The organism is Pseudomonas sp. B707 (genome assembly GCF_022496685.1).
Lineage (GTDB): Bacteria > Pseudomonadota > Gammaproteobacteria > Pseudomonadales > Pseudomonadaceae > Aquipseudomonas > Aquipseudomonas paraglycinae.
In genome coordinates this window covers 225,317-280,216 of the sequence record NZ_WTVE01000025.1, presented here as the reverse complement: position 1 = coordinate 280,216, position 54,900 = coordinate 225,317, and the positions used below count along the sequence as shown (strand labels likewise).

Genomic DNA, 54,900 nt, shown 5'->3' with positions numbered 1-54,900 from the left:
TCGGGAACTCAAGGTTCAGGCCCTTCGGCGGGATCGGCTGTTCGAACCACTTGCGGTAGATCCCGTTGATCTCCCCCGAGCTGTACAGGTCGGCCAGCACACCGTTGACCAGCGCGAGAAATTGCGGATCATCCTTGCGCACCATGCAGCTGTAGATTTCCCGCGATTGCTCCTCCCCCACCACGACCCAGTTATGCGGGTCGCGCGCCTTGGCCCGCTCGCCGTAGAGCAGCGCATCGTCCATGTAGAACGCCGCCGCGCGTCCCGATTGCAGCATCTGGAACGCCTCGCCGTGATCCTTGGCGCTAATCACGAACATGTTCAGTTTGTGGTCGAGGTTGTAGCTCTTCAGATACCGCTCGTTGGTGGTACCGGCGGTGGTCACCACGTTCTTGCCGCGCAAATCATCGAAGCTGTGGATGCCGCTGTCCCTGGCGGTCAGCAACTGCCCTTTGACGTAGATGAAACCGTAGGAAAACGCGACTTGCTTCTGTCGTTCGGCCGTAACGCCGGTGGAGCCGCATTCAAGGTCGACCGTGCCGTTCTGCACCAGCGGAATCCGCGTCTGGGAGGTCACCAGGTTGTACTTCACCTTCAGCTCCGGCAGCGCCAGTTGCTGCCTGATGCGCTCGACGATCTTGTCCGCCAGCTCCACCGAATACCCCATTGGCTGGCCGGTGTGATCGCCCACATACGAGAACGGCACCGACGCATCGCGATAACTCAGGGTGATGCTGTTGGCGCTGGCGATCTTGCCGAGCGTACCGGTCAGCGGCACTTCATTGGCCTGCGCCTGAGCGCCGAAAACCAGCGCCAGAGTGCAGCCGAGCAACGTGATTTTTTGCATTGTTATTCTCCGTTGTGGGTGGGGTGTTTTAGCAGAAACCGTCACGCCGCATGGGGATTGAACCCGTGCAGATCAATGGATGTGCGCTGCTGGCCAATCAGCTCGCTGAGCAACTGCCCGCTGCCGCAGGCCAGGGTGAAACCCAGCGCGCCGTGGCCGAGGTTGAGCCACAGATTGCGATACGCCGTGGCGCCCAGCAACGGAACGCCGGTGGGCGTGGCCGGTCGCATGCCGGCCCACTCCACGGCCGCGTCGTAGTGGCCGGCGTCGGGAAAGGTGTCGCGGGCCTGGCGCTTGATCAGCGCCAGCCGCTCGGGGTCCACCGCCGGGTCGAAACCGACGATGTCGACCATCGCCGCCACGCGCAGTTGTTCGCCGATGCGCGCGTAGACGATCTTGCGGTCGTAGTCGGTGATGCTCACATCTGGTGCCCGGTGTTCGTTGCCGATCGGCACGGTCAGGCTGTAGCCCTTCAGCGGATACAGCGGCAGGCGCAGGCCGGGCAGCGCCAGCAACGGGCTGCGATGGCCGGCGGCGATTACCAGTTGTTCGACCGGCAGCGTTTCGTCGCCAAGCTCAATCGCCGTGACGACGCCGTGGCTGTGACGAATGCCGGTGACTGCCTGACCAAGGCGAAACTCGCAGCGACCCGACGCCTTCAATCGCGCCGCCAACTGCTGGCAGAAACCGTGACAATCGCCGACTTCTTCATCCGGCGTGTAGATCGCGCCTACAAACGGCGCATCGGCCAGTGCCGGTTCCAGTTGCGCACATTCGGTGGCGGACAAAACCTGCTGTTGCTGCGGATCGGCCAGGCCTTTGCGTGCATGCTCGAAGCTGGAGGCGTTGCGGAAGGTCACCAGTTTGCCGTTGCGCCGCCAGTTGAAACCGACCAGCCCGTCGTCCTCGCGCCAGCGTTTCAGGGTGCTCTGGCTGAACAGCGCCAGACGCAACAGATGCGCGGCGTTTTCGCGGTTGACCGAGGTGCGGCACGCGGCGAGAAACGAGGCCATCCAGCGCCATTGCGCCGGGTCCAGGCGTGGGCGCAGCTTGAGCGGTGAATCGCCGCGCAGCATCCAGCCGATCGCCTGCAGCGGCACGCCGGCATCGGCCAGCGGTGCAACGTAGCGATAGGACAACTGGCCGCCATTGGCGAAGCTGGTTTCACTGCCCAGCGACCGCCGCGCCTCGACCACCGTCACCTCGAAGCCGTCGCGCACCAGCGCCCAGGCCGTTGCCAGCCCGATCACGCCGCCGCCGATGATGCACACACGCTGAGCCATGTCCGTCCTTAACAGTTCTTGAAGACGAGGCCGAGGTTAGGGTGAGGTGACAGGCGCCGAACAATGAATAAAGATGCCAGACCTATAAACAAAGGTTATGGGATCGTCATGCGCCTTCGTCATATCGAGATTTTCCAGGCCATTCGCCAGACCGGCTCGGTCAGCGCTGCTGCGCAGTTGCTGCATGTCTCGCAACCGGCGGTGACCAAGGTGTTGCAGCACGCCGAGCAGCAGTTGGGTTTTCCATTGTTTCTGCGAGTGCGCGGCAAATTGCAGGCGACCCCGGAAGCGCTGGAGCTGGAGCGCGAAGTCGACAAGGTCACCGAAAGCCTGCAAGGCGTGCGGCGTCTGGCCCAGAGCCTGCGCCGCGAGCCCGGCCACAGCCTGCGGATCGGCGCGACTCCGGCGCTGGCGCTGTCGTTGCTGCCGCCGGCGATCCAGCAGTGGACGGCGCAATTCCCGGACATCGCCTGCGAACTGTCGAGCGCCCACAGCCGCGAGCTGATGCAGAACCTGCTGATGCGCGAAGTGGACGTGGCGCTGACGTTGCAGTTGCCGGACCATCCGGGGCTGAAGGCCCAGGCATTGGCTTCGGGGGTGCTGGTGGCGCTGGCGCCGAAAGGTTACTGGCCGGAGGAAGACGCCGGTCAGCCGTTGCCGCTGATGGCGTTGGCCGGAGCGCCGCTGATCGGGCTGTCCAGCGCCGATCCACTGGCAGCGCGACTCGATAGTTATCTCGAAGCGGTCGAACCGCCGCCTCGGGTGCGGATCGCCGTGCAGACGTATTCACTGGCGCGAACGATGGTGGAGTCCGGCGCCGGGGTGGCCGTGATCGATCCGTTCACCGCCCTCGGTGCCTCGCCGACCAGCACCGTAATCCGCCCACTCGCCCCGCCGCTGCCGATCACGCTGTACGCCGTGACCCGCGCCACCGAGCCACCGCCGCATACGCTGCATGATTTGCTGCAGATCTTCAGTCAGCGCGCCGGCGAACAACTCGGTCGGCTGATGGGCGCTTAAAGGACGTAAAACAGAATCGCCACAAAGTGCAGCAAACTCCCGGCGATCACGAACAGATGCCAGATCCCGTGGGCATGCCGCAACCGATGGTCGAGGGCAAAAAAGATGATCCCCACGGTGTACAGCACGCCACCCGACGCCAGCCAGGCAAACCCCGCCGTCCCGAGCGCCGCGATCAGTGGCTTGACCGCCACCAGCACGATCCAGCCCATCACCGCGTAGATCACGATCGACAGGATCCGCGCCTCCGAGCGCGGCTTGATCTCTTGCAGAATGCCTATCAGCGCCAGCCCCCAGACAATCCCGAACAACGTCCAGCCCCACGGCCCGCGCAAAGTCACCAGGCAGAACGGCGTGTAACTGCCGGCGATCAGCAAGTAGATCGAAAAGTGATCGACCTTCTTCATGATCGCTTTCTTGCGCCCCCGCACGCTGTGGTACACGGTGGACGCGCTGTAGAGCACCAGCAAGGTGAAGGCGTAAATCGCCACGCTGACGATCTTCCACGGGCTGCCGTCGAGGCTGGCAATCACCAGCATCCAGACGCCCCCGACAAACGCCGCTACCGCACCGACCAGATGCGTCCAGGCGTTCAGTTTTTCTCCGTGATACATGTGTCGCACACCTCGATTTCGTTACCGCAACACGCAAGGCTCGGGCCTTGAGCGTAAAAGCGCAATGTTTCCGTTCAACGCAGGCAGGCACCTGTCCTGATATTTGGGCACAATCGACCGATACCAAGAAGAGTCCGCGCCATGCTGATCGACGAAGAATTGACCCTGAAGAAACTCGAGGTGTTCCTCGCCTTCATGCGCACCGGCAACCTCGCCCGCGCCGCCGCCGAGTTGCAGACCAGCAACGTCAGCGTGCACCGCGCGATCCATTCGCTGGAAAGCGCCCTGCGCTGTCCGCTGTTCAAACACGAAGGGCGCAACCTGACGCCGCTGGAAAGCGCCTACGTGCTCGAGGAGCGGGCGCAGAAGCTGATTCAGGACGTGGTCGAAAGCGTACGCCTGACCCGCGAAGCCGCCGGGTTCTCGGCTGAACGCTTCAAGCTCGGCTCGTTGTATTCGCTGACGGTGAAAACCGTGCCGCAGCTGATCATGGGCCTGAAGATCCGCCGCAGCGAACTCAACATCGACCTGATCCTCGGCTCGAACATCGACCTGCTCTACAAGCTGAAAAACATGGAAGTCGATGCAATCCTGGTGTCGCTGGACGACACCGTCAACGACCCGGACTGCGAGCAGATTCCGCTGTTTTCCGACGACATCTTCCTCGCCACCCCGGCCGATTCCCGCTTCGCCCAACGCAGCGAAGTGGATCTGGCGGAGGTGCGCGACGAAACCTTCATCACCCTCACCCAAGGCTTCGCCACCCACCAGGACGGCATCCGAGTGTTCCGGCAGGCGGGGTTCGAGCCGAAGGTAGCGATGCAGGTCAACGACATCTTCACCCTGCTGAGCATGGTCAGTTCCGGGGTCGGTTACGCGTTGCTGCCGGGGAGGATTGCGGCGGTGTACGAGAACCGGGTGAAGCTGATTCCGTTGCAGGAGAAGTACCGGTTGCAGCAGCACATCGGGGTGGTGTTTTTGAAGGCAAAAGAGCGGGATCCGAATTTGCTGGCTTTGCTGGCGGAGTGTCGGATGTATGCGAATCGCCAGTTGGCGGTGTGATTAAAAGCAGATCAAAAGCTTACCCCCTCACCCCAGCCCTCTCCCCCAAGGGGGCGAGGGGGAAAGGGAGCAGATCTCCATCGGTTTCGAGTCCTGAGTTCGACACGGAAATTTCAGGTCGATAAAGCTGACCCATCCAACTCGGTCGGTCCCCTCTCCCTCCGGGAGAGGGTTAGGGTGAGGGGCTTTTGACGTTCAGCCAACAATCCCGCGAACGATGAAGAACAGCAGCGATGGCCCAAGCAGGCACCCAAGTCCGGTGTGGAAGGTCGCGGTCAACGCCCCATAAGGCACCAACCGCCGATCCGTCGCCGCCAGCCCCGCCGTCACGCCACTCACGGTCCCAGCCAGCCCGCCGAACACCATCGCCGAGCGCGGATTGTCGAGGCCCATCCAGCGCGCCGCCACCGGCGTGCCGACCATCACCAGAATCGCCTTGATCAACCCGGTGGCAATCGACAGCGCCATCACATCCGAAGTCGCGCCAATCGCCGCACCAGTCACCGGCCCGACGATGTAAGTCACCGCACCGGCGCCGATGGTGGTCATGCTCACCGCATCGCGATAACCGAACGCGTAAGCCATGCACGCGCCGACAATGAACGGCAGGATCGTGCCCAGCAGCAGCGCAATCACGCCGATCATCCCGGCCTTCTTCGCCTCGGTCGCCTGCACTTCAAACGCCGTGGCAACGATCGCGAAATCCCGCAGCATCGCGCCGCCCATCAGACCGATGCCGGAGAACAGCGTCAGATCCGCCAGCCCCTTCTGCCCGCCCGTCATCGTCCCGCCGACCCAGGCCAGCACCAGGCCGATGACGATGGCAATCGCCGAGCCGTGAATCCGCCCGAAGGTCAGGCGTTTGGAGAGAATCACCGAGACCCACATGATTACGCCGACGAAGGCGAACGCGGTGATCAGACCGTTGTGTTCCAGACCTTTTTCAATGAGATCCCACATATCAGCGACCTCCTACCGGCGTGCCGACCGGGGAGATTTCCGCCGGTTCGTCGGGCAATGGCTCGCCCTTGTGGGTGCGGCTGATCAAGGCAATCGTGCAGCCACAGACCACCACCGAACCGATCGCCGCCAGCACCGCCACCGGGCCGCCGTGCAGGGCGGTGACGACGTTCTGTTGCGCGGCCATAGCCACCACCACCGGAATGTACATGGCGCCCCAGAAGCCGACGCCCATCTCGCAATCCTTGGTCATGCCGCCGCGTTTCTGCATCCACAACCGCGCGCAGATCAACAGGATCATGGCGATGCCGACCCCGCCGACGTTGGATTTGACCCCCAGCAGCACGCCGAGCAGGTCACCCATGATCACCCCTGCCAGCGTACAGATCGCCAGCAGCGCCACACCGTAAATAATCATTGTTGTAGTCCTCAAAGTGCATCGTCGAATTGTTTTTGTTGTTCGAAGCCTGAGTCGGTGATTTAGGGTCGTCGGCCCTCCTCTTCACGCAACAGCGCCTGCAAGGTGTCGAGCCGGGCACTGTCGAAGGCAGTGACAGTCCCCTGTTCGAACACCCGGCGCGCCAGCCCGGTCAGCACCGCACCGGGCGACAGTTCGATCTGTAGACGTACGCCGCGCTCGTAAGCGCTTTGCACGGTGCCGCGCCAGTCCACCACGCGGCACATGTTGAAGGCGAGGTCGTCGCGCAACGCTTCTACCTGGGTCACAGGCCTTGCGCGGCTGCCGCTCAGGTAAGCGATTTTCGGTGTTTTCAGTTCTACCCTGGCGAACGCTTCGGCGAGGGTTTGCGCAGGCTCATCCAGTAACGGGCAGTGCGACGGCACGCTGACCGCCAGACGTTTTGCCAGACCGGCGCCACGACCGCGCGCCAGCTCGGCGACCGCTTGCATCGCCTGGTCACTGCCGGCAATCACCACCTGGTTATCGGCGTTGATGTTGGCCAGGTACACCGGTGTTTCTGCGCCGTGCACCTGTGCCAGCAGCGTTTCGACTGTGGATAATTGCAGGCCGATGATCGCGGTCATGCCGAAGCCCTGTGGATAAGCCTGCTGCATCAACTCGCCGCGCAGGCTGACCAGATGCAACGCATCGCTGAAGCGCAACGCTCCGGCGACCACCGCTGCCGGGTAGGCACCGATGGACAGACCGGCGACGTAATCGGCGGTGAGTCCGCCCTGCAACAACTGCCGCGAGGCTGCGACCCCGGCGATCAGCAGGCAGAGCTGAACCGCTCGGGTGCTGCGCAACGCTTCGCTGGAATCCAGCCGCAAGACATCTTCACCGAGCACATCGCTGGCCTCGATCAGCGTTTCCCGAGGCAAACGCTGGAGCATGCCGGGCTGCTGCGCGCCCTGACCGGGAAACACCAGCAGGCTGCTCACGCTGCCTGCTCCTGCGGGTTCCACGGATCAGACACCAGACAGGCTTCATGGGCGTGTTTCAGCAGCACCCTCGAAGCATTTCCGGCCCATTCGCGCAGGGCAACGGCACCGAATGGTGTCTGCAATTGCAGGTCGACCCGGCAGATCGCCTGATCGAAAACCGCGACCAACTTGCGCGCCTGATTACGGGGGATAAGTTGCGGTGTACGCAGAATCAAGTCGAGATCGCTGCGCTCGTGCATTGCCGTAAATCCACTGGCCAGCTCAAACCCGACGCTGCCGCTGACACCCCAAATCCAGCCGCAATCATCGAGCACCGGCCGCAGTTGCCGGAGCGCCTGCATGACCGGCAAATCACGCTCGCTCTCGACCTGACAAAGCGCTTCCGGGCTGACCCGGCAAGCAATCGAATCGACAGACATAAACGCCGCCAGCCGCTGCTCGCGCAACAGACCGCGCACGCCCACCGCCACGAATCCGTCTTCACTCAACGCCCGCCGCACCACCACCGGTTGCCCGGCAGCCAGCGAATCAATCGCCCACTGCGGCGCATCCGCCGGCAACTGCGCCGGCGTCATGCCCCACAGCAGGTCGTGGGCCAGAGGCGTGTTCACCACTGCGCCCTCAGCAATTCACGCACGCGGCTGGAGGCTTCGCGATTTTTCGCGCCGAGACGATTGCTCAAGTCAGTCGCGCCAATATCGCCGATGGCTTGCTTAAGGCATTCGCTGACTCGCGCCAGATCCTCCGCCGTCGGCTGTTCGATCTGCTGCACCGACAGGGTTTCCCAGAGCAACCCAAGGCTGGCATAGCTGTCGATGTCATAGGCCATCGGCGGCACGCTGGACGCCAGGGCTTCCAGTTCTTCGACGCTGCGCAAGGTCACCCGCGCCGCCGAAGTCTTGCCCATCGCATGCACCATCACCCCCGGATCACGCAGGGCGATCAAGCGATTGGCCTGATATCCGTGAGCGAGAAACGCCCCGGACATGGCCTTGCCCACCAGTAGCGCAATCACCGGATGCCCGGCCAGACGCGCGCGGGCATAAGCGTCCGCCGCGCCGGCCAGGGCCTGATGAATGCCGAGGGCTTCTTCGCGGCGACCGTAGGCCTGGCTCGGCACATCGACGATTGCGATCAAGGGCCGTTTTTGCGTTTTGTCACGGTCGGCGGTGATAGCGTCATCCACAGCCTTCGCCAGCCCCCAGCCTTCGAGCAAACCGACTTCGCCATTGCGAGCGCGAGGGAAACGGTTTTGCGGATCGGCGACCACGGCGATAAAGCGCCCAAGTGGCCCGTCGGCAACCCTCAGCGATGGCGGCAAACCTTCAACCGCATTCGCGCCAGCGCTCAAGGCGTTGAACCAGTTCAAACCGCGCACGGAATAACCACTCATGAGCGCTCTCCTTGATACAGATCGCGAACCACCGAAGGCTCGATTTGCTTGTCAGTGTCCAGGCTCGTCAGGCGTTGCAGGAACCAGTCGGCCCGCTGACTGCGCGGTTGCGCCGGCAGGCCTTGTTGCAGCAACTCGCCGACCTGCTGGCGAATCTGCGCCACGTCATCGGCGACATAACGGTCCACCAGACCACTGGCAAACCGTTGCTCGCCACCGGTCAGGCTCCAGATGAAGGGCCGGTCGCGGGAGTCGTATTCCTCGATCCCGGCTTCCTGCTCGATCACCTGCGGGCCGTTCAGGCCGAGGCGCGCTTCCTGGGTCACCAGCAAATAGCTGCACAGCGCAGCGGCAATCGACATCCCGCCAAAGCAACCGACGCTGCCGGCCACCACGCCGACCACCGGTTGGTACTGCTGCAGATCGACAATCGCCGCGTGGATATCGGCAATCGCCGCCAGCCCGAGGTTGGCTTCCTGCAAGCGCACGCCGCCGGTTTCCAGCAGCAGGATGGCGCGGGTCGGAATGCCTTTGCGGTTGTCCTCGGCGGCCAGTTCCAGCGCGCCGGCGATCTTCGCGCCGCCGACTTCGCCGAGGCTGCCGCCCTGAAACGCGCCTTCAATCGCCGCGATCACCACCGGCAAACCATCGAGGCGGCCCTTGGCGATCACCACGCCGTCATCGGCCTGCGGCACCACGCCCTGACGTTCCAGCCACGGCGACATGACGCGTTGAAACGGGTCGAGCAATTCGCGGAAGGTGCCGGTGTCGAGCAAGGCTTTCGCCCGCTGCCGGGCGCCGAGTTCGACGAACGAATGTTTGTGCAGAAGCGCTGAGGCATCAGTCATGACCAATCTCCTCGAAGCCTTGTTCCAGCCGCAGGCGCACCACGCCGGGTGTCGCGCCGAAATCGTGGATATCGATGGCCATCGCCGGCGGTGTGGTGCCGTCGAACATCCGCGCAAACAGATGCTGCCAGCGCTGCTCGGCGCCATTGACCGAGGTTTGCACGTTGATCGTCAGCTTGCCGGCCAGGCCCGGTTCGATCAGCACTTCCAGATCGCCCGAGCCGACACAACCGACCAGCGCCCGACCGCGCGGCGGCTGCCCGGCGGGGAATTCAAAAGATAAGGTTTCCATCAAAACGCTCCCTGAAGGATGCCGTCGCGCTCGATTCGATCAAGCAGCAGAGTGGCGGCGAGCAAGTCGGCGGCGCCACCGGGCGAGGCATTCAATGCGATGAGTTGTTGATCCAGTTCGTGCAGGCGGCGGCGACCGGTAAGGCTGGCGCTGCCACCGGCGTCGAGCACTGCCTGAGCGCCGTGCTGCATGGCGTGCAGGCCCGGTTCGCCGGCGCGGTACAGCACGCAGGTGTCGGCGAGGTCGGTCATGATTGCGAGCAAGGCGTCGAGCCTAGCGTTCTGTTCGCCATGACCGGTGGCGCGGCTGCGTTTGAGCTGCGGCAGGCCGCGTTGCATCACCGACGGGAAGCCTAGTTGCGCTTCTTCCCGGGCACCGCGGGCGCCGTAGCGTTGGGCGACTTGCGCGCCATGACTCAGCGGACGCGGCGCATAACGATCATCGAGCAACGCCAGACGTGCGGCGCGCAGGGTGACGACGCCAGCGTTGGTGGACTTGGTATCCAGCGCAGCAGCCGTGACCAGCAGGCCCAACGCCCAGATCGCCCCGCGATGGGTGTTCACGCCGTGGGTGGTGGCGAGCATCGCCTGTTCACCTTCTCGTCCGATGCGGCCGATGGCTTCGCGCAGCGGCAAGCCGATTTCGCCGAACTCAAGCGCGGCCTCGGCCATTTCCTTGAACGCCGGCCACAACGCCAGCGCCGAGGCATGCATCAATCCGAGGTGCAGATCGGTGTGCGCACCGTTGCCGCGACGGTCGACCAGCGCCGGTTTCGGCGACAGGTCGGCTTCGTCGATCAGCGCGTCCACGGCCAGATCCGCCAGCCGTTCGGCGAGGGTGATGGTTTTGGGTTGCAGGTTGAGTGCGTGCATTACCAGCTCCTGAACTTGGCGGGCGGGTTGTAGAGGCCGCCGGACCACTCGACCAGATCGGCCACGCTCTTCGCCGCCAGCAATTCACGGGTGGCGTCGGTGCGACGGATGCCGAGGTCCTCGGGCAAGGCGATCAGGCCTTCGCGGCGCATGCGTTCGGTGTCTTTCGGGTTGTGGCGCAGGCCGATGGCGGTGACGCCGGCGACCGCAGCGATCATTGCCTGACGCTCTTCCAGCGAGCGCGCCTTGTACAGGTAGGCGATGCCTTCTTCCGTCAGCAGGTGGGTGACGTCGTCGCCGTAGATCATGATCGGCGCCAGCGGCATCCCGCTTTTCTTCGCCACCTCCACCGCGTCGAGGGTTTCGACGAAGGTCGGTTTGCCGCCCTCCTGGAAGGTCTCGACCATCTGCACTACGAGTTTCTTGCCGCGTTCGAGCATCGGTTGCTGCGAATCGTCATGACGCATGTCGATCCAGGCTGGAGTGCCGTGGCGCCGACCGCGTGGGTCGTGCCCCATGTTCGGTGCGCCGCCGAAACCGGCGAGGCGACCTCGGGTGACGGTGGAGGAATGACCATCGCCATCGACTTGCAGGGTCGCGCCGATGAACAGGTCTACCGCGTACTGCCCGGCCAGTTGGCAGAACATCCGGTTGGAACGCAGCGAGCCGTCACGCCCAGTGAAGAACACATCAGGGCGGGCGGCGATGTAGTTTTCCATGCCCAGTTCGGTGCCGAAGCAATGCACGCTTTCGACCCAACCGCTTTCGATGGCCGGGATCAGCGTCGGGTGCGGGTTGAGCGTCCAGTTGCGGCAGATCTTGCCTTTGAGGCCGAGGGATTCGCCGTAGGTCGGCAGGATCAATTCGATGGCGGCGGTGTTGAAACCGATGCCGTGGTTCAGCGACTGCACGTTGTGTTTTTCGTAGATCCCGCGGATCGCCATCATCGCCATCAACACGTGCACAGGCTTGATGTGGCGCGGGTCGCGTGTGAACAGCGGTTCGATGTAGAACGGCTTGTCCGCCACCACCACGAAATCCACCCACGATGCCGGAATATCCACGCGAGGCAGTTCGCTGACGTCGTCCACCAGTTGATTGACCTGGACGATGACGATGCCGTCGCTGAACGCGGCTGGTTCGATCAGCGCCGGGGTGTCTTCGGTGCTCGGGCCGGTGTAGATGTTGCCGGCACGGTCGGCCATGAACCCGGCCGAGAGCACGACGTTGGGGATCAGGTCCACCACCAGCCGGGCGTAGAGTTCGATGTAGGTGTGGATCGCACCGACTTCCAGCAGACCGTCTTCGAGCAACTGGCTGATGCGCAGGCTCTGGGTGCCGGCGAAGGAGAAATCGAGCTTGCGGGCGATGCCGCGTTCGAACAGGTCCAGATGCTCGGAGCGACCGACGCTGGGCATGATCATGTGCAGGTCGTGGAGCTTTTCAGGATCGGCCTTGGCCAGAGAGCGTGAAAGGAAATCCGCCTGCTTCTGGTTGTTGCCCTCCAGCACCACACGGTCGCCCGGATGGATCAGCGCTTCGAGTGCCGCAACGATTTTGTCGGTGGGCAACACCGCACCGTCGGCCAGCCCGCGCACCTTGTCGAGGCGCCGCTGCTTCTCGTCACGCCGCCGCGTCCAGCGCGAGTCGGGGGAAATGGTTGTTGTCATGCTCACTCCACGGGGTTCGCTGTCGTGGAGCTACCTTAGGAGTGTGTTCGAGGGGCATCAATCAAGCGCGGTGGCGAACCGTTACGGTGAGCGTAATGAATGCTGGCCTCATCGCTGGCAAGCCAGCTCCCACAGTGAGTGTGGTGATCCAAGCTTTTGTGAACGACCTAGAACTTTGTGGGAGCTGGCTTGCCAGCGATGAGGCCAGTGAGATCGCCGCAGACCCTGGTTCAGTGAACCAGTCCGGCATCCACCAACAATTTCTCCAATGCCAACAGATCCGGCACCTTCGCCACCTGCTCCCCCACCTGCACTGCCGCCTGCTCCAGCGCACACAGCGGCACATCGACATAACTCAACTGGCTGTCGAGCTTGTACGAGCGCGGAATCCCCTGCACCAGCAGCGCGACGAACTTCAACTCCGGCCGCCCGCCGAGGGCATTGAGGATGACGATCCGTGCCCGCTCGCCGATGACGATCTTGTTGCCGCACGCCGACTCGAAGCTCAGCAGCGGAATCTGCCGCTCGCGCCAGGTCACCCGCCCCAGATACCACGGCGGTGTGTCGAGATCGAAGGCGCTGGACTGGTAGTCGATCAGCTCGGCGACGGCGACGTTGGGCAGGATCAGGTTGCGATCCGCCAGCGGCAGCAGCAGCCCGGTGAGCTGGCTGGCGCGTTGATTGTGCTGGCGTTCATGCATGTTTTTTGCTCCACAGGGCGATGCTTTCGAGCAGCACCGATTCCTGGTACGGCTTGCCGAGGTAGTCGTTGACGCCGATGGCCATCGCGCGGTCGCGGTGTTTCTGGCCGGTGCGCGAGGTGATCATGATGATCGGCAGGTGTTGCAGGCGTTCGTCGTGGCGCACTTGCGTCGCCACTTCGAAGCCGTCCATGCGCGGCATTTCGATGTCGAGCAGCATCAGGTCTGGCATGTGTTCTTCCAGCAGCAGCATCGCATCGACCCCGTCCTTGGCGGTCAGCACGTTCATGCCGTGGCGTTCGAGCAAACGGCTGGTGACCTTGCGCACCGTGACCGAGTCGTCGACCACCATCACCAGCAACGGCTTCTGTGGTTCGCTCTCGATTTCGTGACTGGCCGGGCGCTGCGGCAACCGCGCCTGCATCGCGCGGATCGGCGCCAGCAGGTCGAGAATCAGCACCACCCGGCCATCGCCGAGAATCGTCGCCCCGGACACGCCCTGCACCGAGGCGAACTGCGGGCCGAGGCTCTTGACCACGATCTCGCGGGTGCCGGCCATCGTGTCGACCTGCACCGCGATGTGCCGGTCGTTGCACTGCACCAGCAAGACCGGCACCGGCAGGCTCTGGCCGGACAGTTTTGGCCGGGGCGCGGTTTTCAGCAGCTCGCCCAGATAACACAGTTCATAACGCTGGCCGCCGTATTGATAACTCGGCGGGTCGAGACGGAAATGCCCGTCCAGTTCATTCGGCAGTACGCGGACGATGCCGTCGATGGTGTTCAGCGGAATCGCGTACTGATCCTCACCGCACTGGACCATCAGCGCTCGGTTGACCGACACGGTGAACGGCAGGCGAATGCGGAAATGCACGCCCTGCCCCGGCACCGAGTCGATGCTCATGGTTCCGCCCAGTTGCCGGACTTCTTCGTGGACCACGTCCATGCCCACGCCGCGCCCGGAAATCTGGGTGATTTTCTCGGCCGTGGAAAAGCCTGGCTGGAGGATGAACTGCAACACCTCGCGGTCGCTGATGTCGGCGTCCGGCGCCAGCAGGCCACGCTTGATCGCCTTGCGCCGCACCGCGTCCAGCGGCACGCCGGCGCCATCGTCGCGGATGTCGAACACGATGTCGCCGCCCTCACGGGACAGGTCGAGGCTGATCTGCCCCTGCGCCGGTTTGCCCGCCGCCAGCCGGACTTCGGCGGACTCCAGACCATGGTCGACGGCATTGCGCAGCATGTGTTCCAGCGGTGCGGCCATGCGTTCGAGGACGTTGCGGTCCATCTCGCCTTCGGCGTTGCCGACGCTGAACGCCACGTCCTTGCCCAACTCTTCGGCGACCTGCCGGACGATGCGTTTCAAACGCGGCAACATGCGCTCGAACGGCACCATGCGCGTGCGCATCAGGCCTTCCTGCAATTCGGTGTTGATCCGTCCCTGCTGCTGCAACAGGTTCTCGGCGTCGTGGGTGCGCCGGTCGAGGGTTTCCTTCAGATCCAGCAAGTCGGAAGCGGATTCGAACAGCGCCCGTGACAACTGCTGCAACTGCGAATGGCGGTCCATTTCCAGCGGGTCGAAATCTTCGTAGCCGAGGCGTTCGGCATCCACTTGCTGACGACTGAGGATCCGCCCCTGGGTTTCGGTGTCGAGCCGGCGCAACTGGTCGCGCATGCGCTCGATGGTGGTTTCCATCTCGTGCAGGGCGGTCTGCGCATCGTTGACTTGCTGCTCGATGCGCCCACGGAAAATCGAGGTTTCGCCAGCGAGGTTGACCAGCTCGTCGAGCAGTTCGGCGGAGACCTTGACCATGTCCGCCCCGGTCTCGGGCGCCGGGGCCGCAGGCTCGGCCTTGACCGCAACCGGCGGCACGGGCGCCGGGGTTTGCACCACCAGCGGATGGCTGAAATTCTGGATCGCGCTGATCAGCCGATCCGCCGGCGGACACGTCTGACCGGCGCGCACCGCGTCGAGCATCTGCGCCAAGCGGTCATGGCCCCGCTGCAACAGCGCGAACAGTTCGGCGCTGCCCTGCAGGGTGCCGGCAGACAGGCTTTCGTAAAGGTATTCCAGTTCGTGGGCGAGGTCGCCGATCGGGCCAATTTCCACCATCCGCGCGCCGCCCTTGAGGGTGTGCAGGTCGCGCAGCAGGGTTTCCACTTCCTGGCGATTGCCGGGCTCGGCCTGCCAGCGCAGCAGCGCGGCGCCGGAGTTTTCGATGATGTCGAAGCCTTCTTCGAGGAAGATTTCCAGCAGCTCTGGATCGTGCCCCGGGCCGTCCTGCGCGACACTGGTTGGCGGCGTTTCGGGATTGGCGGTCGAGCCCTGACGGAAGCGGCGGATCGCCTCGATCAGGTCCTGCGCCGGATCCAGCGGCTGGTGCCGGTGCAACTGTTCGAGGAACTGCGCCAGACGCTCGTGGCTCTGACGCAGCAATCGATCCAGAGCTTCGCTGTGGCTGTAACGACGATCCACCAGCCCTTGGTACAGGCCTTCCAGCTCATGGGCCAGATCGCCGACGGCTGTCACCTCGGCCATCCGTGCGCCGCCCTTGAGCGTGTGCAAATCCCGTTGCAGCGACGACAGCGGTGCACCGTTTTCCGGATCCTTCAGCCAGCGCTGCAAGGCTTGGCCGGCGCTGTCGAGAATGTCCACCGCCTCTTCTAGAAAGATCTCGACGATCTCGTCGTCCGGCCCGCTGTCGGCGCTGTGTTGTTGCAGTTCGGCGGTGGCGCTGCCCAGTTCACGGATGCTCAGGGTGCGGCTGCCGTCGCTGCGGATCAGGCCCATGGACGACGGATCGAGGCTCTCGTCGAGCAGTTCGTGCAAGGCTCGGATGCGCTGCGGTTGCGGGGTGATTTCCTGGCCGGCGGCCAGTTCGTCGAGCATGTTGATCAGCGCTTCGTGGGCCTGCTGCGCTTCATGGAAAAACCGCTCGCTGACCGCCAGGCTGCTTTCTTCGACCGCGCCGTACAGATCGAGCAAGGCTTCACACAGCACATCCACCGGCAGCAGATCCGCCAGGTGCGCGCCCTCGCCCAGGGTGGTCAGCTCATCCAGCAGCGCGCTGAGTTCCTGACGTTCGCCGGGGTGCTGCTGCCAGCGCTGCAAGAGGCTTTCGGCATCGAGCAAGATGTCCATGCCCTGAGCCAGGAAGTTGTTGATCAGTTGCGGATCGCGTTTGACCCGCACAGCACTGCTCGGGGCATTGAGGATCGATTCCAGGCGCTCGCCGAGCAGGGTTTCGGTGCGTTTGATCAGCGATTGCGCGCCGACAATCGGCGCCAGCGGATCGTGTTGGAGCTGACGCAGACCGACGCGGAACAGGCCCTCGGCCTCCAGCAGCAGCTCCACTTCGTCGAGGTCCAGCGCCAGTTGATGGGCCTTGAATTCCCGGGCGAGCTTGTCGAGCGGCGCCGCCAGTTCGGCAATCGGCGACACCCCCGCCATCGATGCGCTGCCCTTGAGGGTGTGCAGCGCTCGCTGCAACTCATCGCTGGCCTGCAATGGCACATGCTCGGCGGCCTGATCGAGAAAACGGTTGAGGCTGACGAGGTGGGTTTCGGCTTCGTTGCGGAAAATCTCCAGCAACAGCGGATCGAGGGCCGCGACATCTTCCACGTCTTCGGCCGGCAGCGGCGTGGCGCCCTTGGCCAGCGCGTGGGCGCGGGCTGCCAGTTGATCGACATCGTGGCGCTGACGCTGGCCGTTGGTGGCGAATTCGGCAATCAGGTCCGGCAACAGCAACAGCGTGTCGGCCAGCAACTGGCGCACCGCCGGACCGGGTTCAACGCTGTCTTCCAACACGCGATTGAGCAGGTTTTCCACCGCCCAGGCCAGTTCGCCGAGTACCAACGCCCGTACCATCCGGCCACTGCCCTTGAGGGTGTGGAAGGCGCGGCGCAGTTCACTGAGGGCGGCGCGGTCATCAGGCTCGGCAGACCAGCGCGGCAGGTATTCGCTCAGTACTTCGAGCACTTCACCGGTCTCTTCGAGGAACACTTCGCGCAGCTCGTCGTCCACCGGTTCTTCATCGGCCGGTGGCGGCAGCAGGCTGCCCGGCGTGGTCTGCGCCGGCGGGTTGACCGCCGACACCGGACTGGCCAGCACTTCGGCCAACGACTGCACGATCTGCGGGTCGTCCAGCTCCTGCAAATCCTGCATCACCAGCGCTTCGCTGGGGCTGAGCACGTCGTCGAGCACCGGCACATGCGGCTCGCCGGGCTGTTCGTCAGGAAAGAAGCCGAGACTGGCGAGGCTTTTCTGCGCGATATCCAGCAAGTGTTCGCTGGGTGCCTGCGGGTCGTCGGTCAGGCGTTCGAGGTAGTACTCAAGGCTGGTGATGGCGTCGGCGAGGCTGTCGAGTTGCTGCCAGCCCGGCTCGTGAGGGTCGAGCAACAGATGCTCGCGGATAAATCCGTTGCAGGCTTCGAGCAGACTTGCCGCGCGCGCCAGCGGAATCATCGCCAGCGCGCCCCGAACTTGGGTCAGCAGTGCCGGCAGGCTTTGCAGTTGCTGGCGATCCCAGTCGGCGTCGATGTAGTCGACGATCATGTCCTTGGCCTGTTGCAGGCAGATGCGTGCTTCCTTGATCACGATCTGATGGATCTGCGTCAGGTCGGTGGTCGGCAGGCGCGAGTCTTCCGGGCTCTCCGGCTCGACGGTGCCGACCATCCCGGCCAGGGTCGCTTCGACGTAGAGCAAGGCGCCGGCGACGTCCATCAGCGTGGCGTCGTTCGGTTCGCGCTGGCCCTGCGCGAGGCTGAGCACCACCGCCAGTTGATCGATGATCACCTTGCGCGGCTGGCCGAAACCAAGCACCGCGAGGGTGTCGGCGATCTGCCGCAGCGGCGCCAGCAGGCTGTCCAGATCCGAAGCGTGCTGGCGGTCGCTGCGCACGAACAGGTCGAGGCGTTCCTTGACCCGCACCAGTTCTTCGCACAGCGCCGCGAGCACCGAGCGCATGGCATCGCGATCGGGGCCGGCCAGCCGCGCGCGTTCTTCGTCGACCATCGCGCTGTCGGGCAGCGCGTCGTCCAGGGAGTAGCGATCTTTCATGGTCAGCATCTGCCCGGTGGGATGTTCGGCTTTGGCGATATAAAACAGCAGGCTTTTCAGCAGTTCAGGCGGTGGCGGCTGGTTGAGGCCAGGCATGCCCTGTTCGAGCAGGCGCTTGAGTTCCTTGTCGGCGTCCTTGAACAGGCTGCGCAGGGCCGGGCTGTTGGCGATCCGGCCTTCGCGCATGCCTTCGACCAGCGCCGAAGCGACCTGCCACAACGGGCTCAGCGGCGAGTTATCGCTGAGTGCTTCAAGCCGGGTAAACACCTTGGCCAGATAAGCGAGGTGCGTCTGGTCGTCCTGTTCGCGGAGCAATCCGACCAGCGCCATTTGCAGCATCTGGCGCAATTTGCGCAGCACGTTCGGCAGCTCCGCCGGTTCCAGCAGCGCCAGGGTTTCCTCGCCCAAAGGCGCAAGCTCAGGCAACTGCGGGCTGAACAGGCTGGTTTCCGACAACAGGCTTTCGCCCCGGGCGCTGCGTAAATCGTTGATCAGCGGCAGCACCACCAGCGGCAGGTCACGGCGGGCGCCCTGCACGCGGTCCAGGTAAATCGGCAACTGACCCAGCGCCTGCAACAGCAAGTGCAGCGCTTCGTCGCGGTGGCTGACGCGGTCGTTCTGCAACGCTTCGACCAGGTGTTCCATTTCTTCGGCGAGCAATGCCGCGCCGTAGAACTCGACCATCTGCAGGCTGCCGTGCACCTGATGGATGCAGGCCAGGCATTCGTCCAGCCCGGGCACCGACTGCGGATCGTCGAGCACGGCTTCGATGGCCTGATGCGCCTGCCTCAGCGTCTCGGCGATTTCACCCTTGACCCATTCGAGGGCCACGTAATCGTGCCGGTCACCCATAACCACTCCGCTCGACATTGCCTCGCCCGCAGGCCTCACGCCTTGTCCGCGACGGGCGCAGGCGCCGCCGGCAAGGTGAACCCGGACACCGAGCGACGCAACTGGCTGGCCATTTTCGCCAGGTTGCCGATGCTCTCGGCGGTGGCCGTGGAGCCGGACGAAGTCTGCGAGGTGATCTGCTGGATCACGTTCATCGTCAGGGAAATCTGCCCGGCCGAAGACGTCTGCTGCTGCGCCGCGTTGGAAATGCTCTGGATCAGCGCCGCGAGTGTCTTGGACACGCCTTCGATTTCTTCCAGGGCCACACCGGCATCCTGCGCCAGCCGCGCGCCGCGCACCACTTCGGTGGTGGTCTGCTCCATGGAAATCACGGCTTCGTTGGTGTCGGTCTGGATCGCCCGCACCAGCGTTTCGATCTGTCGGGTCGCGGCGGACGAGCGCTCGGCCAGCCGTTGCACTTCGTCGGCAACCACGGCAAAACCGCGCCCGGCGTCACCGGCCATCGACGCCTGAATTGCCGCGTTGAGGGCGAGGATGTTGGTCTGGTCGGCGATGTCGTCGATCAGGCTGACGATGTCGCCGATTTCCTGGGACGACTCGCCCAGACGCTTGATGCGCTTGGCGGTGTCCTGGATCTGTTCGCGAATGTTGTCCATACCGTGGATGGTGTTGTGCACCACCTCGTTGCCCTTGTTGGCGATCTCCACCGAACGCTCGGCAACCGCCGAGGATTCAGCGGCGTTGGCCGACACCTGATCGATCGACTGGGCCATGTCGCTGATCGCGGTCGAGGCTTCGGAAATCTGCTGGGCCTGATGCTCCGAGGCCTGGGCCAGGTGCATGGCGGTGGCCTGGGTTTCCTGCACCGCAGCGGCCACCTGGCCGGCAGTGAGGTTGATGGTGGCGACCAGATCGCGCAGCTGGTCGACCGAATAGTTGATCGAGTCGGCGATGGTCCCGGTGAAGTCTTCGGTCACCGAGGCGGTCACGGTCAGGTCGCCGTCGGCGAGGTCTTCGATCTCGTCGAGCAGGCGCATGATCGCGTTCTGGTTGCGTTCGTTCTTCTCGGCGGTCTCGCGCAACTGACGGTTGGTTTCCCGGACCATGACCATGCCGATCAGGATGATCGAGGCCAGCGCCAGCAGGCCCAGCACGTAGCCGCCGATGGTGTCGGTATTGCGCCCGCCGGCGAGGTTTTCGAAACCGGTGGCCAAGTGCGAGGCTTCGTCGAGCAGGGTCTGCGACAGGCTGAAGATATTGGTGGCCGATTCACGGACCTTGAACAGCTCCGGCGAGGTTTCGAGGATTTCATCCACCGAACCCGAGACGAACTGGAACAGTTCGGAAATCTCGCTCAAGCGAGCACGGGCGTCGCGGTCTTCGACCTGACTGATCTTCAGCGCCGGGTTGCCCTGCAACATGCCGTTGAGCACCTGGCCGAAGCGCGCGGCATCGCGACCGAAGGCGTCGGCGGCCTGCTGGGAGTTTTCATCGCCCGAGAGCACGGTGTTCACCGCGCCGAGAATCCGTTCGGCCAGCAGCGACTGACGCTGGGCCATCGCCACCTGCGCCGCCGGCGCGCCGCGTTGCAGGAGTATTTCCACGACCTTTTCGTATTCGATCTGCAACTGCGGCACGGTTTCGGCCAGGGTCGCGGCGACCTGATGCAGGGACAGCACGGTCTGTTCGCTGGAGAGAATCGCGTCAGTGTTTTTCAGCAGGCGTTCCCAGTCCAGCTGCACGGCGCGCATTTCCGGGCGCACGACGGACGGCGCCGGCGGCAGGCCGGTGGCCGGGTCGCCCTTCTTGAGGTAACCCCAGCGCTGGGCGAAGTCGTTGCGCGCATCGCTCAACAGCTTGAACGCGGCGGCCTTGCCGGCGGCGGCTTCGGTGGCGTTCTTGGCGATCCGCTGCGACAGCACCCGCAGCTCGCCGGCGTGGCCGATGTACTGCTTGTCGTAGTTGGCCTGGGTGTTGAGGTAAGCGAAGTTGGCGAACAGCAGCATGATGAACACGATCAGTGCGATGAACAGCACGATGATCTGTGAGCGGCTGCGCGAGCCTTCTGCGGGCTTGCCTGTTTTTGCTTTGATCATCGGTCCTCGCCTGTTAAACCGCGACGTGCATGAAACTCGGTGACTGCGCCAGCGCAAACAGGCTGAACACCCGCCAGTTCTGCTCGCGCCGGAAATAGCCCTTGATGAACTCGCCCTTGGAGCCTTGCCGTTTACTGATCGAGACGGATTCGAAGCTGTCCTGCTCGAAGTGCTGCAGGCCGAAGACTTCATCGACCAGCAACCCGGCAAACACGTCCTGATGCTCTACCACCAGTACCCGCCGCTGTTTGCGCATCGGTGACAGCTCATGGCCGAAGAAGCCGCACAGGTCCATGACCGGCAGCAGCCGTCCGCGCAGGTTGGCCACGCCCTTGACCCACGGCTTGACGCCCGGCAACTGGGTGACACGCAGTTCGGGCAGCACTTCGCTGACTTCGCCCATCGGCGTGACGTACCAGTGCTCGCCCAGACGAAAGCCGATGCCGCTCCAGCGATCCTGGCGCGCCGGTTGCGACGGCAGGTCCGCCGCCAGCAGGCGACAGCGCTGGTCGATCTGCCACAACAGCTCGAACGCGGTCAGCGACTCGCTCATGGCGGCGCGATCAACCGGCCAGCACGTTGTTCAGGGTCTTGATCAGCGTGTCTTCGTCGACCGGTTTGGTCAGGTAGTCCTTGGCGCCCTGGCGGGTGCCCCAGACCTTGTCGGTCTCCTGATCCTTGGTAGTAATGATGATCACCGGGATGTGGCTGGTTTCCGCATCCTTGGTCAACTGACGGGTGGCCTGGAAGCCGTTGAGGCCGGGCATGACGATGTCCATCAGTACCGCATCGGGTTTTTCCTGACGGGCCAGGGCCACGCCGTCGGCGCCGTTTTCGGCTTTCAGCACTTCGTGCCCGTGCTTTTCCAGCATGCCGGTGAGTTTGTACATTTCGGTCGGCGAATCATCGACGATCAGGATACGTGCCATGGTCTTCCCCATTTTTCTTGTCGACACCGGGCCCGCTGGCCGAGCGTCTCTGTGCGTGTCTTACTGCGGCAAAGCGGCAGCGAAGCCCGGAACATGGGCCGAAATCGCGTCGAGCAGTTCTTCCTTGCTGAAAGGCTTGGTCAAAAATTGATCGGAACCGACAATCCGCCCCTTGGCCTTGTCGAACAGCCCGTCCCGGGACGACAGCATGATCACCGGCGTGCGCTTGAACGCATTGTTGTTCTTGATTAAAGCGCAGGTCTGATAACCATCCAGACGCGGCATCATGATGTCGACAAAGATGATCCCGGGATGGTGGTCGGCGATCTTCGCCAGGGCGTCAAAACCGTCGATCGCGGTGATGACTTCGCACCCTGCATTTTTCAACAGGGTCTCGGCGGTGCGACGAATCGTTTTCGAGTCGTCGATCACCATGACCTTCAAGGCGCTGGACTGCTGTTCCATAAGGGGGCTCTACCGTCGCCTTTGCGAATCAATTTGTCCGTTTTGCGATGCGTAATGGCTGGAAACCCTTGATGTTCAAGGGCCAGCACGACATGGCAGCCTTTTTAGCACAGTCTCCTGATCCAATCTATCGACGGGTTTTTCCTTGACCGAAAACCCGCCCGGCGCCACTCTGGCGGCACTTTTTTCATACCGATCCGGTAGCCAATTTTCGAGGAAAACCCAATGAGCGTTCGCGTCGGGATTGTCATGGACCCTATCGCCAGCATTTCCTATAAAAAGGATAGCTCGCTGGCCATGCTGCTGGCGGCGCAGAAGCGCGGCTGGGAACTGTTCTATATGGAACAGAAAGACCTTTATCAGGGCGAAGGCCAGGCACGGGCGCGGATGAAGCCGCTGAAAGTCTTCGCCAACCCGGAAAAATGGTTCGAACTGGGCGCCGAACAGGATTTGCTGCTCAGCGACCTGAACGTGATCCTGATGCGCAAGGATCCGCCGTTCGACATGGAGTTCGTCTACTCCACCTACCTGCTCGAACAGGCCGAAGCCGCCGGGGTGCTGGTGGTCAACAAGCCGCAGAGCCTGCGCGACTGCAACGAAAAACTGTTCGCCACCCTGTTCCCGCAGTGCACGCCGCCGACCGTGGTCAGCCGCCGCGCCGACGTGCTGCGTGAATTCGCCGCCAAACATGGCGACGTGATCCTCAAGCCGCTGGACGGCATGGGCGGCACCTCGATCTTCCGTCACCGCGCCGGCGACCCGAACCTGTCGGTTATCCTGGAAACCCTGACCGCAATCGGCGCCCAGCAGATCATGGGCCAGGCCTACCTGCCGGCGATCAAGGACGGTGACAAGCGCATCCTGATGATCGACGGCGAGCCGGTGGATTACTGCCTGGCGCGGATTCCGGCCCAGGGCGAAACCCGTGGCAACCTCGCGGCTGGCGGTCGTGGCGAAGCCCGTCCGCTGACCGACAAGGATCGCTGGATCGCCGCTCAGGTCGGCCCGACCTTGCGCGCGAAGGGCCTGCTGTTCGTCGGCCTGGACGTGATCGGCGAGCACCTGACCGAAATCAACGTCACCAGCCCGACCTGCATCCGCGAAATCGACAATGCCTTCGGCACCGACATCGGCGGGATGCTGATGGATGCGATCGAAGGCAAGCTGCAAGCGTCGAGCCGCAAGCCGCAAGCTTAAAGCCAGTGGTGTGCAGCTTGTCGCTTGAGACTTCAAGCTTGCAGCTAAAAACCAACATTGCGTTATCATGCCGAGCCCGTAAAAACGCGATGTTGGTTTTTCTCGAATGACACTTCCGTCCGATCTGCCCGCTGAACTCGCCCATAAAGGCGTGCGCCCGGTCGATCGCCTCGGATTTACCCTGTTTCTCGCGGCGCTGATCCATTTGGCGCTGCTGCTCGGCGTGGGTTTCACCATGGTCGAGCCCAAGCAGATCAGCAAAACCCTGGAAATCACCCTCGCTACCTTCAAGAGCGAAAAGAAGCCGGCGAAGGCCGATTTCCTCGCCCAGGAAAACCAGGAAGGCAGCGGCACCCTCGACAAGAAGGCGATCCCCAAGACCACCGAGGTCGCGCCGTTTCAGGCAAACGAAGTCAAGAAAGTCACCCCGCCACCGGCCGCCAAGCCGGAGGTGCAGGAAGCCGCGCCCAAGGCGGCCGTGACCACCGTCGCGCCGAAACCGAAAAAGGCGCCGACCAAGAAAGAAGAAGCCAGGACCGAGACCAAACCGACGGTCGACGCCCCGACCTTCGACAGTTCGCAGCTCTCCAGCGACATCGCCAGCCTTGAAGCCGAACTGGCCAACGAACAACAGCTGTACGCCAAGCGCCCGCGTATCCACCGCCTCAGCGCCGCCTCGACCATGCGCGACAAGGGCGCCTGGTACAAGGACGAGTGGCGCAAGAAGGTCGAGCGCATCGGCAACCTCAATTACCCCGACGAAGCCCGGCGCAAGCAGATCTACGGCAATCTGCGCCTGATGGTGTCGATCAACCGCGACGGCTCGCTGTATGAAGTGCTGGTGCTGGAGTCTTCCGGCCAGCCACTGCTGGATCAGGCGGCGCAGCGGATCGTGCGTCTGGCGGCACCGTTTGCACCGTTTACCGGGGACCTGTCGGACATCGACCGACTGGAAATCATCCGCACCTGGAAATTCGCCCGGGGCGACCGGTTGTCCAGTAACTGAGTCGATCTTTTGCCCGCTCCAGCTTGTCAGTTCGCCCCCCGAACGCCACACTAGCGCACATGAAAAACGTCAGCCCCAGCTACCTCAAGCATCACTTCCTGATCGCCATGCCACACATGGCCGACCCGAACTTTGCCCACACCTTGACCTACATCGTCGAGCACACGGCCAATGGCGCCATGGGGCTGGTGGTCAACCGACCGCAAGAGCTGAATCTGGCCGACATCCTCGAACAACTGCGCCCGGACATCGATCCGCCGGCGCTGTGCCAGCATGTGCCGATCTTCATCGGCGGCCCGGTGCAGACCGATCGCGGTTTTGTCCTGCACCCGGCGGGCAAGACGTTCCAGGCTACCGTTGAGCTGGAGGGCGATCTGGCCCTGTCCACCTCGCAGGATGTGCTGTTCGCCATCGCCGACGGCGTGGGCCCGGCCAAAAGCGTCATCACCCTCGGTTATGCCGGTTGGGAAGCCGGTCAGCTGGAGGCCGAACTGGCCGACAACGCCTGGCTGACCTGCCCGTACGACGCCGACATCCTGTTCAACACCAGCAGCGAACTGCGCCTGGAAGCGGCGGCCAAGCACCTGGGGATCAACCTCAGCCTGCTGACCAGCCAGGCAGGACACGCCTGATGGCCCTGCGCCTGATCCTCGGCTTCGACTACGGCACCAAACAGATCGGCGTGGCAGTCGGCCAGGTGATTACCGGCCAGGCCCGCGAACTGTGCACCTTGAAGGCGCAAAACGGTGTGCCGGACTGGAATCAGGTCGAAGCCCTGATAAAGGAATGGAAGCCCGACGCCGTGGTGGTCGGCCTGCCGCTGAACATGGACGGTACGCCCAGCGAGATGTGCGCCCGCGCCGAGAAATTCGCCCGCCGCCTCAACGGCCGCTTCAACCTGCCTTTCTATACCCACGACGAACGCCTGACGACCTTCGAAGCCAAGGGCGAGCGACTGGTGCGCGGTGGGCAGAAAGGCAGCTACCGCGACAACCCGGTGGACGCCATCGCCGCCGCCCTGCTGCTGCAAGGCTGGCTCGACGAAAACACCGCACTATTTGAATCCTGACAAGCGCTACGGCGCTTTTCTTTTGGTTACAACCCGAGCTCCGGTTCGCGAGAACCGGCTCGACCCCAAGAAGGAGCAACCATGAGCCTGCCCAATCCCGCCGATCTGATCAGCCAGATGGCGACCCGCCTCAAGGCGCACCTTGCCCAGCGTGATATCAGCGAACCGCGTTACATCGGCATCCGCACCGGCGGCGTCTGGGTCGCCCAGGCCCTGCTCGCAGAGCTGGGCAGCGACGCGCCATTGGGCACGCTGGATGTTTCCTTCTACCGCGACGACTTCAGCCAGAACGGCCTGCACCCGCAAGTGCGCCCGTCCGCCCTGCCCTTCGAAATCGAAGGCCAGCATCTGGTGCTGATCGACGACGTACTGATGAGCGGCCGGACCATCCGCGCCGCCATGAACGAACTGTTCGACTACGGCCGCCCGGCCAGCGTGACGCTGGTCTGCCTGCTGGACCTGGACGCCGGCGAATTGCCGATCCGCCCGAACGTGGTCGGCGCGACCCTGTCGCTGGCCGCCCACGAGCGGGTCAAGCTGTCCGGGCCGGAGCTGGCCCTCGAACTGCAAGACCTTGCCCTTTAATCCGCCCTATTGAGAGTCCCCCTCGCGATGACGCCTCTAGATACCAAGCGCCCGCTGCAGCTCAATGATCAGGGCCAGCTGCGCCACTTCCTCTCGCTCGATGGCCTGCGCCGCGAGTTGCTGACGGAAATCCTCGACACCGCCGACTCGTTCCTCGAAGTCGGCGCCCGGGCCGTGAAGAAGGTCCCGTTGCTGCGCGGCAAGACCGTGTGCAACGTGTTCTTCGAAAACTCGACCCGCACCCGCACCACCTTCGAACTGGCGGCCCAGCGACTGTCGGCGGACGTGATCACCCTGAACGTGTCGACTTCGTCGGCCAGCAAGGGCGAAACCCTGCTCGACACCCTGCGCAACCTGGAAGCCATGGCCGCCGACATGTTCGTCGTGCGCCACGGTGACTCGGGCGCCGCGCACTTCATCGCCGAGCATGTCTGCCCGCAAGTGGCGATCATCAACGGCGGCGACGGCCGGCACGCGCACCCGACCCAAGGCATGCTCGACATGCTGACCATCCGCCGTCACAAGGGCGGTTTCGAGAACCTCTCGGTGGCCATCGTCGGCGACATCCTGCACTCGCGGGTGGCGCGCTCGAACATGCTCGCCCTGAAGACCCTCGGTTGCCCGGACATCCGCGTGATCGCACCGAAAACCCTGCTGCCGATCGGCATCGAGCAGTACGGCGTGAAGGTCTACACCGACATGACCGAAGGCCTGAAAGACGTCGACGTGGTGATCATGCTGCGCCTGCAGCGTGAGCGCATGACTGGCGGTCTGCTGCCGAGCGAAGGCGAGTTCTACCGCCTGTTCGGCCTGACCACCGCGCGCCTGGCCGGCGCCAAGCCCGATTGCATCGTCATGCACCCGGGGCCGATCAACCGCGGCGTGGAGATCGAGTCGGCGGTGGCCGACGGCCCGCACTCGGTGATCCTCAATCAAGTCACTTACGGCATCGCGATCCGTATGGCCGTGCTGTCGATGGCCATGAGCGGACAAACAGCGCAGCGTCAATTCGAGCAGGAGAACGCCCAGTGAAGCTCAGCATTCTCGGCGCCCGCGTCATTGATCCAAGCAGCGGCCTGGATCAAATCACTGATATTCACGTTGAAGCCTGCAAGATCGTCGCCCTCGGCGCTGCACCGGCCGGCTTCACCGCCGTCGAAACCATCGACGCCCAAGGTCTTGTCGCCGCTCCAGGCCTCGTAGACCTGAACGTCGCCCTGCGCGAGCCGGGCTACAGCCGCAAAGGCACCATCGCCAGCGAAACCCGCGCGGCTGCAGCCGGCGGCGTGACCAGCCTGTGCTGCCCGCCGAAAACCAGACCGGTACTCGACACCTCGGCCGTGGCCGAACTGATCCTCGACCGCGCCCGCGAGGCCGGCAACACCAAGGTGTTCCCGATCGGCGCGCTGAGCAAAGGTCTGGATGGTGAACAACTGGCCGAGCTGGTCGCCCTGCGCGACGCCGGTTGCGTAGCGTTCGGCAACGGCCTCGAAAGCTTCCGCAACACCCGCACCCTGTGCCGGGCGCTGGATTACGCGGCAACGTTCGACCTGACGGTGATTTTCAATTCGCAGGATCACGACCTGGCTGACGGCGGCCTGGCCCACGAAGGCGCCACCGCCAGTTTCCTCGGTTTGCCGGGTATCCCGGAAACCGCTGAAACCGTGGCGCTGGCCCGGGATCTGCTGCTGGTCGAGCAGACCGGCGTGCGCGCGCACTTCAGCCAGCTGACCAGTGCTCGCGGCGTGGCCCTGATCGCTCAGGCCCAGGCCCGTGGTTTGAAAGTCACGGCGGATGTCGCCCTGTATCAATTGATCCTGACGGACGAAGCGCTGATCGACTTCAGCAGCCTGTATCACGTGCAACCGCCGCTGCGCACCCGCGTCGACCGCGACGGTCTGCGTGAGGCGGTGAAGTCCGGCGTTGTCTCGGCGATTTCCAGCCATCACCAGCCTCACGAGCGCGATGCCAAACTGGCACCGTTCGGCGCGACCGAGCCGGGCATCAGCAGCGTCGAACTGCTGCTGCCGCTGGCGATGACGCTGGTGGATGACGGTCTGCTGGACCTACCGACCCTGCTGGCCCGCCTGAGCGCCGGCCCGGCCGAGGCCCTGCGCCTGCCGGCGGGCAAACTGGCAGTGGGCGGCGCGGCGGATATCGTGCTGTTCGATCCGAAGGCCTCGACCGTTGCCGGCGAAACCTGGCTGTCGAAGGGCGAGAACTGCCCGTTCCTAGGCCATAGCCTGCCGGGTGTGGTGCGTTACACGCTGGTGGATGGCCGGATCAGCCACCAGGCGTAACAAAAATGGCGAGGGAGCCAGCTCCCTCGCCATCACTTACTGAAAGGCACCCCGCCCTTCGGCGTTACGCACCGACACCTGATCGTTCAGCGTCCAGAAGTCATACAGCACCCCCAGAAAGAACAACCCGCCGGTCAGCAGGTACAGCAAACCTGTGATCCACTTGCCCTGATACATCCGGTGCACGCCGAACGCGCCGAGGAAGGTCAGCAGAATCCACGCCACGTTATATTCAATAGGGCCCGCCACGAAACGCAGGTCGGCTTGTCGATCCATCGCCGGGATCAGGAACACGTCGATCAGCCAGCCGATCCCCAGCAACCCGAAGGTGAAAAACCAGATCGTGCCGGTCACCGGTTTGCCGTAATAGAAGCGGTGTGAGCCTGTGAAACCGAAAATCCACAACAGGTAACCGATCACCTTGCTATGGGTGTCTTTTTCCTTCACACGGGGCAGCTGATAGCCGTTCATTAAGACCTCGATACACGCGATAGATAAATATTCTTTAATTCTTTGTGACTTTTTTACAGGTAGCCGACGTATGGCAAATGCTACCGTGTCTCCCGTCAAAGCCTTATAGCACCGGACTTCTGTCCGACAATTGCGTCTTTTTGCCGCTTATTTGGTTCCGTTGGCACCCGATTGAATCGACCAACGGCCTCGGAAGTGACAGAAAAGCTGTTATAAAGTTGCGCGCTAACACACCAAGAGCCCTGCCTAATGCGTCCATTTTTCAAGACATGGCTAACCATTTGCCTATTAATGCCACTGGCCGCCCACGCCACCAATCGTGAGCAACGTCTTCCAAACGTTAACGGTTTCACCCCTAAATCCCATGCCTCTGCTCCATCGAACAAAGGCAAACAGGTCAAACACACCACGCTGAGCAGCAACGGCCGCAGCAAGCTGGTGCCACCGATGGCGACCAAGGAAAGCAGCAACGTCCTGAGTCGCGCGGTAAACGTCCTCGGTACACCCTACCGTTGGGGCGGCAGCAGCCCGAGTAAAGGCTTCGACTGCAGCGGTCTGGTGAAATACGCATTCAACGACGCCACGTTCGACCTGCCACGCACCTCGAACGCCATGGCCAGCGGTCACGGCGAGAAAGTCGAACGCAAGGACCTGAAGCCGGGCGACCTGATTTTCTTCAACATCAAGAGCCGTCGCGTCAATCACGTTGCCATCTATTTGGGCAACGATCGTTTCATCCATGCGCCACGGCGCGGCAAGTCGGTGAGCATCGACACACTGAACAAGCCGTATTGGGAAAAGCATTACGTGGTGGCCAAACGCGTATTGCCGAAAGAATCGGGGCAGATGCGCGTCGTTCAGCGCTGATTGTTCAGGTACAAAAAAACGCAGCCCACGGGCTGCGTTTTTTTTGCCTAAAAGTTATCCGGCGTGCGCGCCTTCTCCCGCGCATGTTCACGGCTGATCAAGCCCTTGGTCACCAGATCCTTCAGGCACATGTCGAGTGTCTGCATCCCCAGCGACCCGCCGGTCTGTATCGCCGAGTACATCTGCGCCACCTTGTCCTCGCGGATCAGGTTGCGGATCGCCGACGTCCCCAGCATGATTTCGTGCGCCGCCACCCGGCCGCCGCCGATCTTCTTGATCAGCGTCTGCGACACCACCGCCAGCAATGACTCCGAAAGCATCGAGCGCACCATGGACTTTTCGTCCCCGGGGAACACGTCCACCACCCGGTCGATGGTCTTGGCTGCCGACGTGGTGTGCAAGGTGCCGAACACCAGGTGCCCGGTTTCGGCGGCGGTGAGTGCCAGGCGGATGGTTTCCAGATCGCGCATCTCGCCTACCAGAATCACATCCGGGTCTTCGCGCAGCGCTGAACGCAATGCGGTGGCGAAACTGCGGGTATCGCGATGGACTTCGCGCTGATTGATCAGGCATTTGCGCGATTCGTGGACGAATTCGATCGGATCTTCGATGGTCAGGATGTGGTGATGGCGATGGGTGTTGAGGTAATCGATCATTGCCGCCAGGGTTGTGGACTTGCCGGAACCGGTCGGCCCGGTCACCAGCACCAGCCCGCGTGGCGCATCGGTGATCTTGCGAAAGACGTCGCCCATGGCCAGGTCTTCCATGGTCAGCACTTTTGACGGGATGGTCCGGAACACCGCCCCGGCGCCCCGGTTCTGGTTGAAGGCATTGACCCGAAAGCGCGCCACGCCGGGGACTTCGAAGGAAAAGTCGGTTTCCAGATGTTTCTCGAAGTCCACCCGCTGGGTGTCGTTCATGATGTCGTAGATCAGCTCGTGCACTTGCTTGTGATCCAGCGCCGGCAGATTGATCCGCCGCACGTCGCCATCCACGCGGATCATCGGCGGCAGACCGGCCGACAGGTGCAGGTCGGAAGCGCCCTGTTTGGCGCTGAAGGCCAGCAGTTCAGTGATATCCATAGCGTCCCTCAATTCCAGTAGAATGCCGCGAACCTTCAGACCGCTGGCGCCTCTTGATGTCCACGATAGCAGACAACATTCTCCAGGTTAGTTCGCGTATTCATGCCGCCACCGCTGCCGCCGGACGCGATGAAAACAGCGTCCAGCTGCTGGCCGTGAGCAAGACCAAACCGGCCGAAGCCCTGCGCGAAGCGTACGCCGCCGGCCTGCGCGACTTTGGCGAGAACTACCTGCAAGAGGCCTTGGGCAAACAGCTCGAACTGGCCGACCTGCCCTTGATCTGGCACTTCATCGGCCCCATTCAGTCGAACAAGACCCGCTCGATCGCCGAGCATTTCGCCTGGGTGCACTCCGTGGATCGTCTGAAAATCGCCCAACGCCTGTCCGAACAACGCCCGGCGGATCTGCCGCCACTGAACATCTGCATTCAGGTCAACGTCAGCGGTGAGGCCAGCAAGTCCGGCTGCACGCCGCAAGACCTGCCGGCGCTGGCCCAGGCCATCAGCGCCCTGCCACGCCTGAAGCTGCGCGGGTTGATGGCGATTCCCGAACCGACTGAAGACCGCGCCGAGCAGGATGCTGCATTCGCCGCCGTTCAGAAGTTGCAGGCCAGCCTCGATCTGCCGCTCGACACACTTTCCATGGGCATGAGCCACGACCTCGAGTCGGCCATTGCCCAGGGCGCGACCTGGGTCCGTATCGGTACGGCCCTGTTCGGCGCCCGCGACTACTCCCAATCTTGAACATTTCCAGATAAGGACCTGACATGAGCAACACGCGTATTGCCTTTATCGGTGCCGGCAACATGGCCGCCAGCCTGATCGGCGGCCTGCGGGCCAAGGGTCTGGAAGCTGCACGGATTCGCGCCAGCGATCCGGGCGAAGAAACCCGCAACCGGGTCAGCGCCGAACACGGCATCGAAACCTTCGCCGACAACGCCCAGGCCATCGACGGCGCCGACGTTGTCGTGCTGGCAGTCAAGCCACAGGCCATGAAAGCCGTGTGCGAAGCGATTCGCCCGAGCCTGAAACCGAATCAACTGGTGGTCTCCATCGCCGCCGGCATCACCTGCGCCAGCATGACCGCATGGCTTGGCGAGCAACCGATCGTGCGCTGCATGCCGAACACCCCGGCGCTGCTGCGTCAGGGCGTTAGCGGTTTGTACGCTACCGGCGAAGTGAGTGCCGAACAACGCCAGCAGGCTGAAGAACTGCTGTCCGCCGTGGGCATTGCCCTGTGGCTGAACGAAGAGCAGCAACTGGACGCCGTCACCGCCGTCTCCGGCTCCGGCCCGGCATACTTCTTCCTGCTGATCGAAGCCATGACCGCCGCCGGCGTCAAACTCGGCCTGCCGAAGGAAACCGCCGAGCAGCTGACCTTGCAGACCGCGCTGGGAGCCGCGCACATGGCCGTGTCCAGCGACGTCGACGCCGCCGAACTGCGCCGCCGCGTGACCTCGCCAGCGGGCACCACGGAAGCTGCGATCAAATCGTTCCAGGCCGGAGGCTTCGAAGCCCTGGTGGAAAAAGCACTCGGCGCCGCCGCGCACCGCTCGGCCGAAATGGCCGAACAACTGGGCAAATAAGGAGCCTTACATGATTGGATTGAACACCGCAGCGGTCTACGTGCTGCAAACCCTTGGCAGCCTGTACCTGCTGATCGTGCTGCTGCGCTTCGTCCTGCAACTGGTGCGGGCGAACTTCTACAACCCGCTGTGCCAGTTTGTGGTCAAGGCCACGCAGCCGCTGCTCAAGCCACTGCGCCGGATCATCCCGAGCCTGTTCGGCCTCGACATGTCGTCGCTGGTATTGGCGATTCTCGTGCAACTGGCGCTGATGGCGCTGACCCTGCTGCTGACCTATGGCACTACCGGTAACCCGCTGCAACTGCTGATCTGGTCGCTGATCGGCGTGACGGCGCTGTTCCTGAAGATTTTCTTCTGGGCCATGATCATCAGCATCATCCTGTCCTGGGTCGCACCGGGCAGCCACAATCCGGGCGCCGAACTGGTGAACCAGATCTGCGAACCGGCCCTGGCGCCGTTCCGCCGCATCCTGCCGAACCTCGGTGGTCTGGACCTGTCGCCGATCTTCGCCTTCCTCGTGCTGAAGCTGATCGACATGCTGGTGATCAACAACCTCGCGGCGATGACGATGATGCCGGAAATCCTGCGCCTGCTGATGTGAGCTGGTTTCGCTGGGACGGTGACGACCTGATTCTGGAATGTCACCTGCAACCGGCCGCCCGCAGCGATGATTTCTGCGGGCTGCACGGTGATCGCCTGAAGATCCGCCTGACCGCGCCGCCGGTCGAGGGCAAGGCCAATGCCTATCTGATGGGGTTTCTGGCCAAGGCTTTTGGGGTTTCCAAAAGCCAGGTCAGTTTGCTCAGCGGCGAGTTGAACCGGCAGAAGCGGGTGAAGATCTGCTCGCCGAAGAAGTTGCCGGATCTGCCCGGACTAGTCAGCTGATCGTTCCCACGCTCTGCGTGGGAATGCATGCCGGGACGCTCCGCGTCCCCCGCCGAAGCGGACGCGGAGCGTCCAATGAGGCGTTCCCACGCGGAGCGTGGGAACGAGCGCAAATCAGGCCTGATCGTTGCTTGCCGCTAACCCCACCGGTCTTTAGACTTACGCCTCATTTCAACGAGAGCAGGGTCGATGCCAGCTGCCTTTCCCCCCGATTCTGTTGGTCTGGTGACGCCGCAAACGGCGCACTTCAGCGAACCGCTGGCCTTGGCCTGCGGCCGTTCGCTGGCCGATTATGACCTGATCTACGAAACCTACGGCACGCTGAACGCGCAAGCGAGCAACGCCGTGCTGATCTGCCACGCCTTGTCCGGCCACCACCACGCTGCGGGTTATCACAGCGTCGACGACCGCAAGCCCGGTTGGTGGGACAGCTGCATCGGCCCCGGCAAACCGATCGACACCAACAAGTTCTTCGTGGTCAGCCTGAACAACCTCGGCGGTTGCAACGGCTCCACCGGCCCGAGCAGCCTCAACCCGGAAACCGGCAAGCCGTTCGGCGCCGACTTCCCAGTGCTGACCGTGGAAGACTGGGTGCACAGCCAGGCACGTCTGGCCGACCTGCTCGGCATCAGCCAGTGGGCCGCAGTGATCGGCGGCAGCCTCGGCGGCATGCAGGCGCTGCAATGGACCATCACGTATCCGGATCGCGTGCGCCACTGCCTGGCCATCGCCTCGGCCCCGAAGCTGTCGGCGCAGAACATCGCCTTCAACGAAGTGGCGCGCCAGGCGATCCTCACCGACCCGGAATTCCACGGCGGCTCGTTCCAGGAACAGGGCGTGATCCCCAAACGCGGCCTGATGCTGGCGCGGATGGTCGGGCACATCACCTACCTGTCCGACGACTCCATGGGCGAGAAATTCGGCCGCGGCCTGAAGAGCGAAAAGCTCAACTATGACTTCCACAGCGTCGAGTTCCAGGTCGAAAGCTACCTGCGTTATCAGGGCGAAGAGTTCTCCGGGCGCTTCGATGCCAACACTTATCTGTTGATGACCAAGGCGCTGGACTACTTCGATCCGGCAGCGAACTTCAACGATAACCTGGCGAAAACCTTCGAAGGTGCAAAAGCCAGGTTCTGCGTGATGTCGTTTACCACCGACTGGCGTTTCTCCCCGGCCCGCTCGCGGGAACTGGTGGATGCGCTTATGGCTGCGCGCAAGGACGTCAGCTACCTGGAAATCGACGCGCCGCAGGGCCACGACGCCTTCCTGATTCCGATCCCGCGTTATTTGCAGGCGTTCGGCAATTACATGAACCGCATTACGTTGTGAGAAAGCCATGAGAGCTGATCTGGAAATCATCCAGGAATGGATCCCCGCCGGCAGCCGCGTGCTCGACCTCGGCTGCGGTGACGGCGAGTTGCTGACCTGGCTGCGCGACCACAAGCAGGTCACCGGCTACGGCTTGGAAAACGACGCCGACAACATCGCGCAGTGCGTGGCCAAGGGCGTCAACGTCATCGAGCAGGATCTGGACAAGGGCCTGGGCAACTTCGCCAGCAACAGCTTCGACATCGTGGTGATGACCCAGGCCCTGCAAGCCGTGCACTACCCGGACAAGATCCTCGACGAAATGCTGCGGGTCGGTCGCCAGTGCATCATCACCTTCCCGAATTTCGGTCACTGGCGCTGCCGCTGGTACCTGGCGAGCAAAGGCCGGATGCCGGTGTCGGAATTTCTGCCGTACACCTGGTACAACACGCCGAACATCCACTTCTGCACCTTCGAAGACTTTGAAGAACTTTGTCGCGAACGTGAGGCGAAGGTCATTGATCGGCTTGCCGTGGATCAACAGCACCGCCACGGGTGGGCCAGTAAGCTATGGCCTAATCTGTTAGGTGAGATCGGTATCTACCGCGTCAGCAGCCCAGGGCTTGCGGATCACAGAATCGCGGTCTGAACCACGACATTGCGAGGAGAACGAACATGGGACGCTTGATTACCGCGCTATTGGCCGCCTGCCTGAGCCTGTCGGCCGTGGCCGCCGATGCCATCAAGGGCGAACGCAAGGAAGTGTTCGGTGATGTCACCGTGCATTACAACACCTTCAACTCGACCTTCCTGACGCCGGACATCGCCAAGGCTGCCGAGCTGATCCGCAGCAAGAACCAGGGCGTGATCAATGTCTCGGTGATCAAGGACGGCAAACCGCTGATCGCCCAGGTCACCGGCACCGTCAAGGATCTGACCAGTCAGAGCGTGCCGCTGACTTTCCGCCAGATCACCGAACAGGGCGCGATCTACTACATCGCCCAATACCCGGTGGAGCAGCAGGAAACCCGCACCTTTGAAATCAAGGTGCAGACCGGCGACAAGATCAACACCCTCAATTTCAACCAAGAGCTTTTCCCTGGCCAATGATCAATCTCAAGCAACTCGTACTGGCCAGCCATAACGCCGGCAAACTCAAGGAACTCCAGGCCATGCTCGGCGATTCGGTGCAACTGCGCTCGATCGGCGAATTCAGCAGTGTGGAGCCGGAAGAAACCGGTCTGTCGTTCGTCGAGAACGCGATCCTCAAGGCGCGCAATGCCGCTCGCATTTCCGGGCTGCCGGCGCTGGCCGACGATTCGGGGCTGGCGGTGGATTTCCTCGGCGGTGCGCCGGGCATCTACTCGGCGCGCTACGCCGACGGCAAGGGCGACGCGGCGAACAACGCCAAACTGCTAGACGCCTTGAAGGATGTGCCTGAAACCGAGCGCGGCGCGCAGTTCGTCTGCGTGCTGGCGCTGGTGCGTCACGCCGACGATCCGCTGCCGATCCTCTGCGAAGGTCTGTGGCACGGGCGCATACTGACCGCTGCCAGCGGTGAGCACGGTTTCGGCTACGACCCACTGTTCTGGGTGCCGGAGCGTAACGTGTCCAGCGCCGAGCTGAGCCCGAGCGACAAGAACCAGATCAGCCACCGCGCCCGTGCAATGGATCTGCTGCGCCAGCGTCTGGGCTTGAAATGACCGATAGCTCCTGCGCGTCGTCGCTGATTATCGGCGGCGCCGCCTCCTCGCCTCGGGCGCCGTTGCCGACGCTGCCGCCCTTGGCGCTGTACATCCACATCCCGTGGTGTGTGCGCAAATGCCCCTATTGCGACTTCAACTCCCACACCGCCAGCCCGGTGCTGCCGGAGCAGGAATACGTCGACGCGATGCTGGCCGACCTTGATCAGGATCTGCACGCGGTGTACGGCCGTGAGTTGAGTTCGATCTTCTTTGGCGGCGGCACGCCGAGCCTGTTCAGTGCCGAAGCCCTTGGTCGCTTGCTGGAAGGCGTCAAACAACGCATCCCGTTTGCCGATGACATCGAAATCACCCTGGAAGCCAACCCCGGAACTTTCGAGCAAGAAAAGTTCGTCGCCTACCGCAAACTGGGGATCAATCGCCTGTCGATCGGCATCCAGAGCTTCCAGCAGGAAAAGCTCAAGGCTCTCGGCCGTATCCACAATGGCGATGAAGCCGTGCGGGCGGCAGGCATGGCGCGCCAGGCCGGGTTCGATAACTTCAACCTCGACTTGATGCACGGCTTGCCGGACCAGTCGCTGGAAGATGCCCTGAGCGATCTGCGCCAGGCGATCGAGCTGAAGCCGACGCACATTTCCTGGTATCAGCTGACACTGGAGCCGAACACCGTGTTCTGGAACCAGCCGCCGGTGCTGCCGGAAGACGACACGCTGTGGGACATTCAAGAGGCCGGACAGGCGCTGCTGGCCGAGCACGGTTACGCGCAGTACGAAGTTTCGGCCTACGCGCAACCGGGTCGCCCGGCGCGGCACAACCTGAATTACTGGAGCTTCGGCGACTTCATCGGCATCGGCGCCGGCGCCCACGGCAAGCTCAGCCATCCGGACGGGCGCATCGTGCGCACCTGGAAGACGCGCCTGCCGAAGGACTACCTCAACCCGGCCAAAAGCTTCCAGGCCGGCGAGAAAGCCCTGACCAACGACGAGATGCCGTTCGAATTCCTGATGAACGCCCTGCGCCTGACCGCCGGCGTCGAATCGCGCCTGTACCCGGAGCGCACCGGCCTGCCGCTGGAGAGCCTCGACGAACACCGGCGCGAGGCCGAACAAAGCGGTCTGTTGCAGGTCGAACCGTCACGTCTGGCGGCCACCGAGCGCGGACAACTGTTCCTCAACGACTTGCTGCAGAAATTTCTGAGCTGACCGCTCTTAAGGAAACCGCATGGATTTGATACTCGACCTGCTCGCCACCGTGTCCCGCTGGAGTCGCAGCAACCTCTCGGAAATCGCTCTGGCCCTGGTGGGTTGCCTGCTGGTGCTGTTCGGCGCTGACTTCAAAGGCTGGGTCGAGCAACGCCTGGGCAGCATCGCCGGCGCTCTGCGCGTGCCGCTGATGGCCCTGCTGTGCCTGATCGGCAGCGGCGCAGCACTGATCTACGCGACGCCGTGGGTAGTGAAGGGGCTGAGCCAGTTCAACAACTACAGCCTGGCGCCGGTGTTGTTGGTGGTGCTGGTGTTGATTGGCGTGGTCGCCGACCGCCGCTGATCTCCAAGTGCTCGTTCCCACGCTCCGCGTGGGAATGCAGCCCGGGACGCTCTGCGTCCCTGAAGCGGACGCGGAGCGTCCATTGAGGCATTCCCACGCAGACGGTTCGACGCCTCGACGTGGGAACGATCACTGCGCAGTACTTACGACTGTTTTTCGAACTTCAGATCCCACACGCCATGCCCAAGACGTTCGCCGCGGCGTTCGAACTTGGTGATCGGGCGTTCGGCCGGACGCGGTACGCACTTGCCGTCTTCGGCGAGGTTGCGATAGCCCGGGGCGACGTTCATCACTTCCAGCATGTATTCGGCGTACGGCTCCCAGTCGGTGGCCATGTGCAGAATGCCGCCGACTTTCAGCTTGCTGCGCACCAGTTCAGCGAAGGACGCCTGAACGATGCGGCGCTTGTGGTGGCGGCTCTTGTGCCACGGATCCGGGAAGAACAGCATCAGGCGATCGAGGCTGTTGTCGGCGATGCAGCGGTTGAGCACTTCGATCGCGTCGCAGTCGTAGACCCGCAGGTTGGTCAGGCCCTGAGTCAGCACGCCGTTGAGCAGCGCGCCGACACCCGGACGGTGAACCTCGACACCGATGAAATCCTGTTCCGGCGCAGCGGCGGCCATTTCCAGCAGCGAGTGGCCCATGCCGAAACCGATCTCCAGCGAACGCGGCGCGGAACGGCCGAACACCTGGTCGTAATCCACCGGCGCATCGGCCAGCGGCAGGACGAATTTAGGCGCGCCCTGATCCAGGCCGCGCTGCTGGCCTTCGGTCATGCGCCCGGCGCGCATCACGAAACTCTTGATGCGGCGGTGTTGGCGCTCGTCGCCTTCTTCCGTCTGGATTGGCGTGTCGTTCGATTCAGTCATCAATAGCTCTTACTTGATCAGACCATCCAGCGGCGAAGAGGCGCTGGCATAGAGTTTTTTCGGCATGCGGCCGGCGAGGTAGGCCAGGCGGCCCGCGACGATCGCGTGTTTCATGGCTTCGGCCATCATGATCGGCTGCTGGGCGTGGGCGATGGCCGAGTTCATCAGCACGGCGTCACAGCCCAGTTCCATCGAGATGGTCGCGTCGGAAGCGGTGCCGACACCGGCATCCACCAGCACCGGGATCTTGGCTTCTTCGAGGATGATCTGCAGGTTGTACGGATTGCAGATCCCCAGGCCCGAACCGATCAGACCGGCCAGCGGCATGACCGCGATGCAGCCGATTTCCGCCAGTTGCCGGGCGATGATCGGGTCATCACTGGTGTAAACCATCACGTCGAAGCCTTCCTTGACCAGCACTTCGGCGGCCTTGAGGGTTTCGATCACGTTGGGGAACAGGGTTTTCTGGTCGGCCAGCACTTCCAGCTTCACCAGATTGTGGCCGTCGAGCAGCTCACGGGCCAGGCGGCAGGTGCGCACGGCTTCGACCGCGTCGTAGCAACCGGCGGTGTTCGGCAGGAAGGTGTAGCGATCCGGCGACAGCACTTCGAGCAGGTTCGGCTCGCCTTCGATCTGGCCCAGATTGGTGCGGCGCACGGCGAAGGTGACGATCTCGGCACCCGAGGCTTCGATGGCCAGGCGGGTTTCTTCCATGTCACGGTACTTGCCGGTACCGACCAGCAAACGCGACTGGTAAGTACGACCGGCCAGAACAAAAGGCTTGTCGCTACGAACGATGCTCATGGGGAATCCTCTGTTGGGGTGAGGGTCTTGCAGAATTCTCGGCCCATGCAGGCCTGGCGATCAGCCGCCGCCGATCGCGTGCACGACTTCGACATTGTCGCCGTCGTTCAAAGTGGTGTCGGCATGCTGGCTGCGCGGGACGATATCCAGATTGAGTTCGACCGCGACGCGGCGTCCGGTCAGATCCAGACGCGTCAGCAGGGCCGCAACGGTTTCACCGTCGGGCAGTTCAAAGGATTCACCGTTCAACTGAATGCGCATGCGCAACGCCGCCATCACTTTTTAGGGGGTGGCATTCTAGCCCGATCATGACCTAAAGGTCAGCACCAAGCGTCAAGCGGTTGGGTGCAGGCGCCAGGCGGCGAGTCCGAGGCACAGCCAGCCGATCAGGAACGCCAGGCCGCCGAACGGGGTGATGATGCCGAGTTTGCCGATGCCGAGGGTGGTCAGCAGGTACAGACTGCCGGAGAACAGCAGAATACCGACGGTGAACGAGATGCCGGCCCAGGCGACCAGACGCCCCTGAAGCTGCGTCGCCAGCAGCGCCACGCCGAACAGCGCCAGCGCGTGCACCAGTTGATAGGTGACGCCGGTGTGGAAGATCGCCAGATACTCCGGGGTCAGGCGGTTTTTCAGGCCATGGGCGGCGAATGCGCCGAGGCCGACACCGGTGAAACCAAAGAAGGCGGCCAGCATCAGAAAGCTACGCAGCATGTAGAACTCCAGTCAGACTCGATCGGCAGGGTCTGTATAATGGCCCGCTCAACCGGTTCGGCCAAGCCATCTCTATGCTGCGTTTATTTCTCCGTCGTTTCACGAAGGCCCTGCTCTGGTTCGCGGGCGGCAGCGTATTGCTGGTGTTGGTGTTTCGCTTTGTGCCGCCACCGTTCACGGCGCTGATGGTCGAGCGCAAGATCGAATCCTGGGTCGACGGCGAGCCGATCGATCTGCAACGCACCTGGAAACCGTGGGACGAGATCTCCGATGACCTGAAGGTCGCGGTGATTGCCGGCGAAGACCAGAAATTCCCCGAGCACTGGGGTTTTGACCTGAGTGCGATCAAGGCCGCACTGGCCCACAACGAACTCGGCGGTTCGATTCGCGGCGCCAGCACTTTGAGCCAGCAAGTGTCGAAGAACCTGTTTTTGTGGTCTGGCCGCAGTTATCTGCGCAAAGGGCTGGAAGCGTGGTTTACCGCGCTGATCGAAGTGTTCTGGCCCAAGCAGCGGATTCTCGAGGTGTACCTGAACAGCGTCGAGTGGGATGACGGCGTGTTTGGTGCCGAAGCGGCGGCAAGGCATCACTTTGGCGTAGGCGCCAGGTCGCTGTCCCGGCAACAGGCGAGCTATCTGGCGGCTGTGCTGCCGAATCCGCGGGTCTGGAGCGCCAGTCATCCGACCGCTTATGTGTCGCGTCGGGCCGGCTGGATTCGCCAGCAAATGAGCCAGCTGGGTGGCGACAGCTATTTGTTGACACTCAATGACTCGCGCCGCGCGCCCTGGGCCCAATGACTGCCTGACAGGCAAACAAAAACGCCCCGATCATCACTGATCGGGGCGTTTTTTATTGCCGGACTGCCGGTTATGCGGCAATCGACAACTTGAGCTTGTTCATCGCGCTCTTCTCGAGCTGACGGATCCGCTCGGCCGATACGTTGTACTTCTGCGCCAGGTCGTGCAGCGTGGCTTTCTCTTCTGCCAGCCAGCGCTGGTAGAGGATGTCGCGACTGCGTTCGTCCAGCACTTCCAGCGCTTCGTGCAGGTTGTGATTGGAGTTGTCGCTCCAGTCGGCATCTTCCAGTTGACGCGCCGGGTCATACCGGTGGTCTTCCAGGTAATTGGCCGGCGACTGGAAAGCACTGTCGTCGTCCGCTTCCGCAGCCGGGTCGAAGGCCATGTCATGGCCGGTCAGGCGACTTTCCATCTCACGCACTTCACGCGGCTCGACGCCGAGGCTTTCCGCCACACGGTGGACTTCCTCGTTGTTCAGCCAGGCCAGACGTTTCTTCTGGCTGCGCAGGTTGAAGAACAGCTTGCGCTGGGCCTTGGTGGTCGCGACTTTCACGATCCGCCAGTTGCGCAGGATGAACTCGTGAATCTCGGCCTTGATCCAGTGCACCGCGAAGGACACCAGACGCACGCCCATTTCCGGGTTGAAACGCTTCACGGCCTTCATCAGGCCGACGTTACCTTCCTGGATCAGGTCAGCCTGAGCCAGACCGTAGCCGGAATAGCTACGGGCGATGTGTACGACAAACCGCAGGTGGGCGAGCACCATCTGCCGAGCCGCCCCCAGATCCTGCTCATAGTAGAGACTCTCGGCCAGTTCACGCTCCTGCTCCGGCGTCAGCAATGGAATGCTGTTGACGGTGTGCACGTAGGCTTCCAGGTTTGCGCCTGGAACCAATGCATACGCAGGTTGCAAAGAATTGGACATACGGAAAAACCTCCGACTTACATACTCATGCTTTTCAGCATTGCGAAAAATTGACCGGAAACTCAAATGAAAGTTTCCTTAACCACTGAAAGGTCAATCACGCGCAAAAAAGATTCTACTTCGGCGCCAGCTCCCTGAGATGACGTGCGACTGCAATCCATGCACCGATATAACCCAACAGCACCGCGCCAAGCAAGAGCGACAGACCATCGGCAACTGGCACGCCGGCCAGTGCGAAATCACTGCCGTACAAGCCGGCCAGCCCGACCACCGCGTCGTTCAGCCAATTCAGGCCGAACGCCAAAACACCCCAGGACAGCAGACCCGCACCGAAGCCATACAGCGCGCCCATGTAAAGAAAGGGACGACGCACATAGCTGTCGGTGCCGCCGACGAGTTTAATCACTTCTATCTCGGTGCGGCGGTTTTCAATATGAAGACGAATGGTATTGCCTATCACCAAAAGTAATGCAGAAACCAGCAACACCGTCAGACCGAACACAAAACGGTCACCGAGCTTGAGGATGGCGGCCAGACGCTCGACCCAGACTAGATCAAGTTGCGCCTGTTGTACCTTGGGCAGCTCGGAAAGTTTTTGTCTTAATGCTTCCAGGGTCGACTTGTCGACCTCGTTCGGCGTCACCAGTACCACGCCCGGCAGCGGGTTTTCCGGTAGCTCGCGCAGGGCTTCGCCCAAGCCGGACTGCTGCTGGAACTCTTCCAGCGCCTGGTCGCGGCCGACATATTCAGCATCAGCTACGCCCGGCATGCCCTTGATCTGATCACGTAACGCTTCGCCCTGAGCCGGACTGGCCTCGAGCTCCAGGTACAGCGAGATCTGCGCCGCGCGCTGCCACGAGCCGCCCAGGCGCTCGACATTGTTCAGCAACAACGAAAGGCCCATCGGCAGACTCAGCGCAACTGCCATCACCATGCAGGTGAAGAAGCTGCCGATCGGCTGCTTGCCGAGACGGCGCAGGCTGTCGATCCAGCTGGCGCGATGGCTTTCGATCCAGGCACGGAACAACGTGGCGAAATCCGGGCCGTCGTCATCGTCGTGCTTTTTCTTCTTTGGCGGTTGCGGATCGGCGGCCTTCGGGGCCACGCGCTCGGAAACCTTCGGACTGCGTGTTGCACTCATACGCCGGCCTCCCCGTCGCCGATCAATCGGCCGCGTTGCAGGGTCAGCATGCGATGGCGCATACGCGCGATCAGCGCCAGGTCGTGACTGGCGATCAGCACGCTGGTGCCCAGACGGTTGATGTCTTCGAACACGCCCATGATCTCGGCCGCCAGACGCGGGTCGAGGTTACCGGTCGGTTCGTCCGCCAGCAGCAGGGCCGGACGGTGAACGATGGCGCGGGCAATGCCGACGCGCTGTTGCTGACCGGTCGACAGGTCGCCCGGATACAGCTCGGCCTTGTCCGACAGCGCCACGCGCTCCAGCGCCGAGTCGACGCGCTTGGCGATCTCGACCTTGGACAGCCCGAGAATCTGCAACGGCAACGCGACGTTGTTGAACACCGTGCGATCGAACAGCAGTTGATGGTTCTGGAACACCACGCCGATCTGCCGACGCAGGAACGGAATCTGCGCATTGCTGATGGTGCTCAGGTCCTGCCCGGCGAGCAGCAGTTTGCCGCTGGTCGGACGTTCCATCGCCAGCAACAGGCGCAACAACGTGGATTTACCGGCACCGGAGTGGCCGGTGACAAACAGGAACTCGCCGCGACGGACTCGAAAGCTCAGCTCATGCAAGCCGACGTGACCGTTCGGGTAGCGTTTACCGACCTGTTCGAAACGAATCATGAACGCTCCCGCTCGGCAAACAGTGCCTGGACAAAGGGTTCGGCTTCAAAGGTACGCAGATCGTCGATGCCTTCACCGACGCCGATGTAGCGGATCGGCAGGCCGAATTGCTTGGCCAGGGCGAAAATCACCCCGCCCTTGGCGGTGCCGTCGAGCTTGGTCAGCGCCAGGCCGGTCAGTTCGACGGTCTGGTTGAACTGCTTGGCCTGGTTGATGGCGTTCTGGCCGGTGCCGGCGTCGAGCACCAGCAGCACTTCGTGCGGCGCATCGGCGTCGAGCTTGCCGATCACCCGGCGAACCTTCTTCAGCTCTTCCATCAGGTTATCTTTGGTGTGCAGACGACCGGCGGTGTCGGCGATCAGTACGTCGATGCCACGGGCCTTGGCGGCCTGCACGGCGTCGAAGATCACTGAAGCCGAGTCCGCGCCCGTGTGCTGGGCAATCACCGGAATCTTGTTGCGCTCGCCCCAGACCTGCAACTGCTCGACAGCCGCGGCACGGAAGGTGTCACCGGCGGCCAGCATGACTTTCTTGCCTTCCAGTTGCAGTTTCTTCGCCAGTTTGCCGATGGTGGTGGTCTTGCCGGCGCCGTTGACGCCGACCACCAGAATCACGAACGGCTTGTTCTGGGAAGCGATCTTCAGCGGCTGCTCGACCGGTTTGAGCATTGCAGCCAGCTCTGCCTGCAGGGATTTGTACAGGGCGTCGGAATCGGCCAGCTCTTTACGTGCGACCTTCTGGGTCAGACGCTGGATGATCACCGAAGTCGCCTCGACGCCGACGTCGGCCGTCAGCAGGCGGGTTTCGAGATCGTCGAGCAGATCGTCATCGATGGCTTTCTTGCCGAGGAACAGGCTGGCCATGCCCTCGCCGATGCTGGCACTGGTCTTGGACAGGCCTTGCTTGAGACGGGCAAAGAAGCCGGCCTTGGTTTCTTCGGTGCGCGGGGCCTCTACCGGGGTTTCAACCTGGATTTCCACAGGTGCGACTGGCGCTACGGCAACCGGTGCAGGTGCAGGTGCAGGTGCAGGTGCAGGTGCAGGTGCAGGCTCGGGCGCTTCGACAATCGGGGCAACCGGAGCAACCACAGGTTCTGGAATGACCGGAGCAGCTTCCACCACCGGCGCCTGAACAGGCTCGGGAGCGAACGCAACCGGCGCAGGAATCGGCGGCGTAACGTGCGGTGCAGCCTCTTCAACCAGCGCCACCGGCTCTTCCGCCACTGGCAAGCTCAGCCACGGTTTGCTGGCCGGGGTCAGCGGCAGTTCGGCGGCAGCCGGCGCTTCAGGCTCGGCCTCGGCCACCGGTTGCAGCACCGGCTCGGCGATCGGCAGCACAACCGGTGCCGGCGCTTCTTCTATTGCGGGAGCGGGCGCGGGGGCTGGCTCAGGAATGGCAGTCGGCTGTTCGACGACGGGTTCCTGCGGTTTCTTGCGCAGCCATCCGAACAGGCTTTTCTTCTCGCCAGCCGCAGCTGGGGTCTTCTTGTCGTCGTTGGAACCAAACATGGAGGACGGCTATCTCACGGTAGCGACGCGCCACAGGGGCGCCCCGGCAAATAAATATTCGATGCAGAACAGACTGTGTTTCACCCAGCTTGTTCACGCGCAACATTTTGTCGAGGCGCCAAAAGCACCTCAAAGGTCATTAAATACGAAGGACTGGAACGGCATCGTCGGCGAAAACGCAGAGTTTAGCTGAGAAACTCAAAGCTTCTGCCGGTAACCCGTACAACCTATAGACCGATCAGTGGCCTGATAGGCGTGGCCGCCAGTAAAACGGATCAGTATCCTAGCACCCTCTCGCCCGCCGACGCTAAGACCAAGCGGGCAGCCCAACAGGTTTAAAAACGAATGAATGCTCTAGCCCGCCGCGCCGCAGGCCTGCTGCTCAGCACAGTCTGCCTGCCCCTTTCGGCCCTGGCGGCCGACCCGCAACCGACCCACGAATTCACCCTCGACAACGGCTTGAAGGTCGTCGTGCGCGAAGACCATCGCGCGCCGGTGGTGGTGTCGCAGGTCTGGTACAAGGTCGGTTCCAGCTACGAAACCCCGGGCCAGACCGGTCTGTCCCACGCCCTCGAGCACATGATGTTCAAGGGCAGCGAGAAAGTCGGTCCCGGCGAAGCCTCGCTGATCCTGCGCGACCTCGGCGCCGAAGAGAACGCGTTCACCAGCGACGACTTCACTGCTTATTACCAGGTGCTGGCCCGCGACCGTCTGGGCGTGGCCTTCGAACTGGAAGCCGACCGCATGGCCAACCTGCGCCTGCCGGCTGACGAGTTCGCCAAGGAAATCGAAGTCATCAAGGAAGAGCGCCGTCTGCGCACCGACGACAAGCCGATGTCCAAGGCCTACGAGCGCTACAAGGCCATGGCCTACCCGGCCAGCGGATATCACACGCCGACCATCGGCTGGATGGCAGACCTCGAGCGGATGAAGGTCGAAGAACTGCGTCACTGGTATCAGTCCTGGTACGTGCCGAACAACGCCACGCTGGTGGTGGTCGGCGACGTGACTCCGGACGAGGTGAAGACCCTCGCCCAGCGCTACTTCGGGCCGATCCCGAAACGCGACGTGCCGCCGGCGAAAACGCCGCTGGAACTGGCCGAACCCGGCGAGCGCCAGATCACCCTGCACGTGCAGACCCAACTGCCGAGCCTGATGCTCGGCTTCAACGTCCCGAGTATCGCCACCGCCGAAGACAAACGTTCGGTCAACGCCTTGCGCCTGATTTCGGCATTGCTGGACGGCGGCTACAGCGGTCGCATCCCGACCCAACTGGAGCGCGGTGAAGAGCTGGTATCCGGCGGCTCGTCGAGCTACGACGCCTACACCCGCGGCGACAGCCTGTTCACCCTGTCGGCCACACCGAACACCCAGAAGAAAAAAACCATGGCCCAGGCGGAAGCCGGCTTGTGGAAACTGCTGGAACAGCTGAAAACCACCGCACCGTCCGCCGAAGAACTGGAGCGCGTGCGTGCGCAGGTCATCGCCGGTCTGGTCTTCGAGCGCGACTCGATCACCAGCCAGGCCACTGCCATCGGCCAGCTGGAGACCGTCGGTCTGTCGTGGAAACTGATGGACACCGAACTGGCCGATCTGGAAAGCGTCACCCCGCAAGACATCCAGAACGCCGCCAAGCTGTATTTCACCCGCGAACGTCTCAGCGTCGCCCACGTCCTGCCACTGGAGACGACTCATGAGTGAGCGCAAAACCCCACGCCTGCTGCTCGGCCTGATCGCCGTGGCCATCATCGGCTCCGCCGCGTTCTATCTGGTGCCGAGCGACAACACCAAGGCCAGCGAAGCGCTGGATAACGCCAAGTCCAGCCAGAAGCTGCAATCGCTGGCCGAACTCGACGGCAAGGCCCCGGCCAGTCGCAAGCTCGACGTGCAGACCTGGAACACCGCCGAAGGCGCCAAGGTGCTGTTCGTCGAAGCCCGCGAACTGCCGATGTTCGACATGCGCCTGATCTTCTCCGCCGGCAGCAGCCAGGACGGCAACGCGCCGGGTCTGGCCCTGCTGACCAACGCCATGCTCAACGAAGGTGTGGCGGGCAAGGATGTCGGCGCCATCGCTCAAGGTTTCGAAGGCCTGGGCGCGGATTTCGGCAACGGCGCCTACAAGGACATGGCCATCGCGTCGCTGCGAAGTCTGAGTGCCGCCGACAAGCGCGAGCCGGCGCTGAAGCTGTTCTCGGAAGTGGTGGGCAAACCGACCTTCCCGGCCGACTCCTTCGCGCGCATCAAGAACCAGATGCTCGCCGGTTTCGAATACCAGAAACAGAACCCCGGCAAACTCGCCAGCCTGGAGCTAATGAAGCGCCTGTACGGCGATCACCCTTACGCCCACGCCAGCGACGGCAATGCGCAAAGCGTGCCGAAGATCACGCTGGCGCAACTGCGTGAGTTCCACGCCAAGGCCTATGCAGCCGGCAACGTGGTGATCGCGCTGGTGGGCGATCTGTCCCGCAGCGAAGCCGAGGCGATCGCCAATCAGGTGTCCGCCGCGCTGCCAAAAGGCCCGGCGCTGGCGAAGGTCGAGCAACCGACCGAGCCGAAACCTAGCATCGACCACATCGAGTTTCCGTCCAAGCAGACCAACCTGATGATCGCGCAACTGGGCATCGACCGTGACGACCCGGACTACGCCGCGCTGTCGATGGGCAACCAGATCCTCGGCGGTGGCGGTTTCGGCACCCGGCTGATGAGCGAAGTCCGCGAGAAGCGCGGCTTGACCTACGGCGTGTATTCGGCCTTCAGCCCGATGCAGGCTCGTGGCCCGTTCATGATCAACCTGCAGACCCGCGCGGAAATGAGCGAAGGCACCCTGAAACTGGTGCAGGACGTGCTCGCCGACTACCTCAAGACCGGCCCGACCCAGAAAGAACTCGACGACGCCAAGCGCGAACTGGCCGGCAGCTTCCCGCTGTCCACCGCGAGCAATGCCGATATCGTCGGCCAGCTCGGCGCCATGGGTTTCTACAACCTGCCGCTGAGCTATCTCGATGACTTCATGCGTCAGTCCCAGAGCCTGACAGTCGAGCAGGTTCGCGACGTCCTGAACAAACACTTGAGCACGGACAAACTGGTCATCGTCAGCGCTGGCCCGACCGTGCCGCAAAAGCCGTTACCGGCCCCATCTGATAAACCTGCCGAGCAGCCGCTCGGGGTTCCGGAGCATTAATGGCCAGTCCAAAGAAACCTGTACAAAAACTGCACAACGGTGTGAACCAGTTGCGCATCATCGGCGGCGAATGGCGCAGCCGAAAGCTGAGCTTTCCTGATGCGCCGGGTCTGCGCCCGACGCCAGACCGGGTGCGCGAAACCCTGTTCAACTGGCTCGCGCCATACGTCGCCGGGGCCAAGGTGCTCGATCCGTTCGCCGGCAGCGGCGCACTGTTTCTGGAAGCGCTGTCCCGTGGCGCGGCAATGGGTCAGGCGCTGGATGCCAGCCATGTCGCGGTCTCCAGCCTGAAAGAACACCTCGGCACCCTGCGCTGCACCAACGGCCACGTGCAAACCGCCGACGCGCTGCGCTATCTGGAAACCCAGACCGCGACCGCGTTCGACCTGGTGTTCCTCGACCCGCCGTTCAACCAGAACCTGTTGCCCGCCGTGTGCACGCTGCTGGAAGAGCGCCAATGGCTGGCCGATGATTCGTGGATCTACACTGAAAGCGAAACCGCGCCATCGACCCTCGGCCTGCCAGGCAACTGGCGCCTGCACCGCGAGCAGAAATCCGGGCGGGTGTACTACGCGTTGTGGCAACGTATGGCAGTGATCGCCGGTTAACCGACCGGCCTGAAAAAGCGGCGAGTCTCAGCCGAGGCTCGCTGCGCTGCATCGAGAGCAATCGTGTCCCCTTCGTCTAAACCGTTCATCCCCGCCTTCGGCCTCGGCAATCCGCACCTGCAAACCTTGTGGGGGCCGCTTTGGCGCAAAACCGTGCACCTTGATCGCCAGCGCGAACGGCTGTGGCTGGACGACGGCGACTTCCTCGACCTCGACTGGCACGGCCCGCACAGCGCCGAGGCGCCATTGGTGCTGGTGCTGCACGGGCTGACCGGTTCTTCCAATTCACCTTACGTGGCCGGGATCCAGGCAGCGCTCGCCGCGCAAGGCTGGGCCAGTGTTGCGCTGAACTGGCGCGGTTGCTCCGGCGAACCGAACCTGTTGCCGCGCAGCTACCATTCCGGCGCCAGCGAAGACCTCGCCGAAACCATTCGCCACCTGAAAGCCAAGCGGCCACTGGCGCCGTTGTATGCGGTCGGCTATTCCCTGGGCGGTAATGTGCTGCTCAAGCATCTGGGGGAAACCGGCAGCGCCAGCGGCGTGCTCGGTGCAGTGGCGGTGTCGGTGCCGTTTCGCCTCGATCAATGTGCCGACCGTATCGGCCAGGGTTTCTCGAAGGTCTATCAGGCGCACTTCATGCGCGAGATGGTCGCTTACATCAAGAACAAGCAGCGCCAGTTCCAGCACGATGGGCGCGAGGACGGTCTCGCCGCACTGGCTGCTCTCGGCTCGCTGGAAAACATGCGCACGTTCTGGGATTTCGATGGCCGGGTGACCGCGCCGCTGCACGGTTTCGCCGATGCCGAGGATTACTATCGCCGGGCATCGAGCCGCTATTTTCTCGGTGAGATCCGCACGCCGACCCTGATCATTCAGGCGGCGGACGACCCGTTCGTGTTTCCCCACAGCCTGCCGCAGGCCAGTGAGCTGTCGGCCACGACCCAGTTCGAATTGCAGAACAAGGGCGGACACGTCGGTTTCGTTGACGGCACGCTCCGCCAACCGGGTTATTACCTGGAGCGACGGATTCCGCAGTGGCTGGCCGACGCGGGGCGCGGGTGAAGTCATGAGCGATCAGGGCGAGTCGATCCGTTTCTGGCAGGCCGCGCCTCTGGCCGGGGTCGAGCTGTTGACCGCGCGCTACATCGAGCATCGTTTCGCCCCGCACGTCCACGACGGTTATGTGATCGGCATGATCATGGCCGGCGCCCAGCGCTACCGTTATCGCGGCGCCGAACACCTGGCGGGCAGCGGCACGCTGGTGCTGATCAATCCGGACGAAGTGCATAACGGCCACAAAGGCACGGAGGACGGCTGGCTGTACCGGGCGTTTTATCCCGACACAGGGCAGATCGTCGCGCTGGTGAATGAGCTGGAACTGCCGACCGCACCGATGCCGGCTTTCGGCGCGACGCTGTATCGCGATCCGGACCTGGTCAACGGTTTCTGTCAGTTGCATCGCTTGCTGGAAAGCCCCGCCACCGCGCTGCAACAGCAAACGGTGTGGCGCGAAATGATGATGTTGCTGTTACAGCGTCACGCAGCGGTGCAGATCAACGGTAATCCCGGCAAAGAGCACCGCGCGGTGGCGATGGCCAAGGAGTTGCTGCACGCGCAACTGGCGGCGCCGCCCTCGCTGGAAGAACTGGCGGCGGCCGTGAACCTCTCGCCCTTCCACTTTGCCCGGGTGTTCCGTCGCGCCACCGGCATGCCGCCGCACAGCTGGCTGATGCAGCAGCGGATCGCCTGCGCGCGTGGCTTGTTGCAGAGCGGCTGCCTGCCGGTGGAGGTCGCCACGCAGCTGGGATTTGCCGACCAGAGCCATCTGAGCCGGCAATTCAAACAGGTTTACGGCGTGGGGCCGGCGGCCTATCGCAGCGCGCGGCTGGATCGCTGAGCGATTACTCGCCCGTAGCGATACCGCGCGCAGGATCGTTGATCCACTCGCTCCACGATCCGGCATACAGCGAACCCAACGGATAACCCGCCAGGCACAGGGCGAACAGGTTGTGACACGCCGTCACCCCGGAGCCGCAGTAAGCCACCAGATCGTTCGGGGAACGCTCGCCGAGTTTCGCGGCGAAACGCTGCTTGAGCTGATCGGCCGGCAGGAAACGCCCGTCGCTGCCCAGGTTGTCGGTGAACGCCGCGCATTGTGCGCCGGGAATGTGCCCGGCGATCGGGTCGATCGGCTCCACTTCGCCCTTGAAGCGTGGCAAGGCACGGGCATCGAGCAGGGTCAGGGCCGGCTGGCCGAGGCGCTGCTGCAATTGCTCGGCGCTGAGCAGCAGGCTCATGTCCGGCCGGCCGCTGAAGTTGCCCCGGGCCGCTGACGGTGGATCAAGACTCAACGGCAGCCCCGCCGCATGCCAGGCCTTGAGCCCGCCATCGAGAATGAACACGCCGTCACGCTTGCCCAACCACGCCAGCAACCACCAGGCCCGGGCGGCATAGGCGCCCGGGCCGTCGTCATACAAAACCACGTCGCTGTCGTTATTGATGCCGAACGCTTGCAGGCGTTCGATCAGCGCCGCCGGCTCCGGCAGCGGATGGCGACCGGTCACACCCTTGGTCACCGGGCCGCTGAGGTCGCGTTCAAGATCGGCGAAATGTGCCCCGGCAATGTGCCCCTCGGCGTAGCTGCGCTGGCCGTAATCCGGGTCTTCGAGGGCAAAACGGCAATCGAGAATCACCAGCCCCGGTTGCGCCTTGCGGGCATCCAGTGCGGTCGGGCTGATCAGTTGCGCAATCGGCATAGCGAACGACTCCAGTGAGGAAATGGAATTACGGTCTTTCTTCGAGGGCCTGGGCCAGCGGCACGTAGAACTCTTCGAACAAGGCGTTGACCTCATCGCGGGCCTGCTCGGTGACGAACCCTGCTTCCAGCACCAGCACCTGATACACGCCACGCTTGATGGCCTGCTCGCTGAGGTGATTGGAATTCTCCCGGGTCGTGCACAGGAAGCGCACCCAAGAGGTGAGGATGATCCACGCGTTGAGGGTGAGGGATTCGATCTGCACGCGGTCCATCTTCAGGATCCCGGCGGCAACGAAGCCTTCGTAGATCGCCGCGCCCTGGATCACGCAGCGCTGGGAGAAGCGCCGATAACGCCCGGCCAGGTCCGGATCGCTGTCGAGCAGGTGCTCGAGATCGCGGTGCAGGAAACGGTAGCGCCACATCGCCGACAGCAGTTCCTTGAGATAGAAACGCTTGTCTTCGACCGTCGCGGCACGGCCCTGGGGCGGACGCAGGAAGCTGTCCACCAGGCTTTCGTACTCACTGAACAGCACGGCGATGATCGCCTGCTTGTTGGGGAAGTGGTAGTACAGATTGCCCGGAGAAATCTCCATATGGGCGGCGATGTGATTGGTGCTGATGCTGCGCTCGCCCTGCTGATTGAACAGCTCGAGGCTGTTCTGCACGATGCGCTCGCTGGTTTTGATCCGTGGGGCCATGGCTTGAGCTTTAATTCAGAGTGCGTTGGGGGGCATCTTACGACCTATCCGGAGCGGGATAAAACCAGGATGCGCAAGGAAGCCATTTGACTTTCTAGAGCATAGACTCTAAAAAGTTCCTCAAAACAACATCTCCGGAGCTGACAATGACTGCCGATATTGCCTACCTGCAAACGCTGCAACAGCCGCTGGAAGAGCTCAACCGGCTGTTCAACGCGCAGCGTGCCGCCTACGCCGCCAACCCGATGCCACCTGCAGCCCAGCGCCAGCAATGGCTCAAGGCCCTGCGCGATTTGCTGAGCAACGAACGGCAGGCCCTCATCGACGCGATCAGCTCCGATTTCAGCCACCGCAGCGCCGATGAAACCCTGCTCGCCGAACTGATGCCGAGCCTGCACGGCATTCACTACGCCAGCCGGCACATCAGCCAGTGGATGAAACCTTCGCGGCGCAAAGTGGGTGTGGCTTTCCAGCCGGCATCGGCGAAAGTCGTGTATCAGCCGCTGGGCGTTGTCGGCGTCATCGTGCCGTGGAACTACCCGCTGTTCCTGGCCATCGGCCCGTTGACCGGCGCGCTCGCGGCCGGCAACCGGGTGATGCTCAAACTCAGCGAATCGACCCCGGCCACCGGCCTGCTGCTCAAGGAACTGCTGGCGCGGATCTTCCCCGAAGATCTGGTGTGCGTGGTGCTCGGCGAGGCCGATGTCGGCGTGGCGTTTTCCAAGATGCGCTTCGACCACCTGCTGTTCACCGGCTCCACCAGCGTCGGCAAGCATGTGATGCGCGCAGCGGCAGAAAACCTGACACCGGTGACCCTGGAACTGGGCGGCAAATCCCCGGCCATCGTTTCCCACGACGTACCGCTCAAGGACGCCGCCGAACGCATCGCTTTCGGCAAGACCCTCAACGCCGGCCAGACCTGCGTGGCCCCGGACTACGTGCTGGTGCCGGAAGCGCGCATCGGCGGTTTCGTCGAAGCCTATCGCCAGGCGGTGCGCGGGTTTTATCCGACGCTTGCCGACAACCCGGACTACACCGCCATCATCAACGAGCGCCAACTGGCGCGGCTCAACAGCTACCTCAGCGACGCCACCAGCAAGGGCGCGCTGCTGATTCCGCTGTTCGACCAGGGCCAGGGCCGGCGCATGCCACACAGCCTGTTGCTGAATGTCAGCGACGAGATGACGGTGATGCAGGACGAAATCTTCGGCCCGCTGCTGCCGATCGTGCCGTATCAGGATCTGGATCAGGCATTTGCTTACATCAATCAGCGGCCACGTCCTCTGGCTCTTTACTACTTCGGCTACGACAAGCGCGAACAGAAGCGCGTACTCAGCGAAACCCATTCCGGTGGCGTCTGCCTCAACGACACGCTGCTGCACGTGGCGCAGGACGACATGCCGTTCGGCGGCATCGGCCCGTCGGGCATGGGCCATTACCACGGGCACGAGGGTTTCCTGACGTTCAGCAAGGCCAAGGGCGTGCTGGTCAAACAGCGCTTCAACGCGGCGAAGCTGATCTACCCGCCGTACGGCAAATCCATTCAGAAACTGATCCAGAAACTGTTCATTCGCTAACGTCACCGCCGGGTAATAACAACAATGCACCCAAGCCTGACCGAAACATCTGCCCTGTCGCGCCGTGGCCTGCTGAAATTCAGCCTGGGCGCCACGGCCTTCCTCGCCACTGCCGGCCTTGGTGCCAGCCTCAGCGGCTGTTCGTCGAGCGTATCGGCCAACGGATTCGCCACGTTGCGCAGCGGCGATCTGCTGTTTCTGCGCGCACTGATTCCAGTGATGCTGGATGGCGCCGTTGCTGTGGAAAAGCTGCCCGCCGCTGTCGATGGCACCCTGAAGTCGCTGGATTACAGCCTCGATCACCTGTCGCCGGAAATGCTCAAGCTCACCCGGCAACTGTTCGATGTGCTGGGCATGGCGGTGACGCGCGGTCCATTGACCGGAATCTGGGGCAGCTGGGAAAACGCCAGCCCCGAGGCGATCCGTCACTTTCTAGAACGCTGGGAAAACAGCGCGCTGAGCCTGCTGCGCATGGGCCACAGCTCATTGCTGCAAATGGTGATGATGGCCTGGTACACCCGCGCCGAATCCTGGGCCCATTGCGGTTACCCCGGCCCGCCCGCCGTTTGAGCCTGGCGACCCACGCATAACAATAATAAGAGAACCTGATCGATGCCCGTACCCGACCCGTTTCGCGAAGGCCTTGCCCGTGGCTGGAAAACCTACAACGGCGCGCAACTCACCG

59 protein-coding genes (2 of these 59 only partly in view) are annotated in these 54,900 nt (G+C 63.0%); 29 read left to right on the top strand and 30 right to left on the bottom strand.

Annotated features, from left to right (window positions below; translation table 11 throughout):
- Together GQX66_RS13940 and GQX66_RS13935 are read right to left on the bottom strand one after the other, a co-directional pair.
- Positions 1 to 847, bottom strand: partial view of a transporter substrate-binding domain-containing protein gene (locus tag GQX66_RS13940; RefSeq protein ID WP_102685762.1) — the 5' portion only. 56 nt of this gene lie to the left of the window's left edge; only the first 847 of its 903 coding nucleotides appear in the window; its start codon is at positions 845 to 847; its stop codon lies beyond the left edge, outside the window.
- A 41-nt stretch (positions 848 to 888) separates the two neighbouring features.
- The gene (locus GQX66_RS13935) at positions 889 to 2,145 is read right to left on the bottom strand and encodes a D-amino acid dehydrogenase (RefSeq protein ID WP_346769678.1); all 1,257 of its coding nucleotides are present in this window, start codon (positions 2,143 to 2,145) and stop codon (positions 889 to 891) included.
- 93 nt (positions 2,146 to 2,238) lie between these two features.
- On the opposite strand from GQX66_RS13935, the gene GQX66_RS13930 reads away from it, so the two are divergent.
- Entirely contained in the window at positions 2,239 to 3,150 is a 912-nt protein-coding gene (locus tag GQX66_RS13930) for a LysR family transcriptional regulator (protein ID WP_240869728.1), read from the top strand.
- Here the strand turns inward: GQX66_RS13930 and GQX66_RS13925 are convergent.
- Positions 3,147 to 3,764, bottom strand: a complete 618-nt coding sequence (locus GQX66_RS13925) for a hemolysin III family protein (protein ID WP_011336351.1) — start codon at positions 3,762 to 3,764, stop codon at positions 3,147 to 3,149. The two genes, GQX66_RS13930 and GQX66_RS13925, sit on opposite strands and share 4 nt — an antisense overlap.
- A 141-nt stretch (positions 3,765 to 3,905) precedes the next feature.
- Between GQX66_RS13925 and GQX66_RS13920 the strand changes: the two genes are divergently transcribed.
- Complete coding sequence (locus GQX66_RS13920; RefSeq protein ID WP_064600041.1) at positions 3,906 to 4,826, top strand: LysR substrate-binding domain-containing protein; 921 nt, start codon at positions 3,906 to 3,908, stop codon at positions 4,824 to 4,826.
- 195 nt (positions 4,827 to 5,021) lie between these two features.
- On the opposite strand, the gene madM is transcribed toward GQX66_RS13920, so the two are convergent.
- From madM to pilG, 15 genes are all read right to left on the bottom strand, one after another.
- A complete protein-coding gene (madM, locus tag GQX66_RS13915; RefSeq protein WP_007953314.1) occupies positions 5,022 to 5,786 on the bottom strand; it encodes a malonate transporter subunit MadM in 765 nt (254 codons plus the stop codon).
- 1 nt (position 5,787) lies between these two features.
- Positions 5,788 to 6,204, bottom strand: a complete 417-nt coding sequence (gene madL / locus GQX66_RS13910) for a malonate transporter subunit MadL (RefSeq protein ID WP_007953315.1) — start codon at positions 6,202 to 6,204, stop codon at positions 5,788 to 5,790.
- Between the two features lie 62 nt (positions 6,205 to 6,266).
- A complete protein-coding gene (gene mdcH, locus GQX66_RS13905) occupies positions 6,267 to 7,187 on the bottom strand; it encodes a malonate decarboxylase subunit epsilon (protein WP_085746679.1) in 921 nt (306 codons plus the stop codon).
- Positions 7,184 to 7,804: a malonate decarboxylase holo-ACP synthase gene (locus tag GQX66_RS13900; protein ID WP_240869726.1), complete on the bottom strand. Its 621-nt coding sequence runs from the start codon at positions 7,802 to 7,804 to the stop codon at positions 7,184 to 7,186. Before GQX66_RS13900 ends, mdcH begins: the two co-directional genes overlap by 4 nt.
- Positions 7,798 to 8,583, bottom strand: a complete 786-nt coding sequence (mdcE, locus tag GQX66_RS13895) for a biotin-independent malonate decarboxylase subunit gamma (protein WP_240869725.1) — start codon at positions 8,581 to 8,583, stop codon at positions 7,798 to 7,800. The genes GQX66_RS13900 and mdcE overlap by 7 nt, the downstream gene beginning before the upstream one ends.
- Positions 8,580 to 9,431: a biotin-independent malonate decarboxylase subunit beta gene (locus tag GQX66_RS13890; RefSeq protein WP_102685768.1), complete on the bottom strand. Its 852-nt coding sequence runs from the start codon at positions 9,429 to 9,431 to the stop codon at positions 8,580 to 8,582. The genes mdcE and GQX66_RS13890 overlap by 4 nt, the downstream gene beginning before the upstream one ends.
- Positions 9,424 to 9,723 carry a malonate decarboxylase subunit delta gene (locus tag GQX66_RS13885; protein ID WP_039767948.1) on the bottom strand — a complete coding sequence of 100 codons (300 nt, stop codon included), beginning with the start codon at positions 9,721 to 9,723 and terminating at the stop codon, positions 9,424 to 9,426. Before GQX66_RS13885 ends, GQX66_RS13890 begins: the two co-directional genes overlap by 8 nt.
- Entirely contained in the window at positions 9,723 to 10,595 is an 873-nt protein-coding gene (locus tag GQX66_RS13880; protein ID WP_102685769.1) for a triphosphoribosyl-dephospho-CoA synthase, read from the bottom strand. Before GQX66_RS13880 ends, GQX66_RS13885 begins: the two co-directional genes overlap by 1 nt.
- Positions 10,595 to 12,265: a malonate decarboxylase subunit alpha gene (mdcA, locus tag GQX66_RS13875; protein ID WP_240869722.1), complete on the bottom strand. Its 1,671-nt coding sequence runs from the start codon at positions 12,263 to 12,265 to the stop codon at positions 10,595 to 10,597. Before mdcA ends, GQX66_RS13880 begins: the two co-directional genes overlap by 1 nt.
- A 230-nt stretch (positions 12,266 to 12,495) precedes the next feature.
- Complete coding sequence (locus tag GQX66_RS13870) at positions 12,496 to 12,966, bottom strand: chemotaxis protein CheW (protein WP_240869721.1); 471 nt, start codon at positions 12,964 to 12,966, stop codon at positions 12,496 to 12,498.
- Positions 12,959 to 18,874 (bottom strand): Hpt domain-containing protein, encoded by a 5,916-nt coding sequence (locus GQX66_RS13865; protein ID WP_240869718.1) that lies wholly within the window; start codon positions 18,872 to 18,874, stop codon positions 12,959 to 12,961. Before GQX66_RS13865 ends, GQX66_RS13870 begins: the two co-directional genes overlap by 8 nt.
- 35 nt (positions 18,875 to 18,909) lie before the next feature.
- A complete protein-coding gene (locus tag GQX66_RS13860; protein WP_102685771.1) occupies positions 18,910 to 20,970 on the bottom strand; it encodes a methyl-accepting chemotaxis protein in 2,061 nt (686 codons plus the stop codon).
- Between the two features lie 13 nt (positions 20,971 to 20,983).
- Positions 20,984 to 21,523 (bottom strand): chemotaxis protein CheW, encoded by a 540-nt coding sequence (locus tag GQX66_RS13855; protein ID WP_007953327.1) that lies wholly within the window; start codon positions 21,521 to 21,523, stop codon positions 20,984 to 20,986.
- A gap of 10 nt (positions 21,524 to 21,533) precedes the next feature.
- Positions 21,534 to 21,899: a twitching motility response regulator PilH gene (gene pilH / locus GQX66_RS13850; RefSeq protein WP_007953328.1), complete on the bottom strand. Its 366-nt coding sequence runs from the start codon at positions 21,897 to 21,899 to the stop codon at positions 21,534 to 21,536.
- 60 nt (positions 21,900 to 21,959) lie between these two features.
- Complete coding sequence (gene pilG, locus GQX66_RS13845; protein WP_240869716.1) at positions 21,960 to 22,364, bottom strand: twitching motility response regulator PilG; 405 nt, start codon at positions 22,362 to 22,364, stop codon at positions 21,960 to 21,962.
- Between the two features lie 225 nt (positions 22,365 to 22,589).
- Between pilG and gshB the strand changes: the two genes are divergently transcribed.
- The 7 genes from gshB to GQX66_RS13810 all read left to right on the top strand — a co-directional run bounded on the left by gshB (position 22,590) and on the right by GQX66_RS13810 (position 28,521).
- Positions 22,590 to 23,561, top strand: a complete 972-nt coding sequence (gshB, locus tag GQX66_RS13840; protein WP_240869714.1) for a glutathione synthase — start codon at positions 22,590 to 22,592, stop codon at positions 23,559 to 23,561.
- A gap of 106 nt (positions 23,562 to 23,667) precedes the next feature.
- Entirely contained in the window at positions 23,668 to 24,567 is a 900-nt protein-coding gene (locus GQX66_RS13835; protein ID WP_039767939.1) for an energy transducer TonB, read from the top strand.
- A 59-nt stretch (positions 24,568 to 24,626) separates the two neighbouring features.
- The gene (locus GQX66_RS13830; RefSeq protein ID WP_039767938.1) at positions 24,627 to 25,199 is read left to right on the top strand and encodes a YqgE/AlgH family protein; all 573 of its coding nucleotides are present in this window, start codon (positions 24,627 to 24,629) and stop codon (positions 25,197 to 25,199) included.
- The gene (ruvX, locus tag GQX66_RS13825; RefSeq protein WP_007953334.1) at positions 25,199 to 25,636 is read left to right on the top strand and encodes a Holliday junction resolvase RuvX; all 438 of its coding nucleotides are present in this window, start codon (positions 25,199 to 25,201) and stop codon (positions 25,634 to 25,636) included. The genes GQX66_RS13830 and ruvX overlap by 1 nt, the downstream gene beginning before the upstream one ends.
- An 81-nt stretch (positions 25,637 to 25,717) precedes the next feature.
- On the top strand, positions 25,718 to 26,221 hold the full coding sequence (pyrR, locus tag GQX66_RS13820) for a bifunctional pyr operon transcriptional regulator/uracil phosphoribosyltransferase PyrR (protein ID WP_007953335.1): 504 nt from the start codon (positions 25,718 to 25,720) through the stop codon (positions 26,219 to 26,221).
- Positions 26,222 to 26,248: 27 nt separating this feature from the next.
- Positions 26,249 to 27,253 carry an aspartate carbamoyltransferase catalytic subunit gene (locus tag GQX66_RS13815; RefSeq protein ID WP_007913665.1) on the top strand — a complete coding sequence of 335 codons (1,005 nt, stop codon included), beginning with the start codon at positions 26,249 to 26,251 and terminating at the stop codon, positions 27,251 to 27,253.
- Positions 27,250 to 28,521: a dihydroorotase gene (locus tag GQX66_RS13810; protein ID WP_240869713.1), complete on the top strand. Its 1,272-nt coding sequence runs from the start codon at positions 27,250 to 27,252 to the stop codon at positions 28,519 to 28,521. Before GQX66_RS13815 ends, GQX66_RS13810 begins: the two co-directional genes overlap by 4 nt.
- A gap of 36 nt (positions 28,522 to 28,557) precedes the next feature.
- Here the strand turns inward: GQX66_RS13810 and GQX66_RS13805 are convergent, their stop codons facing one another.
- Entirely contained in the window at positions 28,558 to 28,992 is a 435-nt protein-coding gene (locus GQX66_RS13805) for a TM2 domain-containing protein (RefSeq protein WP_102685775.1), read from the bottom strand.
- 249 nt (positions 28,993 to 29,241) lie between these two features.
- Between GQX66_RS13805 and GQX66_RS13800 the strand changes: the two genes are divergently transcribed.
- The gene (locus GQX66_RS13800) at positions 29,242 to 29,859 is read left to right on the top strand and encodes a C40 family peptidase (RefSeq protein WP_240869709.1); all 618 of its coding nucleotides are present in this window, start codon (positions 29,242 to 29,244) and stop codon (positions 29,857 to 29,859) included.
- A 47-nt stretch (positions 29,860 to 29,906) separates the two neighbouring features.
- On the opposite strand, the gene GQX66_RS13795 is transcribed toward GQX66_RS13800, so the two are convergent.
- Complete coding sequence (locus GQX66_RS13795; RefSeq protein WP_039767934.1) at positions 29,907 to 30,941, bottom strand: type IV pilus twitching motility protein PilT; 1,035 nt, start codon at positions 30,939 to 30,941, stop codon at positions 29,907 to 29,909.
- 56 nt (positions 30,942 to 30,997) lie between these two features.
- On the opposite strand from GQX66_RS13795, the gene GQX66_RS13790 reads away from it, so the two are divergent.
- The 10 genes from GQX66_RS13790 (at position 30,998) to GQX66_RS13745 (ending at position 37,967) form a co-directional block, all read left to right on the top strand.
- Positions 30,998 to 31,684: a YggS family pyridoxal phosphate-dependent enzyme gene (locus GQX66_RS13790; protein WP_102685777.1), complete on the top strand. Its 687-nt coding sequence runs from the start codon at positions 30,998 to 31,000 to the stop codon at positions 31,682 to 31,684.
- A gap of 23 nt (positions 31,685 to 31,707) precedes the next feature.
- On the top strand, positions 31,708 to 32,526 hold the full coding sequence (gene proC, locus GQX66_RS13785) for a pyrroline-5-carboxylate reductase (RefSeq protein ID WP_134022576.1): 819 nt from the start codon (positions 31,708 to 31,710) through the stop codon (positions 32,524 to 32,526).
- Between the two features lie 10 nt (positions 32,527 to 32,536).
- A complete protein-coding gene (locus GQX66_RS13780) occupies positions 32,537 to 33,127 on the top strand; it encodes a YggT family protein (RefSeq protein WP_011336374.1) in 591 nt (196 codons plus the stop codon).
- A complete protein-coding gene (locus tag GQX66_RS13775) occupies positions 33,124 to 33,411 on the top strand; it encodes a DUF167 domain-containing protein (RefSeq protein ID WP_039767931.1) in 288 nt (95 codons plus the stop codon). The genes GQX66_RS13780 and GQX66_RS13775 overlap by 4 nt, the downstream gene beginning before the upstream one ends.
- A gap of 189 nt (positions 33,412 to 33,600) precedes the next feature.
- The gene (locus GQX66_RS13770) at positions 33,601 to 34,740 is read left to right on the top strand and encodes a homoserine O-acetyltransferase (protein WP_127800410.1); all 1,140 of its coding nucleotides are present in this window, start codon (positions 33,601 to 33,603) and stop codon (positions 34,738 to 34,740) included.
- Positions 34,741 to 34,747: 7 nt separating this feature from the next.
- The gene (gene metW, locus GQX66_RS13765; RefSeq protein WP_007953362.1) at positions 34,748 to 35,368 is read left to right on the top strand and encodes a methionine biosynthesis protein MetW; all 621 of its coding nucleotides are present in this window, start codon (positions 34,748 to 34,750) and stop codon (positions 35,366 to 35,368) included.
- A 26-nt stretch (positions 35,369 to 35,394) separates the two neighbouring features.
- Positions 35,395 to 35,829 (top strand): DUF4426 domain-containing protein, encoded by a 435-nt coding sequence (locus GQX66_RS13760; protein ID WP_011336378.1) that lies wholly within the window; start codon positions 35,395 to 35,397, stop codon positions 35,827 to 35,829.
- Positions 35,826 to 36,422 carry an RdgB/HAM1 family non-canonical purine NTP pyrophosphatase gene (rdgB, locus tag GQX66_RS13755; protein ID WP_129972245.1) on the top strand — a complete coding sequence of 199 codons (597 nt, stop codon included), beginning with the start codon at positions 35,826 to 35,828 and terminating at the stop codon, positions 36,420 to 36,422. Before GQX66_RS13760 ends, rdgB begins: the two co-directional genes overlap by 4 nt.
- Positions 36,419 to 37,624 (top strand): radical SAM family heme chaperone HemW, encoded by a 1,206-nt coding sequence (gene hemW, locus GQX66_RS13750; RefSeq protein WP_102685780.1) that lies wholly within the window; start codon positions 36,419 to 36,421, stop codon positions 37,622 to 37,624. Before rdgB ends, hemW begins: the two co-directional genes overlap by 4 nt.
- 19 nt (positions 37,625 to 37,643) lie before the next feature.
- A complete protein-coding gene (locus GQX66_RS13745) occupies positions 37,644 to 37,967 on the top strand; it encodes a DUF3392 domain-containing protein (RefSeq protein WP_074690154.1) in 324 nt (107 codons plus the stop codon).
- Positions 37,968 to 38,110: 143 nt separating this feature from the next.
- Here GQX66_RS13745 and trmB read toward each other — a convergent pair whose 3' ends face one another.
- The 4 genes from trmB to GQX66_RS13725 all read right to left on the bottom strand — a co-directional run bounded on the left by trmB (position 38,111) and on the right by GQX66_RS13725 (position 40,354).
- Positions 38,111 to 38,836: a tRNA (guanosine(46)-N7)-methyltransferase TrmB gene (trmB, locus tag GQX66_RS13740; protein ID WP_039767926.1), complete on the bottom strand. Its 726-nt coding sequence runs from the start codon at positions 38,834 to 38,836 to the stop codon at positions 38,111 to 38,113.
- 9 nt (positions 38,837 to 38,845) lie between these two features.
- Positions 38,846 to 39,640, bottom strand: coding sequence for a thiazole synthase (locus GQX66_RS13735; protein WP_007953385.1), 795 nt, complete (start codon positions 39,638 to 39,640; stop codon positions 38,846 to 38,848).
- Between the two features lie 60 nt (positions 39,641 to 39,700).
- Positions 39,701 to 39,901: a sulfur carrier protein ThiS gene (gene thiS / locus GQX66_RS13730; protein WP_007953386.1), complete on the bottom strand. Its 201-nt coding sequence runs from the start codon at positions 39,899 to 39,901 to the stop codon at positions 39,701 to 39,703.
- 72 nt (positions 39,902 to 39,973) lie between these two features.
- On the bottom strand, positions 39,974 to 40,354 hold the full coding sequence (locus GQX66_RS13725; RefSeq protein WP_207984229.1) for a DUF423 domain-containing protein: 381 nt from the start codon (positions 40,352 to 40,354) through the stop codon (positions 39,974 to 39,976).
- A gap of 74 nt (positions 40,355 to 40,428) precedes the next feature.
- On the opposite strand from GQX66_RS13725, the gene mtgA reads away from it, so the two are divergent.
- Complete coding sequence (gene mtgA, locus GQX66_RS13720) at positions 40,429 to 41,151, top strand: monofunctional biosynthetic peptidoglycan transglycosylase (protein ID WP_085611980.1); 723 nt, start codon at positions 40,429 to 40,431, stop codon at positions 41,149 to 41,151.
- Between the two features lie 70 nt (positions 41,152 to 41,221).
- Here the strand turns inward: mtgA and rpoH are convergent, their stop codons facing one another.
- From rpoH to ftsY, 4 genes are all read right to left on the bottom strand, one after another.
- On the bottom strand, positions 41,222 to 42,076 hold the full coding sequence (rpoH, locus tag GQX66_RS13715) for an RNA polymerase sigma factor RpoH (RefSeq protein WP_007953393.1): 855 nt from the start codon (positions 42,074 to 42,076) through the stop codon (positions 41,222 to 41,224).
- 115 nt (positions 42,077 to 42,191) lie between these two features.
- The gene (gene ftsX / locus GQX66_RS13710) at positions 42,192 to 43,217 is read right to left on the bottom strand and encodes a permease-like cell division protein FtsX (RefSeq protein WP_085746696.1); all 1,026 of its coding nucleotides are present in this window, start codon (positions 43,215 to 43,217) and stop codon (positions 42,192 to 42,194) included.
- Positions 43,214 to 43,885 carry a cell division ATP-binding protein FtsE gene (gene ftsE / locus GQX66_RS13705; protein ID WP_007953396.1) on the bottom strand — a complete coding sequence of 224 codons (672 nt, stop codon included), beginning with the start codon at positions 43,883 to 43,885 and terminating at the stop codon, positions 43,214 to 43,216. Before ftsE ends, ftsX begins: the two co-directional genes overlap by 4 nt.
- On the bottom strand, positions 43,882 to 45,393 hold the full coding sequence (gene ftsY, locus GQX66_RS13700; protein WP_240869708.1) for a signal recognition particle-docking protein FtsY: 1,512 nt from the start codon (positions 45,391 to 45,393) through the stop codon (positions 43,882 to 43,884). Before ftsY ends, ftsE begins: the two co-directional genes overlap by 4 nt.
- A 345-nt stretch (positions 45,394 to 45,738) precedes the next feature.
- On the opposite strand from ftsY, the gene GQX66_RS13695 reads away from it, so the two are divergent.
- The 5 genes from GQX66_RS13695 (at position 45,739) to GQX66_RS13675 (ending at position 51,079) form a co-directional block, all read left to right on the top strand.
- Positions 45,739 to 47,094, top strand: coding sequence for a pitrilysin family protein (locus tag GQX66_RS13695; protein WP_102685784.1), 1,356 nt, complete (start codon positions 45,739 to 45,741; stop codon positions 47,092 to 47,094).
- Positions 47,087 to 48,574: a pitrilysin family protein gene (locus GQX66_RS13690; protein WP_240869706.1), complete on the top strand. Its 1,488-nt coding sequence runs from the start codon at positions 47,087 to 47,089 to the stop codon at positions 48,572 to 48,574. Before GQX66_RS13695 ends, GQX66_RS13690 begins: the two co-directional genes overlap by 8 nt.
- Positions 48,574 to 49,182, top strand: a complete 609-nt coding sequence (gene rsmD, locus GQX66_RS13685) for a 16S rRNA (guanine(966)-N(2))-methyltransferase RsmD (RefSeq protein WP_007953401.1) — start codon at positions 48,574 to 48,576, stop codon at positions 49,180 to 49,182. The genes GQX66_RS13690 and rsmD overlap by 1 nt, the downstream gene beginning before the upstream one ends.
- Positions 49,183 to 49,245: 63 nt before the next feature.
- Positions 49,246 to 50,244: a hydrolase gene (locus GQX66_RS13680; protein ID WP_085746699.1), complete on the top strand. Its 999-nt coding sequence runs from the start codon at positions 49,246 to 49,248 to the stop codon at positions 50,242 to 50,244.
- Positions 50,245 to 50,248: 4 nt separating this feature from the next.
- Positions 50,249 to 51,079, top strand: a complete 831-nt coding sequence (locus tag GQX66_RS13675) for an AraC family transcriptional regulator (RefSeq protein WP_240869699.1) — start codon at positions 50,249 to 50,251, stop codon at positions 51,077 to 51,079.
- Between the two features lie 4 nt (positions 51,080 to 51,083).
- Here the strand turns inward: GQX66_RS13675 and GQX66_RS13670 are convergent, their stop codons facing one another.
- Both GQX66_RS13670 and GQX66_RS13665 read right to left on the bottom strand, forming a co-directional pair.
- A complete protein-coding gene (locus tag GQX66_RS13670; protein ID WP_134022590.1) occupies positions 51,084 to 51,938 on the bottom strand; it encodes a sulfurtransferase in 855 nt (284 codons plus the stop codon).
- Positions 51,939 to 51,966: 28 nt separating this feature from the next.
- Complete coding sequence (locus tag GQX66_RS13665; protein ID WP_007953407.1) at positions 51,967 to 52,638, bottom strand: TetR/AcrR family transcriptional regulator; 672 nt, start codon at positions 52,636 to 52,638, stop codon at positions 51,967 to 51,969.
- A 146-nt stretch (positions 52,639 to 52,784) separates the two neighbouring features.
- On the opposite strand from GQX66_RS13665, the gene GQX66_RS13660 reads away from it, so the two are divergent.
- The 3 genes in view from GQX66_RS13660 to GQX66_RS13650 are tightly spaced (at most 42 nt apart) and all read left to right on the top strand, a layout consistent with a single transcriptional unit that may run on beyond the window.
- Positions 52,785 to 54,215 (top strand): coniferyl aldehyde dehydrogenase, encoded by a 1,431-nt coding sequence (locus GQX66_RS13660; protein ID WP_240869697.1) that lies wholly within the window; start codon positions 52,785 to 52,787, stop codon positions 54,213 to 54,215.
- 24 nt (positions 54,216 to 54,239) lie between these two features.
- Positions 54,240 to 54,785, top strand: a complete 546-nt coding sequence (locus GQX66_RS13655; RefSeq protein ID WP_240869695.1) for a twin-arginine translocation pathway signal protein — start codon at positions 54,240 to 54,242, stop codon at positions 54,783 to 54,785.
- 42 nt (positions 54,786 to 54,827) lie between these two features.
- On the top strand, positions 54,828 to 54,900 hold the start of the coding sequence (locus GQX66_RS13650; protein ID WP_240869693.1) for a GMC family oxidoreductase. The gene runs 1,523 nt beyond the window's last position; the window shows 73 of its 1,596 coding nt (coding positions 1–73); the start codon lies at positions 54,828 to 54,830; its stop codon lies beyond the right edge, outside the window.

Excerpts from the sequence above, each read along its gene's own strand:
- GQX66_RS13870 (WP_240869721.1), bottom strand. The coding sequence starts at position 12,966 with ATGCATGAACGCCAGCACAATCAACGCGCCAGCCAGCTCACCGGGCTG.
- rdgB (WP_129972245.1), top strand. The coding sequence starts at position 35,826 with ATGATCAATCTCAAGCAACTCGTACTGGCCAGCCATAACGCCGGCAAA.
- GQX66_RS13920 (WP_064600041.1), top strand. The coding sequence starts at position 3,906 with ATGCTGATCGACGAAGAATTGACCCTGAAGAAACTCGAGGTGTTCCTC.
- GQX66_RS13770 (WP_127800410.1), top strand. The coding sequence starts at position 33,601 with ATGCCAGCTGCCTTTCCCCCCGATTCTGTTGGTCTGGTGACGCCGCAA.
- gshB (WP_240869714.1), top strand. The coding sequence starts at position 22,590 with ATGAGCGTTCGCGTCGGGATTGTCATGGACCCTATCGCCAGCATTTCC.
- pyrR (WP_007953335.1), top strand. The coding sequence starts at position 25,718 with ATGAGCCTGCCCAATCCCGCCGATCTGATCAGCCAGATGGCGACCCGC.
- rpoH (WP_007953393.1), bottom strand. The coding sequence starts at position 42,076 with ATGTCCAATTCTTTGCAACCTGCGTATGCATTGGTTCCAGGCGCAAAC.
- ruvX (WP_007953334.1), top strand. The coding sequence starts at position 25,199 with ATGGCCCTGCGCCTGATCCTCGGCTTCGACTACGGCACCAAACAGATC.
- GQX66_RS13805 (WP_102685775.1), bottom strand. The coding sequence starts at position 28,992 with ATGAACGGCTATCAGCTGCCCCGTGTGAAGGAAAAAGACACCCATAGC.
- ftsE (WP_007953396.1), bottom strand. The coding sequence starts at position 43,885 with ATGATTCGTTTCGAACAGGTCGGTAAACGCTACCCGAACGGTCACGTC.
- GQX66_RS13890 (WP_102685768.1), bottom strand. The coding sequence starts at position 9,431 with ATGACTGATGCCTCAGCGCTTCTGCACAAACATTCGTTCGTCGAACTC.
- GQX66_RS13695 (WP_102685784.1), top strand. The coding sequence starts at position 45,739 with ATGAATGCTCTAGCCCGCCGCGCCGCAGGCCTGCTGCTCAGCACAGTC.
- GQX66_RS13835 (WP_039767939.1), top strand. The coding sequence starts at position 23,668 with ATGACACTTCCGTCCGATCTGCCCGCTGAACTCGCCCATAAAGGCGTG.
- GQX66_RS13800 (WP_240869709.1), top strand. The coding sequence starts at position 29,242 with ATGCGTCCATTTTTCAAGACATGGCTAACCATTTGCCTATTAATGCCA.
- metW (WP_007953362.1), top strand. The coding sequence starts at position 34,748 with ATGAGAGCTGATCTGGAAATCATCCAGGAATGGATCCCCGCCGGCAGC.
- GQX66_RS13795 (WP_039767934.1), bottom strand. The coding sequence starts at position 30,941 with ATGGATATCACTGAACTGCTGGCCTTCAGCGCCAAACAGGGCGCTTCC.
- GQX66_RS13735 (WP_007953385.1), bottom strand. The coding sequence starts at position 39,640 with ATGAGCATCGTTCGTAGCGACAAGCCTTTTGTTCTGGCCGGTCGTACT.
- GQX66_RS13675 (WP_240869699.1), top strand. The coding sequence starts at position 50,249 with ATGAGCGATCAGGGCGAGTCGATCCGTTTCTGGCAGGCCGCGCCTCTG.
- madL (WP_007953315.1), bottom strand. The coding sequence starts at position 6,204 with ATGATTATTTACGGTGTGGCGCTGCTGGCGATCTGTACGCTGGCAGGG.
- GQX66_RS13760 (WP_011336378.1), top strand. The coding sequence starts at position 35,395 with ATGGGACGCTTGATTACCGCGCTATTGGCCGCCTGCCTGAGCCTGTCG.
- GQX66_RS13660 (WP_240869697.1), top strand. The coding sequence starts at position 52,785 with ATGACTGCCGATATTGCCTACCTGCAAACGCTGCAACAGCCGCTGGAA.
- GQX66_RS13690 (WP_240869706.1), top strand. The coding sequence starts at position 47,087 with ATGAGTGAGCGCAAAACCCCACGCCTGCTGCTCGGCCTGATCGCCGTG.
- ftsX (WP_085746696.1), bottom strand. The coding sequence starts at position 43,217 with ATGAGTGCAACACGCAGTCCGAAGGTTTCCGAGCGCGTGGCCCCGAAG.
- GQX66_RS13665 (WP_007953407.1), bottom strand. The coding sequence starts at position 52,638 with ATGGCCCCACGGATCAAAACCAGCGAGCGCATCGTGCAGAACAGCCTC.
- proC (WP_134022576.1), top strand. The coding sequence starts at position 31,708 with ATGAGCAACACGCGTATTGCCTTTATCGGTGCCGGCAACATGGCCGCC.
- GQX66_RS13780 (WP_011336374.1), top strand. The coding sequence starts at position 32,537 with ATGATTGGATTGAACACCGCAGCGGTCTACGTGCTGCAAACCCTTGGC.
- GQX66_RS13860 (WP_102685771.1), bottom strand. The coding sequence starts at position 20,970 with ATGATCAAAGCAAAAACAGGCAAGCCCGCAGAAGGCTCGCGCAGCCGC.
- mdcE (WP_240869725.1), bottom strand. The coding sequence starts at position 8,583 with ATGAGTGGTTATTCCGTGCGCGGTTTGAACTGGTTCAACGCCTTGAGC.
- GQX66_RS13865 (WP_240869718.1), bottom strand. The coding sequence starts at position 18,874 with ATGGGTGACCGGCACGATTACGTGGCCCTCGAATGGGTCAAGGGTGAA.
- ftsY (WP_240869708.1), bottom strand. The coding sequence starts at position 45,393 with ATGTTTGGTTCCAACGACGACAAGAAGACCCCAGCTGCGGCTGGCGAG.
- pilG (WP_240869716.1), bottom strand. The coding sequence starts at position 22,364 with ATGGAACAGCAGTCCAGCGCCTTGAAGGTCATGGTGATCGACGACTCG.
- GQX66_RS13880 (WP_102685769.1), bottom strand. The coding sequence starts at position 10,595 with ATGCACGCACTCAACCTGCAACCCAAAACCATCACCCTCGCCGAACGG.
- GQX66_RS13655 (WP_240869695.1), top strand. The coding sequence starts at position 54,240 with ATGCACCCAAGCCTGACCGAAACATCTGCCCTGTCGCGCCGTGGCCTG.
- GQX66_RS13725 (WP_207984229.1), bottom strand. The coding sequence starts at position 40,354 with ATGCTGCGTAGCTTTCTGATGCTGGCCGCCTTCTTTGGTTTCACCGGT.
- GQX66_RS13830 (WP_039767938.1), top strand. The coding sequence starts at position 24,627 with ATGAAAAACGTCAGCCCCAGCTACCTCAAGCATCACTTCCTGATCGCC.
- mtgA (WP_085611980.1), top strand. The coding sequence starts at position 40,429 with ATGCTGCGTTTATTTCTCCGTCGTTTCACGAAGGCCCTGCTCTGGTTC.
- madM (WP_007953314.1), bottom strand. The coding sequence starts at position 5,786 with ATGTGGGATCTCATTGAAAAAGGTCTGGAACACAACGGTCTGATCACC.
- hemW (WP_102685780.1), top strand. The coding sequence starts at position 36,419 with ATGACCGATAGCTCCTGCGCGTCGTCGCTGATTATCGGCGGCGCCGCC.
- thiS (WP_007953386.1), bottom strand. The coding sequence starts at position 39,901 with ATGCGCATTCAGTTGAACGGTGAATCCTTTGAACTGCCCGACGGTGAA.
- GQX66_RS13930 (WP_240869728.1), top strand. The coding sequence starts at position 2,239 with ATGCGCCTTCGTCATATCGAGATTTTCCAGGCCATTCGCCAGACCGGC.
- GQX66_RS13815 (WP_007913665.1), top strand. The coding sequence starts at position 26,249 with ATGACGCCTCTAGATACCAAGCGCCCGCTGCAGCTCAATGATCAGGGC.
- GQX66_RS13790 (WP_102685777.1), top strand. The coding sequence starts at position 30,998 with ATGTCCACGATAGCAGACAACATTCTCCAGGTTAGTTCGCGTATTCAT.
- rsmD (WP_007953401.1), top strand. The coding sequence starts at position 48,574 with ATGGCCAGTCCAAAGAAACCTGTACAAAAACTGCACAACGGTGTGAAC.
- trmB (WP_039767926.1), bottom strand. The coding sequence starts at position 38,836 with ATGACTGAATCGAACGACACGCCAATCCAGACGGAAGAAGGCGACGAG.
- GQX66_RS13670 (WP_134022590.1), bottom strand. The coding sequence starts at position 51,938 with ATGCCGATTGCGCAACTGATCAGCCCGACCGCACTGGATGCCCGCAAG.
- GQX66_RS13925 (WP_011336351.1), bottom strand. The coding sequence starts at position 3,764 with ATGTATCACGGAGAAAAACTGAACGCCTGGACGCATCTGGTCGGTGCG.
- mdcA (WP_240869722.1), bottom strand. The coding sequence starts at position 12,265 with ATGACAACAACCATTTCCCCCGACTCGCGCTGGACGCGGCGGCGTGAC.
- pilH (WP_007953328.1), bottom strand. The coding sequence starts at position 21,899 with ATGGCACGTATCCTGATCGTCGATGATTCGCCGACCGAAATGTACAAA.
- GQX66_RS13885 (WP_039767948.1), bottom strand. The coding sequence starts at position 9,723 with ATGGAAACCTTATCTTTTGAATTCCCCGCCGGGCAGCCGCCGCGCGGT.
- GQX66_RS13855 (WP_007953327.1), bottom strand. The coding sequence starts at position 21,523 with ATGAGCGAGTCGCTGACCGCGTTCGAGCTGTTGTGGCAGATCGACCAG.
- GQX66_RS13745 (WP_074690154.1), top strand. The coding sequence starts at position 37,644 with ATGGATTTGATACTCGACCTGCTCGCCACCGTGTCCCGCTGGAGTCGC.